The following is a 57,671-nucleotide window of genomic DNA, read 5'->3' as shown; positions in this document are numbered from 1 at the left end:
TCCATTCTGAATTTTTTTTAAAAACTGGTTGCCACAGTTAAAATTCAAACAGACTGTAGTGTGACGAACAGAACATAAGCGCTCTTGAGTGTCGCATCCAGCGCAGACGGTTACCACAGGCTCTGCAGTAGCATAACAAGTACAAAGGCCGCGGTGCCAGCGACGAGTTTTTTCTTGGTTCTTCTTTTTTGACGGCCAAAAAAGAAGAACATCGTTTCACAATAATATCTACTTAACCTTAATTACTCCTGCCTTTGGTTTAATGAACATTAAACTACTTACTTAGTCAACTTTAAGCAGAAATAAGTAGATTTGCCGTCTGTACTAAAAATTGGCAAATTACATCTTATATATTGTTATTGCTGTCGGGCTGTTTGCATTTGCTGCCCTGTTTGCCCTGTTTGCTGTTTACGCCGAACGTAAAGTATCTGCTTTTATCCAAGACCGCATCGGCCCTAATGAAACAGGTAAATACGGCACTTTACAAACCCTTGCAGATATTCTTAAGCTACTTCAGAAAGAAGTGATCAACCCTACCGCTGTCGACCGTTGGTTATACGGCGCTGCGCCGGCAATAATTTTTATTGCAGTTTATATGGGCTATGCTGCCTTGCCCTGGGGGCCAGGCCTGGTACCCTCTAAAATCAATATCGGGTTATACTATATTTTTGCCATCATATCGGTTGAAACACTGGGCATACTAATGGCCGGGTGGGGCTCCAATAATAAGTTTTCGGTGCTTGGCGCTATCCGGTCTGTTGCACAAATTATTTCTTATGAGATCCCTGCGGGTTTTGCACTGATCTCTGCCGTGGTGATTGCCGGTTCATTAGATCTTCAGCAGGTCGCCTTACAGCAAGGCGTGCTATTTCATTCCAGAATGAAATTTTTAGGTTTTTGGGATGTGACGAAGATCGGCGGTTTATTCAGTTGGAATATTTTTCAGGCCCCGCACCTGATGGTGGCTTTTGTGATTTATTTCATTGCCTCGCTGGCAGAAAGTAACCGTGCGCCGTTTGATATTCCGGAAGCAGAGTCTGAGTTAGTAGCGGGCTTCCATACAGAATATACCGGGATGCGCTTCGGACTGGTTTTCCTGGCCGAGTATTCCATGATGTTCCTGGTATCCATGATCGGGGTTATCCTGTTCCTTGGTGCCTGGAACACCCCATTGCCAAACATTGGCGGCTTTGCATTGGCCGACTGGACAACCGGTACTGCCTGGGGCATACTTTGGATAGTTTTAAAAGCGCTGGTCTTAGTAGCGGTACAGATCTGGATCAGGTGGACGCTGCCGCGTTTACGCGTAGATCAGTTGACTGATTTGTGTTGGAAGGTTTTAACACCATTATCGTTTATTTGTATGTTGATATCTGCCGTTTGGCGGGTATGGGTGATGTAACAGGTTATGGGATTAATTAATAGTGCAATAAAAGGTTTACAAACAGCTTGGGTAGGCATGGGCCTTACCCTAAAGCACCTTTTTGCCCTAAAAAAGCGCGACCTGACTCCTATTAAATCAGAAAATTACTTTGATCGGCAAAACAGTACGGCCACTATCGAATACCCGAAAGAGAAACTGCCCATTCCCGAAGTTGGCCGTTACCAGTTGGATGTAGAGATAGATGACTGTATCGTGTGCGACTTATGCGCCAAGATCTGCCCGGTAGATTGTATCGACATTGAGGCCATCAAAGCAACAGAAGCTATCGGCCAAACATCAGATGGCACCACCAAACGTTTATACGCCGCCAAGTTTGATATCGACATGGCGAAGTGTATGTATTGCGGGCTTTGCACCGTAGTATGCCCAACAGAGTGCATCACCATGACGAATCTGTACGACCGTACGGTATTCGATTTAAGTAACCTGACCTACCAGTTTTCGGATATGACACCCGAAGAGGCTGCCGAGAAACGTGCACTGCTTGAAAAACAGCAGGCCGAAAAGCAGGCGGCTAAACTGGCAGCAATGCAAAAGAAGAACGAGCAATGAGCGCAGCACAAATATTATTTGGCCTGATGAGTTTTATTGCACTGGCGTCCGCTGTTTACGTTGCAGCCAGCAATAACCTGGTGCGTTCTGTTTTTATGTTCTTTGTAACGCTGTTTGCCCTTGCCGGGTTATATGTGCTTGCCTTGGCAGATTTTGTAGCCGTTACGCAGATAGTGATCTATGTTGGGGGGATTTTAGTACTGATCCTGTTTGTCTTTATGCTTTCCGGACGGGAAACGCTGGAAGCCATGCAGCATCAACCTAAACGTCTCTGGAAGTTAGCGAATTTACCTGCTTTCCTGATCTGCGCATTATTGCTGATCGTACTGTTCAATCTCTTTATGAATACCAATGCCGATGCTTTGCCATGGATAAAACAGGCGGTTCATAACAACGATGTGATCAAGGCTGAAAACACCATGACGGAAAACATCGGCATTAACCTGATGACCCGTTACCTGCTGCCCTTTGAAGTAATTTCTATTTTACTATTAATGGCCTTGGCTGGGGCGGCTCACCTTTCGAGAAAGGAGGCCGGGGCGTGATCTCGTTAACACATTACCTGTTGGTTGGCGCATGTTTGTTCTGCATTGGGTTGTATGTAGCATTGACTAAACGCAACGCCATCCAGATACTCATCGGCATCGAGCTGATGCTAAATGCCGGGATACTCAATTTAGTGGCTTTCGGCAAGTTCGATAAAGCGGCGAACGGAGGGCAGCTATTTGCCTTGTTTGCCATTGTGCTGGCAGCGGCTACAACCGCGGTGGCCCTGGCCATCATTTTAAATGTGTATCGTCGATATAAAACAATCGACCCTAATAAGGTGGATAAATTGAAAGGTTAAAATTTGGCGCAAACTTTACCATATCAGCAATTAACTACCTGCTACTACGCATTAACTGCTGTGGTACTGCCGGTATTAGCTTTTGCTGTGAACTTTTTTTTGAAGAAAGGTAAAGCCGCAGGCTGGATCAGTACAATCGCTATTGGCGCAACTACCGTTTTTGCTGCTATTGTGTTTAAACAACAATGGAACGCGCCGCTGATTCATGCAACTATCCCCTGGTTTACTATTGGCGGTACCGCGGTTAATGCCGGTATCCTGCTCAATAACCTGTCGGTGCTGTTACTGTTACTGGTGAATGTAATTGCCCTGCCGGTGCATATTTATTCCATGGCTTACATGAGCCACGACGAAGGCTTCAGCCGGTATTTCACTTATCTCAGTTTCTTTTGTTTTAGCATGCTGGCGCTGGTAGTGGTAGATAACCTGGTGCTGTTCTATGCCTTTTGGGAACTGGTAGGTTTTTCATCTTACCTGCTCATTGGTTTCTGGTTCACACGCGATAAAGCCGTTCAAGCCAATAAAAAAGCTTTTATCATGAACCGTATAGGTGATGTCGGCCTGCTCATTGCCATTATGGTTTTGTTCAGCCAGTACCATACTTTCGATCTGAATGCGCTTTTTAGTGCAGACGGCCTGGTGGCAAATTCTACTTTGACTAACGGGCTTTGGATAAACGGTACAAGCACCATTCCTGCGGTTTGGCAGTACTTAGCCTGCGCAGGGTTGTTTCTGGCAGTTGCGGCAAAGTCTGCACAATTTCCTTTGCATACCTGGCTACCGGACGCGATGGAAGGGCCAACCTCAGTTTCAGCTTTGATCCACGCAGCTACGATGGTGGCTGCCGGTATATTTTTATTGGGCCGCGTATATCCGCTGTTTAGCGTACATGAGCTGGATGCGCTGGCGATTATCGGTTGCTTTACGGCATTTATGGCTGCCAGTATTGCCATTACTCAGAACGATTTGAAGCGTATCCTGGCGTTTTCAACCATCTCTCAACTGGGGTTTATGGTAATGGCGATGGGGATAGGCGCGTACGCATCGTCGTTGTTTCATTTGGTTACCCACGCCTTTTTTAAATGCCTGTTGTTTTTGGTTGCCGGTGCAGTGATCCACGAGATGCAGCACATCCGCGATGAAAACAAGCTGGATTTCGATCCGCAGAATATCCTGTACATGGGGGGGCTGCGGAGAAAGATGCCAATAACATTTATCACCGCAGTAATAGCAGGGCTGGCATTAGTGGGGCTACCGTTTACAAGCGGTTATTTATCTAAAGACGGTATCCTGATCCAGGCTTTCGAGTGGAGCGATACCAAAGCGGGAGTGTTCAAAATTATACCAATCCTAACTTTAATTACCAGCTGGCTAACCGCTTTCTATGTGGCAAGGCTTGTGTTTAAAGTTTTCTTTGGTAAGTTCCGTTTATCGGAAGTTAATCCCGGGCTGAAGCTGCATGTACATGATGGCCCCTGGAAATTTAACGTGCCGATGATCTTTTTGGCCATCTGCTGTCTGTTCCCGGTGTTTTCGCTCAATCCGTTTTTGTATGAACATGCCTGGATCTATAAAAGCTTCCTGCCATCTAACTTTTTAGAACGGATGAACCCGTATCATACCATCATCCCTATCGCCCTGAATATTCTGAGTTTACTGGTAATTTACTGGGCTTATGCTGTCTATGTGCTGGATAAGAAGCTGCCACTGAAGCAGAACAACTGGCTGTTTGCTTTCTCATACTATCAATGGTATTTCAATGAGGCTTATCAGAAAGTTTTTGTGCAGCCAGTGCTGGCAATCAGTACCGGGCTTTTTGCCTTTGACAGAAAAGGGATCGACGGGTTGATCCATTTTTTTAACCGTATTATCCTTTGGGTTGCTAAACTATCCGCAGCGATTGACCGCTACGTGGTAGATGGTTTCCTGCACTTTGTGGTGGCATTGGTAAGGCAGATTGGTAATTTTGCCCGCAGCTTCCAAACCGGCCGGGTGCAGTATTATTTGCTAACTACCGTGGTGGCTATTGTTGCCTGGGTTATTTTAAAAATATTGATATGAACCTGCTTACGCTACTGATATTTATACCACTGCTCGCCGGGCTCGTCATTGCTGTGATGCCCTCTTCTCTGCGTGGCAGTTTTAAATATATAACGCTTTTAACGGCTGTTATTCAGTTGGTGTTAAGCGTGCTGATCTACCTTAATTTTAAAACGGGGGCTACACACGCAGGTGTCGTACACGAAGATCAGTTCCAGTTTGTCCAGAAGTTACCCTGGATTAGGCTGAACCTGGGTGGGGTAGGCGACTTGCAGATAGATTATTTCGTAGGGATCGATGGGGTTTCGGTAACACTGCTGGTAATGTCGGCCCTGGTGATGATTGTGGCCGTGATTGCTTCGTGGGAGATCAAAACGAATCTGAAAGGATACTTCATCCTGTTCCTGATATTGGATATGGCGGTGTTTGGCGTATTCTCTGCGCTGGATTTCTTCCTTTTCTACTTGTTCTACGAACTGATGCTCTTGCCGCTTTATTTCCTGATCGGGATGTGGGGTGGTCCGCGGCGTGAATACGCTTCTATCAAGTTCTTTTTGTATACGCTGTTCGGCTCGGTATTTATGCTGCTGGTGATGGTTGGTTTATACCTGTCGGTAAAAGACCCTGTAACCGGTAATCATACGTTTAACATCATCCAGATGATGAACCCGGCTAACTATGACGCCGGTTCGGTATTTTCAGCGCTAAGCCACCAGACTATTTTAGGTATGCCTGCCCGCATGGTAGGTTTTGTAGTGTTGTTCATCGCGTTCGCCATTAAAGTTCCGGTTGTGCCTCTGCATACCTGGTTACCCGATGCCCACGTGGAAGCGCCTACACCGGTTTCTATTTTGCTGGCCGGGGTATTGCTTAAAATAGGCGGATACGGGATCATCCGTATTTGTGCAGGGATATTTCCGGACGCGGCCGTGCAAAGTAGTTATTGGTTAGGGTTATTAGGTGTCATTTCTATTCTTTATGGGGCGCTTAACGCCTTAGCCCAACGCGACCTGAAACGTTTGATTGCTTATTCGTCCGTATCGCACATGGGTTTTGTGTTGTTGGGGATTGCTTCTTTTACCGCAGAAGGTATCAGCGGGGCGATTATGCAAATGGTAAGCCACGGCTTTTTGTCGTCCATGTTGTTCTTCCTGGTAGGGGTGGTTTACACCCGCGTTCACGACCGCGATATCTACAACTTCCGCGGCTTGGCGACATTAATGCCCTCCTACACGCTTTTTGTGGTGATTGCCTTTTTTGCTTCGTTAGGCTTACCTGGTTTTTCGGCTTTTGTTGCCGAGGCTTTTTCATTGGCTGGTGCATTTAAATCGGCCAACACCAACGGCTTATTACCGCAATGGATGGCAGCTTGCGGTGCTTTGGGTATTCTGTTAGGCGCAGGTTATTTTCTCTGGACCTTGCAGCGTATGTTTTTTGGCACCCCATTATTGAAGGGCGGCGAAAGCTGGAAGTTAAGCCTTACTGACATTAACTGGCGGGAACGCTCTGCATTGATCCCGCTGGCCTTTATGGCATTGCTGCTGGGTGTAATGCCTTCACTGGTATTTAATAAAATAAACGACTCTGTTTTGTTGCTGGTTGATTTTACCAGGCAATTCATTAAATAACGATCATGAACGAGTTGCTGCCGCTGATACCCGGACAATTGGAGGATGTGCTGACCAGCCTGCGGTCTTTCGTGCCTGAACTTTGCCTGTCAGGTTTATTCCTGCTGGTATTCCTGACCGATCTTATTGCGGGAAAGCAATCAGCATGGTTATGCCGTTCATTGGTTTCAGCCGGTTTACTGGTGGTACTGTTTACCGATCTGCAGCAGGTGGCCCTGGTTTTACGCGAGGCCAAAGTGCTGTTCGGTAATACCCTGATCTTAACCCGGACGGCAATATCGTTCAAACTGATTATTGATTTCTTTGCGGTGTTCCTGGCGTTGTATGTCGGTTTGGACCGAAAGCTGGAGCAACATCCAAAAGGTTTGGGCGACCTGTATACCATCATCACGGCATCGTTGCTAGGGTTGCATCTGATGACGATGTCCTTCAATCTGCTGATGCTGTTCTTGTCTGTAGAGATGGTTTCGTTAGCGTCTTATCTGCTGGCTGCCTATCGCTCAGAGAGCGGGTTCAGCGCCGAAGCCGGATTGAAATACGTGCTTTTTGGCGCGGTGTCATCGGCAGTGATGCTCTACGGTATATCTTTGATCTACAGTCTTAGCGGCTCACTTAATTACCTTGGAAGTAATATGCTGCCCGGGCTGGCTGCAGCTAATCCGGTATTGGCTGGGTTGGCTGTTGTGTTGACACTTGCCGGATTGGGCTTTAAACTTTCCTTCACCCCGATGCATTTCTGGGCACCGGATGTTTACCAGGGAGCTCCTACACCGGTTACTGCTTATCTGTCTATATTACCAAAAGCATCCGGGTTTGCACTGCTTACCAATTTCCTGATCCCGTTCCTGGTATATGAGAGATGGCACGCTATTGATTTCAGGGTACTGATATCCGTTATCGCTATCGCAAGCATGATCGTCGGGAACTTTGCGGCCATCTGGCAGAAGAATATAAAACGTATGCTGGCCTACTCCAGTATTGGTCATACGGGTTTCCTGCTGATGGCAGTTACCACGTTTACGGCCCAAGGCATCAGATCGCTTACGTTTTACATCGCTGCTTATGCCATTGCTAACCTGGCCGCATTGATGCTCGTCACCTATTTCAGTGACGAAACAAATGCGGAAGACCTGGAGGCCTACCGAGGTCTGGGATTGAAGTACCCTGTAGCGGCAGTTTGTTTTACCATTTCGCTTATTTCACTCACTGGTTTGCCGGCTACCGTTGGTTTTAACGGAAAACTGTTGGTTTTTTCTTCAGTTTATTCCATTTATCAGCAAAATCACTCCATCTGGTTGCTGCTTTTGCTGATTACGGGCGCGTTGACTACAGTAGTTTCTTTATTTTACTACATTAAAGTTCCGCTTTACCTGTTTATCAAAAAAGCAGAGAAGGTAATAGAGGAAACAGAAGAAGGTGCGGCTCCATCTTTATTACCGATAATTATTATTCTTTCTTTTTTAGTGATTTTATTAGGCATCTTCCCTGATTTTTTAAGCTTTTTGCTTTAATCATAATAAATCATGACGTAAATCATATAAATTTTCAGTAAATCCTGCTGAAAATTAAAATTATTTGTATTTTCAGAGCCACTTTAAACCATAGGCTTTGTAGACAAATCATGAAACGTTATCTTCCATTCTTATTACTGGTAGTAGTACTGTTACTTTCCTTTATTCACCCGTCCATCGAACCGGTTACCACGGGCGAAACACCTAAGTTTGATACCGGGGACATAGCCTGGATGCTGGTTTCTACCGCGCTGGTGTTGATCATGACACCGGGGCTTGCCTTCTTTTATGGCGGTATGGTGAATAAAAAGAACGTAATTTCTACGATGCTGCAAAGCCTGATCTGTATGGTGATTGTAACCGTGCTATGGGTAACTTTTGGTTTCAGCCTTGCATTTGGTAATGATATTGGCGGTGTAATTGGTAATCCCGGCACTTACTTTATGATGCAGGGGATGCTGGGTAATGCGGTATGGCCTGGTGCAAAAACTTTCCCTTTGGTACTGTTTGCGATGTACCAGCTAAAATTTGCCATTATTACTCCGGCGTTGATCACCGGTGCATTCGCCGAGCGGATCCGTTTTAACTCGTACCTGGTATTCCTGGTGCTGTTCGCCATCTTTATTTACTCGCCGTTGGCACATTGCACCTGGCACCCGGATGGCTTTTTGGCTAAGTTGGGTGTATTGGATTTTGCAGGCGGTACGGTTGTGCATATGTCGGCCGGATGGGCTGCATTGGCGTCTGCTATATTCCTGAAACGACGTTCGGAAGCAAGCCATTCACCGGCACGTATTACTTATGTAATTATCGGTACTGGGCTATTATGGTTCGGTTGGTTCGGGTTCAATGCAGGTTCTGCCTTGGGCGCTTCTGCCTTAGCGGCAACTGCACTGGCAACTACCACTTCGGCTGCCTCTGCAGCTGGTTTAAGCTGGGTATTCTTTGATATGCTTCGCGGACGTAAACCTTCTGCCATGGGTACCTGTATCGGCGCAGTTGTTGGTCTTGTTGCCATTACGCCTGCTGCCGGTTTTGTTTCTATACCGCATTCACTTGCCATCGGTATTATTTCTGCAGTGGTTAGTAACCTGGTAGTGGAATGGCGTACCCGTACTTCTATTGACGATACTTTGGACGTATTCCCTTGCCACGGTGTGGGCGGTATGGTAGGTATGTTGCTTACAGGTGTGTTCGCACATAAAAATATTAACCCGGTAGTAACAAGTAATGGATTATTTTTTGGCGAAACTCATTTATTTTTAGTACAATTAGGCGCTCTAATTGGTGTATCCATTTTTGCCTTTGCAGGTTCTTTCCTACTGCTTAAAATAACCGACCTTATTTCTCCGTTAAGAGTATCAGTTGATGAAGAAGCTGTAGGGCTTGACATCAGCCAGCACGGAGAGAAATTATAGTGTTGCCCTAATATCTAATAAATATATGTTCCCAAACCCGTCTTTCACTTTTGAAGGCGGGTTTTTTTATGCTATTGTTAACGACGTTTCGGGTAGATAATATTGTGTTAACAATACACTAAGTTTTTATGCTTTAAAATGACAAATCAGAGGGTGTAACTTTATTTTAAAGTCTTAATTTTGCGGTCTCATTTCCAATCATGAGCGATCAGATAAAACACGAGTGTGGCGTTGCCTTCATTCGCTTATTAAAGCCGTTATCCTACTACCAGAAGAAATACGGTACTGCCCTCTACGGCCTCAACAAATTATATTTATTAATGGAAAAACAGCATAACCGCGGCCAGGATGGCGCGGGTGTTGCCACCATTAAGCTGGATGTCGATCCCGGCAAAAGGTACATCAGCCGTCACCGGTCGATGGCCTCCAATGCTGTTGCTGACATTTTCGAATACATCCAGAAAAAATTTGCAGAGGTAGAGCGGGATTTTCCGGAGAAGTTGAAAGACGCCGACTGGCTGAAGGAGAACATGAGCTTTACCGGCGAAGTTCTTTTAGGTCACCTGCGGTACGGCACACATGGTAAGAACAGTATTGAAAGCTGCCACCCGTTCCTGCGTCAGAACAACTGGATGACCCGTAACCTGGTTATTGCAGGTAATTTTAACATGACTAACGTGGACGAGTTACTACAGCAATTATACGAGTTGGGGCAGCATCCGAAAGAAAAAGCAGACACCGTTACGGTGCTTGAAAAGATCGGTCACTTCCTGGATACTGAAGTACAAGGCTTGTTCGACCAGTTTAAGCGCGAAGGCACGGATGACAATATCGCGATCAGTAAAATGATTGCCGATAATATGGATGTGGCTAAAATTTTAAGAAAATCTGCCAATAAGTGGGATGGTGGTTATACCATTGCAGGTATACTCGGTCATGGCGATGCGTTCATCATGCGCGACCCTGCCGGTATCCGCCCCGCTTTCTGCTATTATAATGATGAAATTGTAATTGCAGCTTCTGAGCGGCCTGCTATCCAGACGGCCTTTAATATTCCGTTAGAGGAAATTAAAGAGATTAAACCAGGCCATGCGCTGATCATTAAAAAGAATGGTAAGGTTACAGAAGATCAGTTCAGCGAACCTAAAGAGAAAAAATCATGCTCGTTCGAGCGCATTTATTTCTCCCGCGGAAGTGATGCCTCTATCTATCGCGAACGTAAACAGCTTGGCCGTTTACTAACGCCGATGTTGCTGGAAGAAGTGAACCACGATCTGAAAAACACCGTATGGTCATACATCCCGAATACTGCCGAGATTGCTTTCTATGGTATGGTAGAAGGGGTGAACAAATATGTGAAACAGTATCAGCGCGACCGCCTGCTTAACCGGGACGATAAAATCACCGATGAAGAGTTGCAGGAAGTACTGCAAATGGCGCCTCGGGTAGAAAAGATTGCTATTAAAGACGTAAAGCTGCGTACTTTTATTACCCAGGATGCAGACCGTGGCGAAATGGTAGCGCATGTTTACGATACCACTTACGGCCTGATCAAGAACGATACAGATACGCTGGTTGTTTTGGACGATTCTATTGTGCGTGGTACCACGTTGAAGCAAAGCATCCTGAAAATCCTCGACCGTCTTGGTCCGAAGAAGATCGTGATCGTTTCTTCTGCACCGCAGATCCGTTACCCGGATTGCTATGGTATCGATATGTCGCGCATGGGTGAGTTTGTAGCTTTTGAAGCTGCCATTAGTTTGCTGAAAGAAAGCGACCGCGAAGACCTGATCCTGGAGGTTTATAAGAAATGTAAGGACAGCGTTAACGTACCAAAGGAACAGGTAGAGAACTATGTTAAAGCCATCTATGAGCCTTTTACCGATCAGGAGATATCAGACCGTATTGCTAAGATCATCACGCCAAAAGAAACCAAGGCAGAGGTAAAAGTGATCTATCAAACGTTGGACAACCTGCATAAAGCTTGCCCTGAACACCTGGGCGACTGGTACTTCTCTGGCGATTACCCAACCCCGGGCGGTAATAAGGTGGTTAACCGCGCCTTTGTAAATTGGATGGAAGGTAAGAACCAGCGGGCATACATGTAATTTTTAGCTATAAGGACTAAGGGAGAGGATACGAAGGAAATCCCCGTTCCCTTATTCATTAAATCATACAGGACAAAGAATAGGAATTAACGTTCCCGAATTCTTTGTCCTTTTTTTATTTGCTGAATGCTTGAAGTGAAATCTGCTGATCAGATTAGTTATTACTGGCGACGATAGGCGAGAAGATGATATGGGTTACCAGCTTGTCTGTGATAATCAGTGCGGCGATGATCAGCGCGGCACCTGCCACGTAATTCAACCGGTGGATCAGCCGCTCTGATATTTTATCCCTTAGTTTATTGGCATAAAAGGCCTTGGTAACGTCCATGCCAAACTGTATGATCAGGATGGTAAGGAACATAATGGCAATCTTCAGCTGGCGGTGTGGTACGCCCAGATGATAAATAGTACTGGCAGTGCCAATTACCGTAACCCAATGGAACAGCAGGGTAGGGTTGAATATGCACATCAGGAAACCCTTTAAGAAGTAGCCCGCACGGTTAACGCTTGCCGGTTCATGGGTATCATAATCTATTTCGGGCTTTTTTAAGAGGTAGTATACGCCAATACAGAACAGGATAACTGCCCCGGTAATGCCGAGCCAAATCTTAGCCTGCTGCGAAAGATCGAACATTTGCGATCCGAATAAAATAGCGCCTACAAAAACCACATCGCTGCTGACCACACCCAGCGCCAAAGCGGCACCTGCGTGAAACCCTTTCTCGATACTGGTTTTAATTAAAGCAAAAAAAACAGGGCCGGTAAGAAAGGTTAATACTAACCCGATACCTATTCCCGAGAATACCGCTTCTATCATTAATGCTGTTTAACGTATCCGTTTTTCAACGGTGCAATTTTATACATTTAACAAAGAAACTAAGCACATGGCGTCATTTATTTTTCAAAATCCGTTAAGAATTTAAAAAATTGAACTATGTTAGTGTCCCAAAAACACCAACTAATCATCTAATGGAACAAAACAACGCTAGTAATCGCTCGGCCTTATACTCTCTTATAACCGTGTGGTTCTTCTGGGGCTTTTCCGCCGCTTCAAACGGTGTGTTCATCCCCTTCTGTAAAACTCACTTCAATCTTACCCAATTCGAGTCTCAATTAATCGACTTTACTTTTTACGGTGGTTATTTTATTGGCTCTCTTGTACTTTATTTCGCTTCACAAATTACCCGTGTAGATATTTTAAATAAGCTCGGCTATAAAAATGCCATTGTGTACGGATTATTAATCTCGACTGCAGGCGCACTGTTAATGGTTCCTGCAATAAATGCAGGTGTGTTTGGATTCATCTTAGGCGCTTTCTTCATCATTGCAATAGGCTTCTCGTTACAGCAAACAGCGGTAAACCCATTCATTGTAGCTTTGGGCCCGCCCGAAACCGGTGCAACACGCCTTAACCTTGCAGGTGGGGTAAACAACTTCGGTAGTATTTTAGGCCCGGTAGTGGTAAGCTTCCTGTTATTTGGTTCAGCAGCGGGTTCAGATGCGGGTAAAACCGTGTCTATTTCTTCTGTGAATATGCTTTACTGGATCCTTGCAGGCTTGTTCCTTGCGCTGGCAATTTTCTTCTGGATCACCAAACTGCCTAAAGTAACCAGCGATGAGCAGATTGAGCAAAGCACAAAGGCGAATCTTCCGTTGTTTGTCGTATTCATTGCGTTCTGTCTTATTTTAGGCGCTACGCCGTTGGCTAACGCCACTGGCTTGTCAAACGCTTATTTCGTATATGGCGCTTTATTCATTATTATATTCACGCTCATCTTTGCATCTTCTAAAGCAACTAAGCAAAAAGAAGGTTGGGGTGCTATGCGTTACCCGCAACTGATCTTAGGTATGCTGGCTATCTTTACCTATGTAGGTACAGAGGTAACCATCCAAAGTAATTTCGGGTCATTGTTAAGAACACCCGCCTTCGGTAGCATTCCCGAAGCTGGTCTGGCTCCGTATATCTCTTTATACTGGGGCAGTTTAATGATCGGCCGCTGGACCGGTGCACTGGGCGTTTTCAATATGTCTAAAACAACCCGTACGGTCATGACGGTAATTGTACCTTTTATCGCTTTCGCGGTTGTACTTGGTGCAAACGTGATCAGTAATGCCGATATTTCTAAAATAGCGCCTTACGGTGTTTGTGTGGTATTCCTGATTGTAGGTTTCTTCCTGGGTAAAGAAAAGCCGATCCGCACGCTGCTGATCTTCGGTTTATTGGGTGTAGCCTTCATGCTGATCGGTTTATTTACCAATGGCATTGTTGCAACTTATGCTTTTGTAAGCGGTGGTCTGTGCTGTTCAATTATGTGGCCTTCTATTTTCGCATTAGCGTTAGCAGGCTTAGGTAAATATTCTAGCCAGGGCGCTTCTTTGCTGATCATGATGATCCTGGGTGGTTCTATCATTCCACCGGTGCAGGGTATCTTGGCTGACGGCAGCAACAACATTGTCCCAGGTATGAGCGGTATCCACTTCTCTTACATTGTGCCTGTTTTGGGCTTTGCTTACCTGGCATTCTTTGCCTGGAAAGCGGGTGCAGAACTGCGCAAACAAGGTATCGATATCGACCATATCGAAGCTGGCGCAGGGCACTAAGATTTTGTCATTGGTCAATTGTCATTAGTCATTCGTTAATAGTAAGTATGAAAAAATACCCAATAGTGTCAATGACTAATGACCGATGACCAGCGGCAGCGATAATGACTAATAAAAGATGAAACCAAGTTTCGATCATATTTTTATGAATCTGGCAACCGACCTGGCCCAACGCAGTCACTGCGTTAAGGCGCAGGTCGGTGCCGTTTTAGCGAAGGATACCCGCATTATTTCCATCGGCTATAATGGCCCGCCCGCAGGTACACACAACTGCGACGAGGAGTGGCCCGAAACAGGCTGCCCAAGGGATGCGCGTGGAAGTTGTTCTTTAGCTTTACATGCCGAAGAAAATGCCATTCTTTATGCCGTTAAAAATGGCGCAAAGTTAGAAGGGGCAACCATGTATACCACCTTGTCGCCTTGCCTGCCATGTGCCAGGTTAATATTTTCTGCGGGCATTACCCAGGTGTATTACCGTAAATCTTATGCAGAATACAAAGGCTTACCCAGCGATGAAGGCGTGGATTTTCTGAATCACTTCGGGGTGAAAGCACAAAAGTTTGATGACGCGGATGTACCGCTGAAACTACCCCTTTAAAAAAGGTTCTACCTTATCCAGGGCAAACTGAAGTTGCTGCTCCGGAGTAAGGTTGGTATTATCTAATATAATGGCATCTTCGGCCCGTATAAGCGGACTTTCGGCGCGTGTAGTGTCAAGGTAGTCCCGATGTGCTAAATTCTCGAAAACTTCTTCTAAAGTAATATCCGGATTATTGGGTTGCAGCTCTTTAAAACGGCGTTCTGCGCGAACTTTAGGATCGGCGGTCATAAACAGCTTCACTTGTGCGTTTGGGAATACGGTAGTGCCAATATCGCGGCCATCCATCACAATGTTTTTAGAACGGCCCATGCGTTGCTGCTGCTTCACCATCTCGTGCCGTACACTGCGAATGGCCGCTACCGCACTTACGTTTTCTGATACCGGCATCAGGCGGATTTCGTCTGACACTTCTTCATCATTCAGCAGGATATGGGTTTGGTAGTCGCGGGCATGGAAGTTCAGATGTACCTCTGGTAACACTGCTTCAACAGCGGCCGGATCTTTCAGATCGATATTTTTTCTAAGCAGATAGAGCGTTACTGCCCGGTACATGGCGCCGCTATCGACATAAATAAAGTGAAGTTGTTTGGCTAATGCTTTTGCAAGGGTACTTTTTCCGCAAGAAGAATAGCCATCGATAGCTACCACAATGTTACTGCTCATACATTGCAAATTTAAGTATTTGTGCTTACACTGGTCGATTTTTATAATTACACCAATCCCTTTTTAATGATTGCACCGATTTTTGTTGCTGATTACCTATTTTGCACATCGGTGTAATCTTAAAATAAAACAGTGTAATCTATTATAATGAATTTTAGTAAAGAAGATCTCGCCAGGGAAACAAGCTTTAAGGCTTCGCGCAGCGGGGGTAAAGGCGGGCAAAATGTAAACAAGGTTTCAAGTAGGGTAGAGCTTAATTTTGATATAGAAGCTTCTGCGCTGTTTAACGAAGAGCAGAGACTGCTGTTAAAGCAAAAGCTGGCTTCCAGGCTAAATAAAGATGGCTTGGTACAAGTAGTTTGCGACGAAGAGCGCAGCCAGTTACTGAACCGGCAGATTGCTTTAGAAAAGTTGTACGCGCTTGTTGTTAAAGCCTTTGAGAAGCCTAAAGTACGTAAGCCAACAAAAGTTAGCCGGGCTGCTAAGGCTGCACGATTGGATCAGAAAAAGCAGCACGCTGCAAAAAAAGAATCGCGCCGTAAGGGCTTCGATTATTAATCGAAGTGGTACATCACCGTTACCGATCCCCATTGGTGCGACCGCACCATTTCTTTCACATCTTTGGTATGGAAGATAACGCTGGCATCAACAGTCCATCGGTCGCCGCTATTAAACGCGCCGCCCAGTTGATTGCTGATCATTACTTTATTTAGTTTGCCTGCTACCTGCATACTTTCCGGGTATACTGCGCCTTTGCCCTCTACAGTAATATCTTTTACCTGCAGGTTCACCAATGGTTTATAATAGAAGAAAAACTCCTGGTCATTGGCTTTTACGCCCGGGCGGTCTATCACCGTGCTTTGGGTAATTACAGAATTAAAAAGCTTGTTGAAGCGGCCCAACCGAAGCATGGGGCCTAATCCGCCGCCAATAAAACCGGTACCAAGGTTGGCATAAGAAGTGAAGCTAACGTCTACCCAATTACCACCTCGTGCCAGCATCTTGTTGTATTCGCCGGAAGCATTGATCACCAGCGCATTTTTAATCTGGTATTGCCAGCCATCCGGCGGGTAAAAGCCAAATACCTTATGGATGAGATTTTGTGCCTGGCGGCCATAAGCACGCGGACCAACCACCCCTAATTGAAGACCAACCTTAAAATTACTTTGCTTTTTGTACAACACATTATAGTTGGCACCCAAATACAAATAGCCCGCAAACGGCCTGTCGATATAACCCGGATCAGCAACGCCATTTACGTTGATGGAGCCGGATTGCGGGTTGAACATTTTCTGCCCTGCCTCGAAGCCAAGTACACGGTTAGCAATTTTTCCATCTTCGTCAAAAGGTAAAGCGCGGCGGTAATAAATAAATATCCCGTTGGTGTAATACCGGTCTGATCCCTGCGCCAGGTAAGAATCATTGTCTGTTTGCAGGCCTACTTCCTGATGGCGGTACTGCGCTTTAGCAGCAATAGCAATTAAAAGAACAAATATTAAAAGGGGTAATGTACGTTTCATTCAGGGTTGGAAAAGGATATCATACAACCGCTAAAAATAGAAAAAGCCCCGTTAAAAACGAGGCTTTTAAAGTGTTAAATCTTATGAGTTAATTCATTACCGGTTTAAAGTCTTCCTTTACCGTAAGATCCAGAGGCTCAGTAACCTTTTCCTGAAGCAGGGCCAGGTCTATCACTTCGCGCATCTGCGTTACATAATGGAATTTCATATCCTTAATGTAATCTTCCTTAATATCCAGAATATCCTTTTGGTTGGACTTGCAAAGAATGATCTCTTTGATATCCGCACGTTTAGCTGCCAGGATCTTTTCCTTGATGCCACCTACCGGAAGTACGCGTCCGCGGAGCGTGATCTCGCCTGTCATGGCCAGGTTCGGTTTAACCCTGCGCTGTGTAAATGCCGAAGTAAGGGCGGTAAGCATAGTGATTCCTGCAGAAGGACCGTCTTTTGGCGTAGCACCTGCCGGAACGTGGATGTGTACGTCCCACTGGTCAAACAAGCGCTGATCGATATTAAACATTCCTGCATGGGCGCGTAAATATGCCAATGCAATGGTTGCCGATTCCTTCATCACATCGCCCAGGCTGCCGGTTAAGGTTAAGCGCCCTTTGCCGGGGCTTAAGCTCGCTTCGATAAATAAAATATCTCCGCCTACTTGTGTCCATGCTAAACCTGTTACCACACCGGCAAACTCGTTACCTTCGTAAAGGTCTTTATCGAAAATTGGTGCGCCGAGGATTTTCTCCACTTCCGCCTTGCTTACTGTAGGGCTGTAAGGTTCTTCCATGGCGATGTTTTTAGCCACGCCGCGTACCACCGAACCGATTTTTTTATCCAGGGCACGTACACCGGACTCGCGGGTATACTGTTCTATCACCTTTTCAATAACATCGTTTTTCAGTATTACCTCTTTGGTTTTTACGCCATGCGCTTCGCGCTGTTTAGGTAACAGGTGCTGCCGTGCAATTTCTATCTTTTCTTCAATGGTGTAGCCGTTCACCTCAATGATCTCCATCCTGTCCAGCAGGGCAGGTTGTACCGAGCTAAGCGAATTTGCCGTAGCAATGAACATTACGTTAGAAAGGTCGAAATCCAGTTCAACGTAGTTATCGTAAAACGTAGCGTTCTGTTCCGGGTCTAACACTTCGAGCAGGGCTGAAGAGGGGTCGCCACGGAAATCGTTACCCACTTTATCAATCTCGTCAAGAATAAAAACCGGGTTTGCCGCGCCTGCTTTTTTGATAGATTGGATCACCCGGCCCGGCATTGCACCGATATAGGTTTTACGGTGACCGCGAATTTCCGCTTCGTCACGCAAGCCACCTAAGGCCATACGTACATATTTGCGCCCTAAAGCTTTGGCGATGGATTTTCCAAGTGAAGTTTTACCTACCCCCGGAGGGCCGACCAGGCAAAGGATAGGGGCTTTCATATTATGCTTCAGCTTCAGTACAGCCAGGTATTCTATAATACGCTGCTTTACTTTGTCGAGGCCGAAGTGGTCTTTATCAAGTATCTTTTGTGCCCGTTTCAGGTCGAAATTATCTTTGGTAAATTCGTTCCAAGGCAAATCAAGCAACAACTCCAAATAGTTGATCTGGACTGAATAATCTGCTGCTGCGGGGTTAATGCGGCTTAGCTTATCCAGCTCTTTGTTAAAATGATCTGCAACCTCTTTCGCCCATTTCTTTTTCTTGCCGCGGTTGCGCAGGTTTTCCATTTCCAGGTCTGGCGTGTTGCCGCCCAGCTCTTCCTGTATGGTTTTCAACTGCTGGCTCAGGAAATAATCGCGCTGCTGCTTATCCAGGTCTGTCCGCACTTTGGTTTGGATCTGGTTTTTCAGCTCCAGCATTTGCAACTCGGTCGTGAGATGTTCCAGTACCATTTTAGCGCGTTCGCGCAGGTTGCCGTTCTCCAGCATGCGTTGCTTTACAGACATATCGGCATTCATATTAGACGATATGAAGTTGATCAGGAATGAAGTGCTTTCGATATTTTTAATCGCAATACCCGCCTCGGTCGGGATGTTCGGCGAAAGCTGAACAATGCTCATGGCCATGTCTTTGATAGACGATACCATGGCTTTAAATTCCTGGTCTTCCCGGGGTTTAACCTCCTGGAAAGGCTCGACAACGGCCTTAAGATAAGGCTCGCTTTGTATTTCTTCTTTTAAAGTAAATCTTCTTTTACCTTGCAAAATAACCGTGGTATTACCATCGGGCATTTGCAGCATTTTTACAATGAGTGCGGTAGTACCAACCGTATGTAACTGGTCGAAAGCGGGGTCTTCTATACCCACATCTTGTTGCGCAACCACCCCGATAATTCGCTCACCTTTGTTCGCGTCTCGTATCAGTTTAATTGATTTATCTCTGCCAACGGTAATGGGAATTACAACGCCGGGAAAAAGTACAGTATTACGAAGCGGAAGTATAGCTAAAACCTCGGGTACCTGCTCATTGTTCATTTCCTCTTCATCCTCAGATGACATTAACGGAAAAAACTCAGAATCTTCGTTGATTACCGGTAATGCACTCTTAAAGTCAAACGGATCATAGCTCATTAAGCACCCTTTCTATTTTTAAATAACGTCAAGTTGTCAGTCTTAGTTGCCTAAAACCTTATCAGAACAGTCTTTTGTATAACTAAACTGTTGTAGCTGCAATAAGTTCAAGAGATGTGCCAAGATACGACAAACCAAAACATAACCGTGACCATATAGCGAAAATACTGATACTGTTTAACTTATTCTTTAATTTACTGTTACAAAGAGATGACAGGTTACGTAAGGGTTATGAAAAAACGTCAGCATGCTTATATTTGGTGCGGCAAGGTTTTTGAACAGATTAGGAAAATAATTGTAGTACGTCATAATAAAATATAATGTTAACAGTTATTTGTATGTTACATTGTATTGTTACATATTAGTCCTTCCGATGAGGTTACAGGTTTTATTTCTTGGAATCGCAATAGCTTCTGCTCATGCGTCGTATGCGCAGAACGCCTATGTAAAGCTTGGTCAGCAGGCTTTAATGGAAGGGGACTTTAAAGTTGCCATACAGCGGCTGGAAAAAGCATGCGTTATTGACTCTACCAATGCCGACGCTTTATGGATGCTGGGTTATTCTTATTACCACAGTAACAGCTATAAAAAATCTATCTCTACTTATAATAAGGTAATTGCTGTTAAACCAGCCGATGCTACAGCTTACTACTATCGTGCACGCGCCAAAACTTACCTGGGAAGGGACAACAGCCTTACTTTTCAGGATAAGGAAAAGTATTTGCTCGGCGCTATTGTAGATTTTACCAAAGCCATTGCACTGGAGCCGGCAGATTTTAAATATTACCAAAACAGGGGCATAGCCTACCGCGAATACGCTGTTTTTAAATTAGACCAGTCGACTAAAGCTTTTGACAAGAATAGGGGTATTAACGCCTTGCGTGCATCCATCGGCGACCTGGAAAAAGTGCTGAACGATAATCCTACCCGTGCTGACATTGCTTCACAGCTTTCGCTTTCAAAAGAAAAGCTGGCCACTGTTGAAGGTCATCATTGAATAGCCTCTCCCTAACCTTCTCCAAAATAGGAGAGGGAATCAATACTTTTTAGAATTTTCCGGTGATGATATAGCGGTTTTCGCCAAGGAATAAAACATGCTGCGTTTTATCGATCCGATAGAGCGAATCCGGGTAATAAAACAGTTTTTCTGAAGTTTCGTAAAGCAGGTTTTTAGTGTGGTTGTAGATCTGTAAAGATTTTACATTGTCGCCGCTTTTTTGAATAATGATCTGCCTGGTTTTCAGATTAGAGACCAGGGCAGTGTAAGTAATGGTGTTGCCGTTCTGACTGGCTTTGTAACTTTGCCGCCAGGAGGGTTTGTTGATATCTGAACCTGAAAAGAGGCTGAGTTCCTGCCCCCAATTGGCAATTTTAACCGCTTTAGTTTCTGCTTCACCATTGTGTGATACCGTTTTTGCTACCGTAGGGTTTTGGCTGGCCAACCGAGCAGAATCTGTACGGACGAAACCCTTCAGGTCGAAGAATTTGAAGTCGCCTTTGCGTTCTTTTAGCTCAGGGCGACAGTTGGTGAGTCCAAATAAAATAAGAAGGCAGAGGGCAAAGCCTCTGCCGGTATTTTTATACCAATACATTTCCGGTCATTTCAGGCGGGATAGCCACACCCAGAATATTTAATACTGTCGGTGCAATGTCGCCCAGTTTACCGTCTTTCACCTGGTGTACATCTTTGTCTATAATGATACAAGGCACCAGGTTGGTGGTATGGGCCGTATTTGGCGAGCCATCTTCGTTCACCATATAGTCGGCATTACCGTGGTCTGCAATGATGATGAATGAATAACCATTTTTTAAACCGGTTTCTACAACAGCCTGGGTACATTGGTCTACCGTTTCTGCTGCTTTTATCACCGCTTCAAAAACACCGGTATGGCCAACCATATCTGTATTGGCAAAGTTAAGGCAAATAAAATCAGCCCAGCCTTTTTCCAGTTCAGGGATAATGGCATCGCGGATACCTTCTGCGCTCATTTCTGGCTGCAGATCATAAGTGGCTACTTTTGGCGATGGGATCAGGATACGTTTTTCGTTCTCGAACTCTTTTTCGCGGCCGCCGGAGAAGAAGAAGGTCACGTGCGGATATTTCTCCGTCTCGGCAATCCGGATCTGGTTTTTGCCTGCTTTTTCTAATACTTCGCCGATGGTTTGCGTCAGATCATCTTTGGTGAACACCACCTGCACGCCTTTAAAGGTTTCGTCATAAGTGGTCATGGTGATGTAACGCAGATCCAGCGGGTGCATGTTATACTCAGGGAATGGTTTCTGAGTTAAAGCCAGCGTAATTTCCCGGCCGCGGTCTGTACGGAAGTTGAAACACAATACCACATCGCCTTCTTTAATTACGGCTAATGGCGAACCATTCTCGTCTGTTTTAACAATAGGCTTCACAAACTCGTCTGTCACCCCCTCGGCATAAGATTCCTGAATGGCACTGATGATGCTTGAAGCAGTCTTACCCTCGCCGTTAACCAATAAGTCATAGGCAAGCTTTACGCGCTCCCAGCGGTTATCGCGGTCCATCGCATAATAACGGCCAATGGCTGAAGCTAATTTAACGTTTGTATCAGCGATGTAATCTTCCAGGTCGGTAATATAACCCACGCCGGAATTTGGGTCTGTATCGCGTCCGTCTAAAAAGGCATGGATGTAAACCTGCGGCAAGTGGTACTCGCTGGCAGCATCGCAAAGGCCTTTCAGGTGTTTGATATGTGAATGGACGCCACCGTCTGATACCAGGCCGATGAAGTGAACATCTTTGTTATTTTGTTTGGCGTACTCAAACGCGCTTTTGATCACTGCATTTTCAGGCAATTCGTGGTCATCAACTGCTTTGTGGATACGGCCTAATTCCTGGTAAACCACCCTGCCTGCACCTAAATTCATGTGGCCAACTTCCGAGTTACCCATCTGGCCTTCCGGCAAACCTACGGCCATTCCGGATGCTTCCAGCTTTCCGTTCGGATATGCTGCCAGCAGGCGATCAAAGAAAGGGGTGTTAGCCATGTAAATGGCGTTAGATTTATCGTGACGGCCATAACCCCAGCCATCAAGGATCAGTAAGGCAAGTTTTTTGTTTTCCACGGCGCAAATATAATCTATTGCCGCGGGAATGTTTAATCAGCCTGAAAAATTGGGCCTGCCGAAAGAAATGATTCGCGTTACTAACTTTTCAATTTTATAACTGTATTAATGTAAATAACTATTTTTGGCCTTTAATCTGACCGATAATTGGATAAAGAACTTTTACAACAATTTATAACGGCCGCGCTGGCCGAAGATGTTGGCGATGGTGACCATACCTCGTTATCTACTATTCCTGCCGGGACAACAGGAAAAGCCCGTTTGCTGGTGAAAGATACCGGTATTGTTGCCGGTGTGGAATTAGCCCTGTTGATCTTTGAAGCCGTTGATCCGCAGTTGAAAGTAGACGTGGCAATTCATGATGGGGCTGCTATTAAACCTGGTGATGTGATCCTGAATGTTGAAGGCAGTGTACATAGCATTCTAAAAGCCGAGCGCCTGGTACTTAATTGTATGCAACGGATGAGTGGTGTGGCTACACGTACGCACGAGATCGTTGAACTGCTGAAAGGCACAAATACCAAAGTATTAGATACCCGAAAAACGACGCCTTTAATGCGCTACCTTGAAAAATGGGCAGTGAAAATTGGTGGCGGCGTAAACCATCGCTTTGGTTTGTATGATATGATCCTGATCAAGGACAACCATGTGGATTACTCGGGTGGTATTACCAATGCGATCCGTAATGCTCACCAATACCTGAAAGATTACCAGAAGCAGTTACAGATAGAGATTGAGGTTCGTAACCTGGATGAATTGCGCGAGGTGATAGAAGTAGGCGGGGTAGACCGGATACTGCTCGATAATTTTTCGCCGGAAACATTAAAACAGGCCGTAGAACTTAACGCAGGCCGGTTTGTTACAGAAGCATCAGGCGGTATTCATCTCGGTAACATTGCCGAATATGCAAAGTGTGGCGTTGATTATATATCTGTTGGTGCGTTGACACATTCGGTTAAAAGTTTGGACCTGAGCCTGAAGGCCGTGAAAGAATAAAGGGAGATGGGAGTTGTATTATCTTTTGAGTAATATTGTGGTGAAATGATATCTGTATATTCAATTTCAGCGCTCATTCTTGCTTATTTATTTGGTTCTATCCCTACCGCCGTGTGGATAGGTCAGGCTTTTTACGGCATTGACATCCGCGAGTATGGCAGCGGTAATGCCGGTGCCACCAATACCTTCCGTGTATTAGGGAAAAAGGCGGGTATCCCGGTAATGCTGATCGATATCCTGAAAGGATTTACAGCAACAAACCTGGCTTATTTTATAGGCGTTTCTACAACAGGGAACTATCACTCTATCGCTTTTGTAAACTACGAACTGGCCCTGGGCATTACTGCCGTAATGGGGCACCTGTTCCCAATTTTTGCAGGTTTCAGGGGGGGGAAAGGCATTGCGAGTTTGTTTGGAATGGTTTTGGCTATTCACTTGCAAGCAGCACTACTATGTGTCCTGATATTTATTATCGTGCTATTGATAACCAGATATGTATCGCTTAGCTCAATTGCAGCGGGCTTTATGTATCCTATAGCGGTCACTTTTATTTTTCCTGTCTATATTAAATCGGTTATCATATATGGCATGTGTATATGCGTGCTTATTTTAGTCACACATCAGAAGAACATAGAACGGCTGCTTAAGGGTAAAGAATCGAAAGTAAATTTATTCAAAAAGAAAGCAGTAGTTTAACATGTTAAAGAAATTCAACCTTGGCGTAATTGCAGTAGCAACTGTTTTTACCTGCTCATGCTCAACCGTGCCATTAACAGGCCGCAAACAATTAAATGTAGTAAGCGATGCCGAGATCAACCAGTCGGCGGCCACCAGTTACCGTCAGCTATTAACGGATCCTAAAACCAAAGTAATCGCAAGTACGGCAGATGCGCAGCGCGTGCAGCGCGTAGGCAGCCAATTGGCACGTGCGATACAAAATTATTTACAGCAGAACGGCTATGCCAATCAGTACAACTTTGACTGGCAGTTTAGCCTTATCCAAAGCAATGAAATTAACGCTTGGTGTATGCCAGGTGGTAAAGTAGCCGTATATACCGGCATATTACCATATACTAAAGATGATGCGGGCCTTGCAACCGTATTGGGGCACGAGATTGGCCATGCGATAGCCAAACACTCTGCCGAGCGGATCTCGCAGCAGTATGTAACGCAGGGTGTTGGTGCAGCCATTGGCGTGGCGGCTAATAACTCTTCATCCGCAACGGTGGGAATCATCAATCAGGCTTATGGTATCGGCGGTAGCCTGGCGCTATTGCATTATTCGCGAAGCCAGGAATCTGAAGCAGATCGTTTAGGGTTAACTTTTATGGCGATGGCCGGTTATGATCCGCACCAAGCGGTAGCGTTTTGGCAGCGCATGGCCGCCGCTTCTGAAGGTAAAAGCCAAACGCCGGAAATATTAAGCACGCACCCTTCTGACGCAACCCGTATAGCAGATATCCAAAAATACATTCCGGAAGCGATGAAATATTACCGTAAGTAATCGTGGCAAAGCTTCGTTTCCTGACCGCTGAATGGCGGGACTTGCTGATGCTGAATTACGAAGTAGATCCGGATGTGCTAAAGCCTTATCTTCCTGCCTATACCGTGCTGGACTTGTGGGAAGGTAAGGCGCTGGTAAGTATGGTGGGTTTCATGTTCATGAACACCAAAGTTATGGGCATCAAATGGCCGTGGCATGTCAACTTCGAAGAGGTGAACCTGCGGTTTTATGTGAAGCACTTTGATGGCAAGGAGTGGAAACGAGGGGCTGTTTTTGTAAGTGAGTTAGTGCCTAAGGCAGTTATCCCGCTTGTAGCCAATAACCTTTATAACGAGCATTACAAGGCACTGCCCATGCGCCATAGTGTAACTGCTGTTGATAATGATCATACGCGCTATTTGTACGAGTGGAAGTATAAAGGCAAATGGAACCGCTTAGGCGCTACGGTAAACAATGCTTTTGAACCCATCAGGGCAGGCAGCGCCGAAGAATTCATATTCGAACATTACTGGGGGTACAATCGCATCCATGGTACTAAAACGCTGGAATACCAGGTAGAGCATGAAGCCTGGAAAGTGGCGGCTGTAACTGAACCTGTTTTTGATGCGGACATTGCCGGGTTGTACGGAAAAGACTTTGTCCCCTTCCTCGGCCGCGAGCCGCATTCTGCCTTTTTCGCCAAAGGTTCGGATGTGGCAGTAAGAGTAGCTGGTAAAATCCTGGCTGCACCCTTACTGCCGGCGGATTAAAGTTTGTCCTTTACCAGTACGTAGAAGTAAGCCGGTTTTCTGATGGTAAAGCCCAACCGCTGATAAACATCAATTGCTCTTTGGTTATCATTTCTTACATGTAGAAATGGGGTTTTTCCTACTTGGGTGATCAGCTGGATCTGATGGGTTAGCAGTTGCGTAGCATACCCGTTTCCTAGGTGATCCGGATGGGTGCATACGGCACTGATCTCTGTATAATCAAATGGCTGTAAACGTTGACCGGCCATAGCTGCCAGCGTATCATTCACCAAAACACCGTAGTAATTTCCAAAATTGATAGTTCGCTCGTTAAAAGGCCCTGGATTGGTCAGCTTTGTTAGCTCCAGCATTTGCGGTACGTGCAATTCATTCAGCAAGGTCAGACTGTTAAAGTTTTTCTCCAAATCTGCTGATCCTTCATAAACCATTTGCCAGCCGACAACAAAGCCTTTTGCGCTCCAGAAAGATGGTATTTCGGTTTCTGTTACAGACATAAACAAAAACGGCCCCTCATGGGGTACCGCTTCATATAGCTTACGGAAGTTTTCCTCATTGTTTACCTCCATCCCCACAAACGGCGATACCGCTTTATCAAAGTAACGAATAGCGCCGAAGCCGTCAGCTAATGTGCTGTTCGTTGAAATGAGGGCGTTCCAGGCAGGATTATCTAAAACATGTTCCATGATAACCGCAAATGTTGGGATATTAATTAAGAAAATGACCAGAATCTTTTACTCAGGGATTATAGAGGCATTAAGTACCTGTAGGATAGCTTTTAATTTTAGCAGGCATTCTTCATATTCCAGCCCTGCATCGGCATCAAAAGTGATAGCACTGCCCGCCTGGAAAGACAGATATTTATTTTGAGCGTTGTAGATAATCGAGCGGATCACCACATTAAAATCGAAGTGATCTTTATCGTCGAAGTATCCGATTGCCCCGGAATAAACACCGCGTTTACTGCGTTCGAAGTTCTCCATCAATTGCATTGCGCTTACCTTTGGTGCGCCCGTCATGCTACCCATAGGGAAGGTATTTTTGATGGCTTCAACAGGCGATACTTCTAGATTTAAGATGCAACTGACGGTGGAGATCATCTGATGCACCTGCCGGAAGGTATATAAACCAAACAACTCGTCTACTTTAACGGTTCCGGCTACGGCTGATTTCGTCAGATCATTCCGTACCAGGTCTACAATCATCACATTCTCTTGTTGCTCTTTGATGCTGTCGCGAAGTTGCTGTTTAATCTGGGCATCCTTCTCCTGATCATGTTCCCGGCGCGCCGTACCTTTAATGGGTTGCGAGATCAATTTATCTCCTCGTTTTGCTAAAAAGCGTTCTGGTGAGGCGCAAAGGATGTATTGGTGATGATATTTAAAAAAGCTGGCGAAAGGATTAGGTGAAATTTCATTCAGACGGTTGTAAGTGCCCAAAGCATCTATGCTGACATCCTCGGCGTAAAACTCCTGGCAAAAGTTAGTAACGTAAATATCTCCGCGAGTGATATGTTCTTTGATCCGGTTGACAGATGCGATGTAATCCTGTTTAGAAAATCTTGATTTAATATCGAGTGGCGCCGGAATTGAAGGAGCATGTAGTGTAGACTGTTCTATCGCAGCAAAAATTTGTTCCGCGGCTGGTGATTCAATTGAAACAGTATCACCTTTAATTTTGATCAGGTGCTTGGGTTCAAAAAAATACAGATCTGGAAATTCCAGGTGATCTTCATTATCGGAAGTGAGCGCTTCGGTTTCGTTCTTCAAATCGTAGCCGAAAAAGCCTGTTATCCACCCATTATGTATTTTTCTGAAATCTGCCAGGGCTTCAAAAGCATCACCCGCTTGTGCAACTGCTTCCGCCTTAACCCCTGCTGCTATTAAAAAGTCAAATGCCGAATATTGGTCATTAAAACCGTTCGAGTCCAGGCAACAGCAAACATCAAAAGAAGCGGCCCACTGCAACGCTTTTTGCTTAAATGCTTTAATATCGTCGGGATGAAAAGTCACTGGGTAAAAATAATAAAGGCTCCGAAAAAGGAGCCTGTAATATAATCAAAGCCGTCATTGCGAGGAACGAAGCAATCTCTTTTAGTTGGGATTGCTTCTTCGCTTGCAGCGAATCGCAATGACGGATGGCTAATAAATTATTGAAGTACCAGGGTTTGCTTCCTGTCGGGGCCTACAGATAAATATTTCACCGGTACACCTAATTGTGCTTCCAGGAATTGAATATAAGAGCCAAGTTTTGCCGGGATTTGGTTTACTTCAGTAATACCCGTCAGGTCTTCATTCCAGCCGTCAATTTCTTCCAATATAGGCTCTGGTTTAATGCTGCAGATATCATACGGCATGTAATCAATCACTTCGCCGTTATAGTTGTATTTAGTGCAGGCATAGATTTTCTCAAAGCCACTTAATACGTCAGCCTTGGTCATCACCAATTGGGTAACGCCATTTAGCATAATCGCATATTTCAGAGCGGGTAAATCAATCCAGCCGGTACGGCGCGGGCGACCGGTAGTGGCACCAAATTCATGGCCGATACGACGCAACTCTTCACCGGTTTCATTTTCCAGTTCGGTAGGGAAGGGGCCACCACCAACACGGGTACAGTAGGCTTTGAAAATTCCGATCACCTCACCAATTTGGCGCGGTGCGATACCCAAACCGGTACAAGCACCGGCAGCAGTAGTGTTAGATGAGGTAACAAACGGATAAGAACCGAAATCGATATCCAGCATGGCGCCTTGTGCACCTTCTGCCAATACCTTTTTACCTTGTTGCAGGTAGCTGTTCACCAAATGCTCTGAATCTACCAGCGGGAACTGTTTGATCAGGTCTAAGGCTTCAAAGAAAGCTTGTTCGCGCTCGCTGAAATCGACCACTTCGCCATACAGCGATTGTAACATAGATTTATGCTTTTCTACCAGCTTCTGGTAACGCTCTTTAAAATCGGGCAAGGTAATATCGCCGATGCGCAGGCCATTACGGCCTGTTTTATCCATATAAGTAGGGCCGATACCTTTTAAGGTAGAACCAATTTTACCATCTCCCATTTTCTTTTCATTCGCGGCGTCCAGTAACTGGTGCGTAGGCAAAATCAGGTGAGCTTTCTTGGCAATCTGTAAGTTCTTTTTTGCCAGTAAATCATGGCCGGCATCTTTCAGTTTGTCCAGCTCTTTTTTTAGCGTGATCGGGTCTATCACCACACCATTACCGATCAGGTTAAGGGTGTTATCGAAAAATATACCTGAAGGGATGGTATTCAGTACAAATTTTTTGCCGTCAAATTCAAGGGTGTGGCCGGCGTTCGGGCCGCCCTGAAAGCGGGCGATCAGATCGTATTCTGCGCTTAAAACGTCAACGATCTTTCCTTTACCTTCGTCGCCCCATTGAAGGCCTAATAAAACATCAACTGCCATTTATCTTTTTGTATTAATATATAGATTGACTTCTTTAGTTATCTTTTTCTTTATTGTATCCCAACCGAGTTTTTTAAAGCAGATTGGATCAGGTTGTAAGTCTGCATCAATAAAATAGGTAGCCGACTTTAACACCATCATTGAAGAATTATTGGGGTATTTTTGCTGATAAGAAGAGAGCATCTGGTCAAATGAATAGTGATTTAACAATTCATTCAAATCCCAAAAATCCTTTTTAGCGCCTCTTCCTGCAATTGCGTTCAATTTTAAAGCGATTATATCATCCAAAGCAGCAAACCGAATCCCTTCGGTGATATCATAGTTATTAATAAACTTCTCAAAAGTACACACAAAGTCTACTTTTACGTTATTAATTGTTGTGAAAAATAATCTAGAACTTTTAAATTCCTGAATTGAAAGCGAGGAGAATTTCTCTGCAAGGGCATCAATTATTACTTCCCGGTTAAAAGGCCTATCGGTAAAAAGATCCAAGTCTATAGAAGCGCGATGGCCTAATAACAAAGATAGCGCTGTACCACCAACCAGCCTGAATTGTTCCAGTTCAGGTATTGACATTAAATCTTTCAGTAAACCCAGAGTTGCGGGTTCAACTGTTTCTTTATATAGCATTTAAAGTCAGTAGGTTTAAGATTAAAAATGGCGCAGCAAAAATAAATTTCTTTATCACCAATCCAATTTGCGTTAACAATTTCGTGTTTGATTCTTTCGTTTCCGTAAAACGTCTTTATCGCAATGAAATCTTCAAACGATCCGCGATCAATCACTTTCTCTACCACAAAGCGCGCATGCTTTTCATAGTCGATCTTATCCATATCGACATCCCAAAATGCCTGTTTGCTTAATTGTGGTTTATCCATGCTTACACTTTTCTATCGCAAAAGCCCTCTTTTAATTTAGCACAATTGCCATAAAGATTCAGGGAGTGGTGGCGGATGTCAAACTTCAGGATATCGCCCATCATAGTTTGAATTTGTTGGATGCGCGGGTCGCAGAATTCTACCACCTTTCCGCAATCAATGCAGATGATATGATCGTGTTGTTTGTACCCGTACGATTTCTCGAACTGCGCCATGTTTTTACCAAACTGGTGCTTGGTCACCAGGTCGCACGAAACCAGCAGCTCCAATGTGTTATAAACCGTGGCGCGGCTTACGCGATATTTCTTGTTTTTCATGTGGATATACAGCGACTCCACATCAAAATGATCATTTCTTGAATAAATTTCTTCGAGTATGGCAAAACGCTCAGGAGTTTTCCGGAGATTCTTATTTTCGAGATAGGCCTCGAAAATCTTTTTTACCATGGTAATGGTATCCTGCTGAGGCATAGTTAATTTTTAGCAAAGTCAAAGTTAGGAATAATGATTGAATAAGTTATAAAAGCAAGGTTGTAATGTCTGTGCCTGTACCTTAAATATGACAAAGCACTGTACCGGCTTACCCTTTTGAAAAAATATGGTTAGATTCGGAACCGATAACACATTTAGCTATGAATTTTCTCCATTCGCGTATAAAAGATCTTAAGCAACTGGGTATAGATAAAAGAGAGGAATACCTGAGCGGCGACCCGTTCCCGCATATTGTATTTGATAACTTTTTTGATGAAGAACTGCTTTCAAAAGTTGTTGAGGATTTTCCGGATCTTTCAAAAAAGGATGATGTAAAAGCCTACGATAACGCCAATGAGAAAAAGCTGGAAGCGAAGGGCGAAAAGCATTTTAGCGAAACAACAAAGATCTTCGCACATTTCCTGAACTCGCAGCCTGTTCTTGAATTTCTACAGGAATTAACCGGGATAAAAGAAACACTGATCCCCGACCCTTATTTTGTTGGCGGCGGTTATCACGAAATTAAACCGGGTGGCTTATTGAAAATCCATGCCGACTTTAATAAGCATGAAATGATGTGGCTGGACAGAAGGATAAATCTACTGGTGTACCTGAATAAAGATTGGGATGAAAGCTACGGCGGCCATTTCGAATTGTGGGATAAAGACATGACCAAATCGCACAAGAAAATTCTACCCATTTTTAACCGGGTGGCCATTTTTTCTACTACCGATTTTTCTTACCACGGGCACCCAGATCCGCTTACTTGCCCGCCCGATAGAAGCCGTAAATCATTAGCGTTGTACTACTATTCTAACGGAAGGCCAAAAAGCGAAATCACCAGTAAGCCACATGCAACCTTGTTTAAAGACAGGGCCGGCAAGCAAGAGATTGTGAAAGAACCTGTTACAGCGAAGGAAATTATATCAGATTTGGTACCGCCTATTATCTGGAAAGTTGGCAAGAAGCTGCTGAATAAACGAAACTAATAAGAATAAACAGTAAAAAGGTGGATGTAAGAGCGTCCACCTTTTTGTTTAAATATCAGGATACTTTTTCTGCGGGTGCAGAATCAAAACGCGATACATCTGTAACGCCCTTCACCGTTTTTAACCGTTTGATCAAGTTGTCCAGGTGTTCGCGGTCGTTCACGTAAACCATTATCGAACCTTCGAAAATACCGTTATCACTATCTACGGTGATTGAGCGGATGTTTACTTTAAAGTCTGTCGAGATAACGGTAGTCAGTTTATTTATCAGTCCCACGTCGTCGATTCCAGTAATACGCAGCCCTGTTAAGAAGGCTAATTCGTGCTGGTTGGTCCATCGCGCTTTTACCACCCGGTAGCCGTAGTTTGACATCAGCTTGGTGGCGTTAGGACAATTGGTGCGGTGGATTTTTATACCATCATTAATGGTGATAAATCCAAACACATCATCGCCTGGAATAGGATTACAGCAGTTCGCCAGTTTATAGTCGATCTTCTGCATATCCTCGCCAATCAGCAGGATATCGCTGTCTTTGGTCTTGATGCTCTTGAGCAGGTTCTGGATCTGTTCCTGCTCAATCTTTTCCTGCGGCTTGTTTTCGATCGACTTTTCAGACGCCTGATATTCTTTCAGGTCCTTCATGTCAATCAGTCCTTTCGCCACATTATAGAAAAGGTCTTGCGTTGAAGAGAGCTTAAAGAAATAACTAAGCTTATGGATATTCTCCGAGTTATAAGTGATCTTCAGCGATTTTAGCTTCCGCTCCAGTATTTCCTTGCCATCTTCGGCAATCTTGCGTTTTTCTTCCTTAAGCGCAGACTTGATCTTGGCTTTGGCCTTTGCCGTGATTACAAAATTCAGCCAATCTTCTTTTGGTGTCTGTTTGCTCGAGGTGATGATCTCTACCTGGTCGCCGTTTTGCAGTTTGTAGCTCAATGGCACCAGCTTGTGGTTCACTTTGGCGCCAATACAGGTAGCGCCCACATCGGTGTGGATTTCAAAGGCAAAGTCGAGCGCGGTAGCACCAAGCGGTAGCTGTAGCAATGCACCTTTTGGCGTGAAGATGAAAATCTCGTCAGAGAAGAGGTTCATCTTGAAATCGTCCAGGAAGTCAAGTGCGTTGGAGTCCGGGTTGCGCAGCATATCGCGTACCTTTTGGATCCATTGATCAAGGCCGTTATCAGAGCTGGACTCTTTATATTTCCAGTGCGCCGCAAAACCTTTTTCGGCAATCTCGTTCATGCGTTTGGTACGGATCTGTATTTCTACCCATTGACCGCGCGGGCCCATTACAGTAGTGTGTAAAGATTCATAGCCGTTTACTTTAGGCGATGATATCCAGTCGCGCAACCTGTCGGGGTTGGGGCGGTACAGGTCTGTAACGATAGAATAGGCTTTCCAGCATTCAGATTTCTCGTTCTCGGGCTTGCTGTCAAGGATAATCCGGATGGCAAAAAGGTCATACACTTCTTCAAAGGGGATGCCCTTTTTTTTCATCTTGTTCCAGATGGAGTGTATGGATTTCGGCCGTCCAAATACTTCGGCGTGCAAGCCCTGGCCTTCCAGTATTTTAGTGATCGGGTCAATAAAATCGCGGATGAACTTTTCGCGCTCTGCCTTTTTTTCGTTCAGTTTATTCTTAATGAACTGGTAGGTTTCGCTTTCCATGTATTTCATAGAAAGGTCTTCCAGTTCAGACTTGATAGCGTATAAACCCAGGCGGTGGGCCAGTGGGGCATACAGGTATACCGTTTCCGACGATAGCTTCAGCTGTTTATCCCGCGGCATAAACTCCATGGTGCGCATGTTATGCAAGCGGTCTGCCAGCTTAATCAGGATCACCCTCACGTCATCAGCAAGGGTAAGCAGCATTTTCCGGAAGTTCTCTGCCTGCAGCGAGCTGTTCGTATCAAACACGCCGGATATCTTGGTCAGCCCGTCGATGATCTTGGCTACCTTTTTACCAAACTCGCGTTCAATGTCTTCCAGCGTAACATCGGTATCCTCCACCACATCATGCAGCAATGCGCATACAATAGAAGTGGTTCCCAGTCCTATTTCTTCAGCAGCAATCTGTGCCACGGCAATAGGGTGGTAGATATAAGGCTCGCCAGATTTGCGCCGCATGTTTTTGTGGCTTTCCAACGCAAGGTCAAAGGCCTGGCGGATCAGGCGTTTATCGCCCTTCTGAAGCGTAGGTTTACAGGCACGTAGAAGAGCGCGGTATCTTTTCAGGATTTCATTCTTCTCTGCTTCCAGATCTATCACCAATTCCTTCATATTCGCTTATCTACTTTATTTGGCTATAAAAAAAATTAATTATGAGTTGATTGCAAAAATCAAGGAAAAAATCCGTTAATTTTGTATCTAAGTAAATATATGAAATTTTTTACGTTTTTGCTATTCTTGAGCGGGTTGACACTGGCTGTACAGGCACAGAGCAGCCTTCCGCGGCCTAAGCTGGGCAAAAATGATACCATAAAGACATATCTTACCGAGTACCAGGGCGAGCTGATCCCGTGGATTGTAACCCCCGAAGTTCAGATTGTGGATACGCGCATTTTTAAGAGCGATGCAGACCGTATGGCGTATATGCGTTTGAAATATAACGTAATGAAGGTATTGCCTTATGCCCGCTTTGCAGCCCAGCGGTACCAGCAATTGCAGCGCGACCTGGCACTTACCGGTGATAAGCACAAGCAGAAGGAACTGATCAACGCTTGTGAAACGCAGATCAAAGATCTTTTTAACCGGGAAATTAAAAACCTGACCATCTCCCAGGGCGAGGTGCTGATCAAGCTCATCAGCCGCGAAACCGGTAATACCACCTTCTCTTTAGCTAAAGACCTTAAAGGGGGCTTCCACGCCTTTATGTATCAGTCCGTGGCGCGTATATTCGGGCATAACCTGAAAGAAAATTACGATGCGGCGACAGAACATGATATCGAAGCTATTTTACATCAGGCAGGATATACTGCATCTTTGTATTAATGAATGATGAAGAGAATATCTACCAGTTTAACGTTCCACAGTTAAACGGGGCACAACTAAATCTGGAGCATTACCGCGGTAAAGTATTGCTGATTGTGAACACGGCTTCGCAATGCGGCTTTACGCCACAGATGAATAACCTGGTTGAATTAAAGAAGCAATTTGCCGGCAAGGATTTCGAGATCCTGGCGTTTCCATCCAATGATTTTGGCAACCAGGAACCGCTTGACGGCCACGGCCTGGTAAGTTTTTGTACGCGTTTTGATACCAACTTCCCGGTGTTTGATAAAGTGCGTGTACGCGGCACTTATACACACCCGCTTTACCGCTTCCTGGCCGATAAGAAACGTAATGGGCGCACCAACCAGCCCCCGCGATGGAACTTCCACAAGTATTTGATTGACAAGCAGGGCAGGGTGGTCGACTTTTTTTACCCTTTCACCCGGCCGGATTCGTCCAGGATACGAAAAAAGATAAACCAACTTTTAGAACAGTAAGATATAATAATGGCAAAATTAGATATCCTGGTTATTTCTGTTCACCCTGACGATGCTGAACTGGGTTGTGCAGGAACCATACTGAAACATATCCACCTTGGTTATAAAGTGGGCATTGTGGATCTTACCCGCGGCGAATTGGGTACCCGCGGTTCGGCAGAAATACGCGCGCAGGAAGCGGCTAAATCAGCGGAAATACTGGGTTTAACCGTACGTGAGAACCTCGGCTTCCCGGATGGTTTCTTCGAGAATAATAAAGAGTATCAGCTTAAACTGATCAGGGCGATCAGGAAATACCAGCCGGACATTTTGCTGGTGAATGCTTACCATGACCGCCATCCGGACCATGGCCGTGCAGGTGCGTTGGCAGATGATGCCTCTTTTTTGTCTGGCCTCAGAAAAATTGAAACTTTCTACGATGGACAGCCCCAGCAGGAGTGGCGACCTAAATTGGTATTACATTATATACAGGATACCTATATCCAACCAGACATCCTGGTGGATGTAACCGCCTTTTGGGATAAGAAAATTGAGAGTATTTATGCCTTTGGTTCGCAGTTTCATAACCCTAACTGGGAGAACGAACCGCAGACGTATATTTCCACGCCGGAATTTATTAAGGTTGTAGAAGCCCGCTCGCTGGAATTGGGTAAAAGCATCGGCGTAAAATATGCAGAGGGCTTTACCAGCAGGAAGTTGTTGGGGGTGAATAGCCTGTTCGATCTTAAATAAGAAAAGCCCCAAAAAAATGGGGCTTCTACTTTTTATTGTTGCGGCTTCAGGTACTCGAAGCGGTTATTATCCTGGCTGCGCTGGCGTATTAGTTTGTTCTCATTAGCCAGTTTTAATAAAATGCCCGATAGTTCTGATGTCTTGAAATCTGAATCGAATTGCTCTTTACAATAATCGGCAATGGCAGATATCGTGCGCGGCTCGTTAAAAAAGTCGCTTGCCAATAGTTGATATAAAACTTTAGTGGCACCCTGTTTTTTCTTTGGCGCTACTAAGGTGTCATCTTGTCCCTCAAAACGGGATGCTCTTTTGTTTAAATGTTCAAAAACGTCACCCTCGCTTTTGTCGCCGTCAAGCATTGTATCCAGTAATTTGTCTACAATACGCAATTGTACTGCTTCTGATTGAAATGAATTTACTACCTCTGAAATTTCGAGTAGCTGTTTTTTTAATTTTTCTGTGTGTTTGCTCATTATTAATAGTACCCCTGTAGATAGATAAATAAGTAGATCTAAAGTTTTAACTCACTTTGATATATTTTAGTATTAAATAAGTAATACTTAATTTTTAATACTTTAAGGAAAGGCTGCAAGTATAGTACCTAAGTGGATAAAACCGGAAAAAAATTGGGGCTAATATGACAACGGTAGCAATATTATTACATTGATAATTCTGGTAACACTTGCTCTATCACGTTTATTCCTTCGTCTATATGTGTTTTATCCATAATTAATGCGGGCCTGAAACGAATGCTTTTTTCGCCGCAGCCAAGAAACATCGTATTGCGTTTCATGCCTTCGTTAATGAAGTTGTCACGAATAGCACCATCTGGAAAATCAAATGCGGTCAGTAAGCCCGCTCCTCTAACGTTGGTTATTGCATGAAAATTGTGTGCAAGCTCATTTAATTTTTGTTGCAGGTAGCTACCGGTTTCTGCGGCATTATCGCATAGGCGGTCTTCGGCTATAATTTCGAGTATTTTAGCAGAGCGGACCATATCTGCCAGGTTACCTCCCCAGGTAGAATTGATACGGCTGGGTACGGTAAATACATTTTCGGGGTTTTCTTCAATTCTTTTGCCTGCCAGGATACCGCAAACCTGCATTTTTTTGCCAAAGGCCAGGATGTCCGGCCGCGCATTTTCACCAAAATGTTCGTGGCACCAGAATTTTCCGGTGAGTCCGACGCCGGTTTGTACTTCGTCATAGATCAGCAGGGCTTCATTTTCATCTGCAAGGATGCGCAATTGCTCTGCAAATTCTTTACGGATGTGGTTGTCGCCGCCTTCAGCCTGGATAGGTTCAATAATAATGGCGCAGATATCGTCTTTATTTTCCTGGAAAGCTTTTTTTATCTCGGCAATGCTCTGCGCTTCGCGGCGGTAAAGCTCTTCCGGATCGGTTTTCAACCTGTCAAAGTCGATCCAAGGCGTGCTTACCCGTGGCCAGTCGAACTTGGCAAACCATTTGGTTTTTACCGGTTTGGTATTGGTTAAGCTAAGCGTATACCCGGTGCGGCCATGAAAGGCCTTTTCAAAGTGCAGCACCTTAAAGCCTTTTTCGGAAGTATAGCCGCGGGCAAAGTTTTTCTGCACTTTCCAGTCCATTGCGGTTTTTAGTGCATTTTCTATGGCAAGCCCGCCGCCAGAGATAAAAAAGGCATGGGGCAGATAATCCGGAATACCGACACGGTCAAAAACTTCCAAAAACTGAGCGTATTGTTCAGTATAGATGTCAGAATTAGAAGGGTTGGTCAGGGCGGCCAGTAACAGGTTTTTCTTGAAAGTTTCGTCAGTAACCATACCTGGGTGGTTATACCCCAAAGGAACAGAGGCAAAGCAGGTAAAAAAATCCAGCAGGGTGCGGTTGTGCTTCGAGTCGTAGATGTAAACCCCCTGGCTGCGTTCCATATCAAAGGTAAGATCGAAACCGTCTGTCAGGATGTGTTTACTTAAAATGTCTTGAACATTCTGTGGTGTAATCGGCATGGTAGGTATAATAATTGGTTTACCCAAATTTACTAAAAACGGGCAAAACAAGCCAAAAAGAAGCTTTTTATACTGATTGCCTAAAAAGTATGTTTAAACAATTTAAAGTTACTTTTTGTACCCGAACCCGGTTTGGTTTATCTGATTTACGTATTCCGTTTTTGAATAAAAGCGAAAATTTCGGCTTAAAGGAAGGCCGATTAAGTTTTTGCGGGTGTTTTGGTCAATTTGTTTTTTACCGACTCCGCAATTAATAAAAGCTTTCCGGCAACCAGCATTCCCACATGCAGAAACATGGAGATGAAAATGTAACCTGCAAACTCGGTATCTCTTAACCATTTATTGGCAACCCTTGGGTAGATCTCTAAATGCGAAGCCTTTACCGCTTCCATATCAAGGTGATCAATTTCTGCCTCGCTCATGCTATCGGCCATATAATACAGGTTTTTGCTCCTGCATCCTCTGTGAAAAGCTGCGGTTACGCCGCGCGGATTTAAAATAAAACCTGTGGAAAGCGCGAACAGGTTCATAACGGAAATAATGGGTTTTCTGCAACTGCGCGACCCAAGTTCCCAGGCACTGATTTCGCTTTCGCCGACGCGATCAATACCGTAACCTGCCATGATATGGTGCATGTCGTGGAATTTCAGGTATTTCTTTCTGGCATCGATATTCGGGACAGGGGCTAACAGGCAGCCGATATACACCCGTACACAATGAGATTCAAGGTCGGCCGTCAGATTTAACTGGTTGAATTTATAAAATCCGATTAATGCTTCCTTTACTGTCATTGCAGGATAGGTTTGGTTTAAAGATAATAAACTAACGGAATTTTTCTTTCATCCCCAGCAATCCAAAAATGCCGCCTGTATGAATAGCCAGGATGTTAGTGCCTGCAGCAAAGTAATCTTGACTGGCGAGGTCAAAAATAGCATACAGCATTTTGCCGGTATATACAGGTTCGATCAGGATACCGGTTGCCGTGGTAAATTCTTTTACAAAGCTGATCAGTTCGGGAGTAGTTTTGGCATAACCACCAAAATGATAGTCGGCATGCAGGTTGAAGTTTTGGTTCCCGTTGCTGAATTTTTGGATTTCCTCGCCAATGAATTCGCCATTCTTCAAAACAGGCACGGCATGTAAGCGTGTAGATAGGTGATGTTGCGAAAGCCCGTTCAGTATACCCGCTGCAGTAGTACCTGTACCGCAGGCGCAGAAAAGATGATCGTACACCATTGGTAATTCCTGCACCAATTCGGCACAACCTTGCGCACCCTCTATAGAAGCGCCGCCTTCATTGACGAAAAACGCGTCATTATCATTACCGAAGTGTTGCTCGAACAATAATTCTTTGTGACGGTACTGCTCCCGGTCGGTAAAAATCAAACGCATGCCGTGCAAACGGCAAAGAAACAAGGTATCGTTATCTACCGCTTCCCCGCGAACAAATCCGATTGCTTTAAGCCCGAATTTTGATGCAGCCGCTGCCGTGGCTAAAAGATGGTTAGAATATGCGCCGCCAAAAGTAACCAGATGGTTTTTGCCGAGCGATTGCGCCTTAAGAAGCGTATACTTTAGTTTACGCCACTTGTTGCCCGAAATAAGCGGATGGATCAGATCATCGCGCTTAATAAAAAGTTTCAGCCCCTTTTGTTCAAACAACTCGGGGTTGATCTGTTCAACGGGGCTGAAAATAGGAAAGTCAAATTGCATTAGCTGAATTAAATGCCAAATCCAATACCGCCGTTCACGGTTTTGTACTCTGCAAGTCCGTAAGAAGCAAATATCCTGAAGAAGGCCAGGTTTAACTGAAAACCAATATCTGCACGGACATTGTTTACATTCTTTTTGTTGATCGTTACCGGGTCTTTATAGGTCGTGTAAAACTTCTGGCTAAAGTTACCCACGCTAACGCTGGTGGTAATAGGGTAGTTGCCAATAAGCCCCACATCTGTTTTGGATGAATTGTAGGCTACTGAAACAAATGGTGTAAATACAGCCAGTTGTTTAGACAGGATGGCCCCAGCCATCCAGCTGTTCACATGGCCTCTGATGAACTGGTTGCTGAAATCACTTGACTGCCCCGCACTTGATGGGATGGCACCGCTTTCTGGTCGTACATTTAACGATTTTTCATAGTTAAGGTGGGTATAGCCAAATAATACGGCTAAGTCAAACGGGATAAGCCTTTCTGCACGTTTGCCCACAAAATCGCGCATAATGTTATGTTTAAAACCAAAACCGATCATGGATACAGACCCAACATCTTCGCTCGGTTTAACTTTAGGTATCGCCCTTAAGGTAAGGTCGGTATTTTTGATAATACCTGCCGTTAATTGTAATTGTGGCGTAGGTACAAAGGAGAGCTGGCCGCCGGGCATGGTGTAGCTGCCTACTTTGTTACCATTATCGTCATAAATATTCATTACCGGCCCGTCGTTTTTGCTTCCGGCAAAAGTAGGCGAAATGGTGTTTGACGCACTGGCCGGGCGCAGGTGATTAGACAATCCGATCTTAGTTACGTCGAAGCTTTTATCCTTATCCGGTGCGAAAGCCATACTGGCAGTTATCCGCAGATCAAAACGGGCAAGCCCTTTCGCTTTGGCGGTATTGGTCCAGCCGCTATTGAGGCCGTAACCAATGCCCTTAAATAATGGCTCAGCGTAGGCATCAATCAGTTTGGTCGCGTCAGCAGGGCTTGATTTTATCAGTTGGTCAAAGCCGCTTTGTGCTTTTGCTGTTAACACGGAAAAGCCAAGGGCTGCAAACAAGGCATAGTAAAATTTATTCATAACGGGCAAAATGGGTGCTTTTTTTAACGCACGAGTAATTAAATTTTTTCCTGCTTAAATGTACCAAGTTTTTTACAATTACCAATAAGGTTAAAAAACGGTATTTTTGCGGTAAATGTCAGTAGAAACAGACGCGTACGAACCAGAAGAACAAGATCTTTATGAGCATTTCAGGATTGTGGTAGACAAAGGGCAGTCGTTGCTTCGTGTCGATAAATTCCTGATGAACCGTATTGAGAATGCTACGCGTAACCGTATCCAGAACGCTATTGAACTGGGTAATGTACTGGTTAACCAGAAGGTGATCAAGTCCAGTTACAGGGTAAAGCCCGGTGACGTGATTTCGGTAGTTTTACCGCATCCGCCCCGAGATACCGAGGTTTACCCTGAGAATATCCCTCTGGATATTGTTTATGAAGATGATGATCTGCTGGTGATTAATAAACCGGCAGGACTGGTAGTGCACCCTGGTTATAATAATTATACAGGAACGTTGGTAAACGGGTTAGTGTATCACTTTCAACAACTGCCTACCATGCCGGGGAATGACGGCAGGCCGGGGCTGGTACACCGAATTGATAAGGATACCTCGGGTTTATTATTGATCAGCAAGAACGAGCGGAGTATCACTTACCTGGCGCGGCAGTTCTACGAGCATACCATTACGCGAAAATATCTAGCGTTGGTTTGGGGCGACCTGGAGACCGACGGCACCATTACGGGTTATATCGGGCGAAGCGCAGCTGACCGCAGGGTGATGTCTGTTTATGACGATCCTGAAAAAGGTAAATGGTCAGTCACCCACTATAAAGTGCTGGAGCGTTTTGGCTATGTCACACTGATTGAGTGCCAACTGGAAACCGGCCGTACACACCAGATCCGCGCGCACTTGAAGCACATTGGTCACCCGTTGTTTAGCGATGCAGCTTACGGCGGCGACCGTATTTTAAAAGGTACCGTATTTGGCAAGTACAAGCAGTTTGTAGAGAATTGTTTCGAATTAATGCCGCGGCAAGCGCTGCATGCGCAAACGCTGGGCTTTGTTCACCCTGCAACGAAAAAAAAGCTGCACTTTGAAGCCCCTCTGCCACAAGACTTTGAAGGGGTTTTAAACAAGTGGCGAAAATATATTGCTGCTACGGCAGATCAAAATGCCTCATAGATCGTTTAGCCTTTATCTATGAATCCCCTTTTTATCAATTATAACGGCCAATATCTGCCTGCGGATGCACCGGTGCTGACCACCGGTAACCGTGCTTTTAAATACGGCGATGGCCTTTTTGAAAGTATGCGGCTGGTGAAGGGCCAGTTGAAATTTCCCGACCTTCATGCCGAACGTTTGCAGAACGGAATGAAGGGGCTGAAGATTGAAGGATATTCGCAACTGGACGATTGGTTTTTGAAAGAAAAATCGGCAGACCTCGCTACTCGCAATAAGATTAGGAATGGCCGTATCCGCCTGACGGTCTACCGCGATGCCGAAGGCTTATATGCGCCCACGCAGAATAAGATGGGCTATTGCATGGAAATTCAGCCCACCGAAAACTGGCATTATGAGATGAATAACAAGGGGCTGATCATGGATATTTTTACTGAAGTGCCGAAGCCGCTAAATTATCTTTCAAATTTTAAAACCTGCAATTCGCTCACCTACGTAATGGCGGGGATATATAAGGAACAAAATAAACTGGACGACGCATTTCTGCTGAACCAGAACGGTTTTTTGTGCGAGGCCATTAGTTCGAATATTTTTGTGTGGTATCAAAACCATCTTTATACGCCCGCGTTAAGTGAAGGGTGTGTGGACGGAATTATGCGTAAAGTGGTGATTGATCTGGCACTGAAGCAGGACATACCGGTTACCGAAGCGCAGATAAATCCGCACATTTTGTACGAAGCCGACGAGGTTTTCTTAACCAATGCCGCCAGGGGGATACAGTGGGTAATGGGTTATGGTGTAAAACGGTATTTCAATAACCTCAGTCGTGCGTTGACGGAAGAGCTGAATAAGCTATAGTTCATTTGTTCACTGGTTCACTTGTAAATTAGAATCAATGACTAATGAACGAATGAACAAATAAACGAATCACTGATTATGCTGCCCCCTGACCACGGACTGATCTACACCGAGACTAACCTGGCGCACCTGTTCCCCGAACCCTGGAACATGGTCACTTCTGCTTTATTTCTGATACCGGCACTTTACTGGATTATTAAATTGAAAGGTTTCAGCAGGCAACATCAATTTTTAAGTATAGCCGCATGGCTGCTGCTGGTAGGATGTATCGGTGGCACCATCTATCATGGGCTACGCAGATGGCCGGTTTTTATCATGATGGACTGGCTCCCGATCGCGCTCTTATGCCTGATGGCCAGCGTTTATTTCTGGATGCGGGTATTGGGCAACTGGGCTTATGGTATCGCGGCTCTGATTGTATTTGTGGCTGCGGAAGGCGGGTTGAGAGTACTTTTAGCGAATGCCGATCCGCAGATATTGACCAGTTTAAGTTATGGCGTAATGGTGCTGATGATCTTATTGCCGTTAAGCATGCTGTTGGTAAAGATCCGCGGGCGGAACCTTTCATTAGTCATCTTTGCGTTGCTGGCTTTTATGGTAGCGCTGTTCTTCCGTGTGGCAGACCAATGGGCACCGCTACCGATGGGCACGCACTTTTTGTGGCATACTTTCGGTGTAATTGCTACAGCTGTTATTTTCCTGTTCATCTACCGCTTAAACGAAACTACTACCGTAAGGATGGACACTTATCGCCCAAATATCGCGGCGTGAGATCGGTGGCTGGCAAAAGCCAGTTAGCCAGGTCTGCCGCATTCGCCACCTCAGTCACATTCGCCGCATTCACCACGTCTGCCACGTTCGCCACAGTCGGGGAGATGGGTAACAGTTACCAACACTCTCCGTTATCTGTTTAAGTTTGCTTCGCTTAGCCCAGAAAGATAATGAGGATGTCATGCTGAGGATATCGAAGCAAGAGCGTAGGATGTTCCCAAATAAGGAATTCGTCCTTGCAAGCGAAGCGTGGCAATCTCAATATAGATTTACGAAGGAGATCGCCACTCCGTCAATCGACGGATCGCGATGACAACTCATTATTATTCTCTTCGCAGAAAGCGGCGCAACCTGGCGTTTTTTGAAAAGTCTACAGACCCTTCGACAAGCTCAGGGTGACAGGTGTGATAGATTTCTTCCGCCTTTGTCATGCTTGTCGAAGCATGAGCGCAAGGTGTGCCCAAATAAGGGATTTGTCCTTGCGAGCGAAGCGTGGCAATCTCAATATAGATTTAGGAAGGAGATCGCCACTCCTTCAATCGATGGATCGCGATGACAACCCATTATTATTCTCTTCGCAGAGAGCGGCGCAACCTGGCGTTTTTTGAAAAGCCTACAGACCCTTCGACAAGCTCAGGGTGACAGATGTGATAGATTTATTCCGCCTTTGTCATGCTTGTCGAAGCATGAGCGCAGGGTGTGCCCAAATAAGGGATTTGTCCTTGCGAGCGAAGCGTGGCAATCTCTTCTTATCTAAACCGAGATCGCCACACTCCTTTCGGAGTTCGCGATGACAGAAACGACATAACTTTTTCACTTCTTTCAGAATTAAAAAAGGTCTCGCTTCTTGTCTCTGGTTTCTTGCTTCTGTAATCTACAGCCTTACACCGCGTAAGAACTCTTCGACTCCCATACGTTTTTTACCTTCCAATTGCACGTCTAACAACTTCAGGTAGCCATCGGTACAGGCAACTTTCAAATACGTTTTGCCGTCGCTGGCAAAGCTGCCTGGTGCTTCGGATGGTTGGGCGAGTTCTTTCTCGGCTTTAAAGATCTTTAGCGTTTTGCCATTAAATTCAGTAAAGGCGGTAGGGTAAGGGCTTAAACCGCGCACCAGGTTATGCACTTGCTCAACCGGCTTATTCCAGTCGACACGGCAATCGTCTTTAAATATTTTAGGGGCATGTTTCAGTTGAACACCTTCGGCAACATGCTCCTGCGGTTGTTCGGTGTAGCGGCCACTTTCTACAGCCTTTACTGTTTTTACCAGCAGGCCCGCGCCTTTATTCATCAGCTTGTCGTGGAGAATGCCTGCATCAAAGTCGTCAAACAGGGTGATCTTCTCTGTAAACAGGATGTTACCGGTATCTATCTCGTGTTTTAAAAAGAAGGTAGTGACGCCGGTTTCCTTTTCGCCATTGATAATGGCCCAGTTGATAGGTGCAGCACCCCGGTATTGCGGCAGTAAAGAAGCATGCAGGTTGATGGTTCCGCGCGGCGGCATATTCCAAACTGCTTCGGGCAGCATCCGGAAGGCCACAACCACCTGGAGATCTGCTCTGAGCGCTTTTAGCTCTTCTAAAAATTGCGGGTCTTTCAGTTTTTCGGGCTGAAGTACTTTGAGATGATTGGCTACGGCAAATTTTTTCACGGCCGACTCCGAAAGCTGCTGACCGCGGCCCGCCGGTTTATCCGGCGCGGTTACCACTCCAACAATATCGCAGCCGGCATCCAGCAAGGCCTCCAGTGAAGCAACGGCAAATTCGGGCGTACCCATAAAAACAATTCTCATATTGTAATAAGTAAGATGTTCATGGTTAATCGTTCATGGTTCATAGCAATCAAAATGATTTTCTTAATGCTGTAAGCATTTTTACCAGTTCCTCGTAATCATTATATAATTCCTTAAAATTTCGACTGTCTATAAATCCTCTTTCTCGCGCGATAAACAAGCAGCTTACCACTTCAATAGCTGATCTTAAAGCGTATGACAAGAATACTTTAAATACCTTTTTTGTTTGGCCTGTTGAACCCTCCGCTATATTCAATACAACGGAATCTGTAGCTCGTTTAATTTGTGCTGTTAACACAAATAGCTCATCATTGGGGAAAGTCTTTGTAAGTAGATTAATTCGGCTATCCAACTCCAAGGCCTTTTTCCATACGTGTAAATCCTCAAATCTGAATGCCATTTGTTTAATTGCTATGAACTACCTTCCATGAACTATTAACTATTGATACAAAAGATACTTCTTCCGCATTTCTTTGAAGCGGCTCAGCGCCGGTTCCCAGCTCTGCCTGATCTCGCTCTCGGTTTTCCCGGCTTCAACTTGCTTCCTTAGCTCCTCTGAGCCCCACAGTTTGTTAATATACGCATTAAAGAAATGACTTTTATCCGGGAAAGCTTTGTATAATTCGATCAACCACGCCAAATTTAATTTTTTACTTTCTACTAACTTTTTTGCATCAAAATTTCGCAGGTCTATCCCGTAGCAGGTCTGCCCTTTTAGCGGTGGGTTATCGCTCACGCCCGGAATGCTGATCGGCGTAAACGAGAAAGTGTATTTGCCTTTGAGTGATGGATGTCCCACCACAGTGAACGGGAATTGCGTTCCGCGTCCTAAGCTTAGCGTAGTCCCTTCAAACAAACAGATGCTGGGATACAGCAAGATCGACAGTTGGCTGTTCAGATTTGGTGATGGCCAAACCGGTAGTTGGTAGGCCATGTTATGCTTGTAGTTGGCTAATTTAATCACCTTAAGCTGGCATTTAACCTTGTTCTTCAACCACCCTTCGCCGTTGATCATTTGGGCATATTCACCTATCGTCATGCCATGGGCTGCCGGGATGGGGTGCATCCCTACGAAAGACTTATAAGTAGTATCCGTCATTACCGGGCCATCCACCAGGTAGCCGTTAGGGTTCGGCCGATCAAGGATCATCAACTCTACGTTGTGTTCTGCGCAGGCTTCCATTACATAATGCAGGGTAGAGATGTAGGTGTAAAAGCGGGTGCCTACGTCCTGGATGTCGAAAACAATGATATCTAATCCTTTCAGGTCTTCATCCGTAGGTTTGTAATGCTTGCCATACAGCGAAACTACCGGGACGCCTGTTTTTGCATCAATTTCGTCGGCTACCCTTGCACCATTGGCCGCATTGCCGCGAAACCCATGTTCAGGGCCGAAGATCTTTTTAATCAACACGCCACGCTTCAGTAAACTGTCGGGGCTGGGTGTCAGGCTTTTACCGATTACTGAAGTCTGGTTCACCACCATGCCCACGTTTTTGCCTTTCAGATAATCTATATACAGATCGGTTTGGTCCGCACCTGTGATTATGGGCACAGTAGTTTTTTGACGGATAACTTTTTTTGCTGACGTCGGTTTTTGTTTAAAAACATCACCTTCTGTTGCATAATTGGCTTTTGTAACGCCGAAGGCAAGGCACAGCACGAGTGTGGCGAAGAACGTATTTTTCATAAAGGCGTATCGATAGAAACAATTTTGGCCTGCGCTGTATTTAACAGCAAAACCGCATATTTGCGAAAGTACAAAAAACAACCTTCAATTGAGTTTTTCGTCATTCATAGCAGCCAGAATTACTTTTCAATCCAAGCGGACCTTTTCCAAGCTTATTGTACGGATCGCCATTATCGGTATTATGCTCAGCCTCTGTGTCATGATCCTTTCTGTAGCGATAGTAAAAGGCTTTAAGCAGCAGATCCGCGAGAAGGTAAGGGGCTTTTCCGGCGATGTACAGGTGGTAAAGTTTGATAACAATAACTCGTACGAGAACTCGCCTTTTGCAGATAGCAGCCATTTTGCAGCACGGGCGGCAAAAGAAAAAAATGTAGCCGAGGTAATGCCCTTCGCTACTAAAGCAGGGATTATCCGTGCGAACGATGAAATTGAAGGCGTGGTATTGAAGGGGGTGGACAAAACCTATAACTGGGCGTTCTTTAAATCGGCCCTGGAGCAGGGTAAGGTGATTGATTTTAAGGATTCGGTTACCGCCTCTAAACAGGTGCTGATCTCGCGTTACACGGCCGACAGGCTGAAGCTGAAGGCCGGCGACGACTTCATTATGTATTTTGTGCAGGAACCATTGCGCAAGCGTAAATTTACCATCGCTGGCATATTTAATACCGGGTTAGACGAGGTAGATAAAACCTTTGTAGTGGCCGATCTTTCCGTAATTCGCAGGTTGAACAACTGGAAGCCGGATCAGATCGGTGGGTACGAGATCTGGGTGAAAGATTTTGAAACATTAAGGTTTACTTCGAACAAGCTTAACGACCTGCTGCCGCCATATCTGCGCTCTTACGACATATACGAAACCTACCCAACTATATTTGGCTGGCTCGACTTGTTAGATGTCAATACGCAGGTTTTACTGGTGCTGATGATCGCTGTCGCTTTGATCAACATGATCTCTGCATTGCTCATCATGATCCTGGAACGTACCTCAATGATAGGTATGTTGAAAGCCCTTGGGGCAAAAAGCTGGGCTATCCAAAAAATATTCCTTTATAATGCCGCTTACCTGATTGGCGTTGGCCTGCTGCTTGGTAATTTGTTGGGAGTAGGCATCGGTCTATTTCAGCAGAAAACCCACTTCTTAACGCTGGATGCAGCATCATACTACATGCGCTTTGTACCGGTGCAGTTTACCGTTACGGACGTAGTATTGTTGAACGCGGGTACTTTGTTCATCTGTCTATTGGTGCTGATTATCCCGTCCCTGCTGGTTACACGTATAGCGCCGGTAAAGGCCATCCGTTTTAAATAAAGTGACAAGCCGGTGAAGCCAGGGGCTTTCTAACATTCGCGTAATAGAATTATCTTTGCGGCAATGTTAATCAACCAGTTCTATGATAAGGGTTTGGCACATGCTTCTTACGCAGTGCTCCGCGCAGGTAAAATGATTGTGATCGACCCTGCCCGCGACCCGCAGCCGTATTACGATTTTGCTTCGCTTCACGAAGCGGATATTGTGGGAGTAATTGAAACCCACCCGCATGCAGATTTTGTGAGTTCGCACCTGGAAATTCATGAGCAGACAGGCGCTACCATTTATATCAGCAAACTGGCAGGCGCAGCCTATCCGCATCAGACTTTTGACGAAGGGGATGAAATTAAGTTGAATGACATCAAGCTGATTGCCATTAATACACCTGGCCACTCGCCAGACTCTATCTGTATTTTGGTGGAAGACGAAACAGGTAAACGTACCGCAATATTCACCGGTGATACCTTATTTGCAGGGGATGTCGGTCGCCCGGATCTTCGCGAAAACGTGGGGAATATCACTGCAAAGAAAGAAGAACTGGCGAGGCAGATGTACCATTCTACCAGGGAAAAATTAATGACCTTGCCCGAGGATGTGATCGTTTATCCTGCCCACGGCCCCGGTTCGCTCTGTGGCAAAAGCATGAGCCCGGATTTACAAAGTACTATCGGTAAGGAGTTGCGTGAGAATTACGCCCTGCAACTGATGGACGAGTTGAAGTTTGTACAGATGCTGACCACCGATCAGCCTTTTATGCCCAAATATTTTGGTTACGACGTAGAATTGAACAAACAGGGAGCACCGGGTTTTAAAGAAAGTATAGCGGAAATTCCCCGTTTAAACCTCGATGCTGCGTTAGAAGAAGGCATTATCTTAGTGGATGTACGCCCCGAAGGCGAGTTTAAGAAAGGGCATGTTCCCGGTTCGTTCAATATACAACTGAACGGCAAGATAGAAACCTGGTTAGGCGCGGTTTTGTCGCCCAATGAAACGTTTTATTTAATCGGATCGACCGAACACCAGTTAGAGGAAGCTATTAACAAGGCGGCTAAAATTGGTTACGAAAAGAATATCAAAGGCGCATTGCTAACCCCGGCAACGGCAACAGCTACCTCGGCTGGCTTTAACGAAGAAGATTTTAAGCAACACCAGCAAAATTATACCATTGTTGACGTACGTAACTGGAATGAGATTAACCACGCCAGGATTTTCGATCAGGCCCTAACTATTCCATTACCCGAGCTGAGGGAACGCGTTGGCGAGATACCTACTGATAAACCTATCGTAGTGCATTGCGCAGCAGGTTATCGTTCCGCAGCGGCCAGCAGTATCATTGCCGCCGAAATTACCGCAGTGCCCGTTTACGACCTCAGTGATGCAATCGTAAACTACGCTGCAAAAGGTTAAAAAGAAATGGAAGTGCAGCAGCCCGAATTGACTATCGTTACCACGGCAGATGGTTCTAAAACCATCTTTAACCCGCAGGTTGGGGAGCACTATCATTCCAAGCATGGCGCATTGCAGGAAAGTAAACACGTTTTTCTGGATGCCGGGTTGAAATATTTTTTGCAGGACAAGACAGTACCGGAAGTAAGTATACTGGAGGTTGGCTTTGGTACGGGGCTAAATTTTCTGCTCACTGCGGATTATTGTACTGCCAATAACCTTCAATTGAATTATACGGGTATAGAAGCCTACCCGCTATTAGCTGAAATGATTGCAGGAACGGGTTATGATGCGTATGTTTCCGCAGAGACGTGGCAAGCCTTTAACCAGTCCTATCGACAGGCTTTGCAGGGAACTACGCAGTTATATCCAAACGTGGAGCTGAACATCGATACCCGGCTACTGACTGATTTTGAAACTTCACGAAAGTTCGACGTGGTATATTTTGATGCGTTCGCAGCTATTCACCAGCCAGAGATGTGGAACGAAGAGGCTATTAGTCATACTGTTAAGTTTATGAAACCGGGCGGTGTATTTGTAACCTATGCCATTACCGGCAACCTGAAACGTACGCTTAAAGCGCTGGATTTCAAGGTGGAAAAGGTGCCGGGAGCGCCGGGTAAGCGCGAAATGCTGCGCGCAATTAAGCGCTGATACAATTTTTGCCATAGGTTTTCGTATTAATAGGAGGCTGCACCAGCAATGGGATAATAAATCCTATTTTTGCAGTAAATTTTTACCTATGGCTTTAACACCTCCGGTTACATCGCACACCCCAGCAGGCGCTTTTGAACGGCTGCTGACCATCATGAATGATCTTCGCGCTAATTGTCCGTGGGATAAAAAGCAGACGATGGAAAGCCTGCGTCACCTCACCATCGAAGAAACCTATGAACTTTCTGACGCCATTTTGAGTGGCGATATGGATGAGATCCGCAAGGAACTTGGCGATATTATGCTGCACCTGGTTTTTTATGCCAAAATCGGCTCGGAAACTAACGAGTTTAATATTACAAGCGTGCTAAACGGCATTTGTGATAAGCTGATCAACCGGCACCCGCATATTTATAGCGATACGGAGGTGAATGATGAGCAAGATGTGAAACGTAACTGGGAGCAGATCAAGCTGAAAGAAGGTAACCGCTCTGTATTGGGTGGCGTACCTGCTTCATTGCCTGCTTTGGTGAAAGCTTCCCGTATCCAGGAGAAGGCCCGCGGGGTAGGTTTCGACTGGGAAAACAAAGAGCAGGTTTGGGAAAAGGTAGAAGAAGAGATCAAAGAATTCCGCGATGAGTTTAATGTTGCCGATGGCGAATCGATAGACCAGGAGAAAGCAGAAAGTGAATTCGGCGACCTGCTGTTTTCGCTGATCAATTATGCCAGGTTTATTAACATCAATCCGGAAGATGCGCTGGAGAAAACCAATCGCAAGTTTATTAAACGCTTCACTTATCTGGAAGATAAGGCGCGCGAAAATGATCGCCAGTTGCATGATATGACACTATCAGAAATGGATGTGTATTGGAACGAGGCGAAGAAATTATAGAATTTTTTAAGTCAGTTGTAGCGTAACGCAAACTTACCGCGTAACGTAGATAAATTAGATAACGAAGAATAGTGTATGCGTAAATTAATCTACTTATTACCTTTTGCTATTATGGCTTTAGGCAGCTGTATGAAAAGCAGTTCAGATTCTACCCCGGTACCGGTACCCACCGGAACTTTTGCCGGCAAGTTTAAAGTGTTAAAAAGAAACGTCACCTCAGGCGCTTATGATACTACAAAAAAAATCAATATAACCATTGATATGAGCACTGCCACGGGCTATAAAGTGACAGGCGATACCACTACCCTGCATGCAGGAAGCTATGGCGATTTTGCCCTTAACGGTACGTATATTTTATTCAGCGATGCTACCGTGCCTAAAACAGGCGTTGCGCCGGGCAGCAAGATCCATTTAAATGGTTACTATCCGTATGCGTATAACGGTACCCAGCTACAGTTCTACACTACATTTGCCGATACCATGGCTTATGTTTACGAGCTGAAAAAGAATTAATTAAAGTTACTCGCAACCAAATTCGCCTGTGCATTTGATGTACAGGCTTTTTGGCTTAATTGTATATTTAGAAAAAAATAACCTGTCACTGTAGCGTTCCCCGGCGCTTTATCGTAATGGCTTTTATTAGGAGCTAAACATCAGCCGGAGCCAACAATCTGATTAATGCAAAATAACCGTGGCATGGCTGAGGAAGTACTGATCAGTCAATGTAAAAAAGGTAGCCTGAAGCATCAGGAATTGCTTTATAAGCAGTTCTATGGCTACGCCATGGGTATCAGTTTGCGGTATAGCTTTAACAGGGACGATGCTTTGGAAGCGGTTAATGATGCTTTTATAAAAGTGTTTAATGCCATAAATACCTACGACACCGGTAAGGTATTTAAGGCTTGGTTAAGAACAATTGTAGTGAATACAGCCATTGACAGGCGGCGCAAGGATATGAAACACCAGTTGAACCTGGAGTTAGACCACACCATGCACTTACCGGGAAGCAATCAGCCCCTGGGGCGATTGAATGTGAATGATATTCTGAAGATGATGGAGCTGCTGCCTGCCATTCAACGGACGATTTTTAACCTGTATGAGATAGATGGTTACAGCCATGATGAGATAGCCGAAATGCTGGATATCCCGGCAAGTTCGTCGCGGGTGTATTTGAGCCGGGCAAAAGAAAAATTAAGGAATTTGATCAATACAGAAGCAAAAGAATATGGAGGATAACCTGGATAACGAACTCAGGGACCGGATCCGCGAAGTATTCGATAATTACGAGGATGCTTCTGCTGATGCCGGGTGGGAACTGTTGCGGCAGCGTTTTCCCGAAGAAAAGAAGCGTCGGATCATCCCGCTGTGGTGGTATGGCGTGGCCGCGCTTTTCCTGGTGGCAATCGGTTTGTGGTTTTTATACCCGCAGCAGGAAGTGCAAAATGTAGTTCAGCATAAAAGTAAACCCGCAATTACACCGCAGCCGGATAGTGAGGTTAACCTGGCGGACAACGGGAAGAAAAACTCTGCTTCGGCTGAGGATAGTACGGCAGATCAAGAGAAATCAAAAATCACCAATACGGGAAAAACTTATCCTTCGCAGGCAGGTTCAAATTACATGGATGGGAAATATGCTACAGTATCAAAATCGGGAAGCAATGTATTGTTTGCTGAGGGCCCTAATAAGCAGCAGTCATCAATACAAGCCTATGCCCCTGATGAAAAGTTCGCTGGAAGTAAGGTTGATGTAGTTACAGAGGGGCAAAAAATTGTTGGGCTTGCACCTCAATCCACTGCAAATAGTGCTGGCGTGTTGAAGACTGTTGTTGCTGCTGGCGAAAAGTCTGTGGCAGATTCAGGGCAAACGGCTTTTGCAGGTGACAACAATATTGTGAAAACAAGTGTTGCCGCCAGCGCTCAACCGGCTGGTAATACAGCCGCGGCCATGTTGAAAATGATAGCTGATGATAAGGCACGTGAGGATGCGGCCAGGGCGCGCAAACAAACAGAAGATCATCCTGCAAAAAAGAAAATATCTATTGCTGTTTATGCAGCTACTTACTTTAACTATGCAAAAGGCAGCAGCAGTAACGATGTTAACCTGGGTGGTGGATTAACTTCCGATTTCAGCATTACCAATAACCTGAAACTGTCTACCGGCCTGGCTATCGCACAGAACAGTTTACGGTTTGATAACGCGGCTAGTGTTCCTAATGCGGTGAATCAGAAAGCCGCGGCGGCGGCAGTCAGCGCAAGTTATGCTGCCAGCCCGGCAAGTTTCCTGGCAGCGCCTGCAGTTTCGCCATCGGTGAAAAATGCGAGTGCTGTTTTAGTTGGCCTGGATATTCCTATCAACTTTAAATACCAGTTTAACCCTCAAAAGTCAGATACCTACGTTATGGCGGGTATTAGTTCCGGAACGTACATCAATGAGACCTACCGGTCTACGCTTGATTACCCGAATAGCTACGCCAGCTTTGTTACTGTTGGAAGCGGTTTCAATAGTTTGAGCACTACGCAGCAGGAGAGCACTACGAAACAACATTTTAACACCTTTGACTTTGCCCGGACACTGAACCTATCTTTTGGCGTGGGCTATCCGCTTGGTAAATATAACCGGCTCATCGTCGAACCGTTTTTGAAATATCCCCTTGGTGGATTAGGATCGCAGGACATCCGGTTCGGTGCAGGCGGAATAAATCTAAAACTTAACTTTAAATCTGCTTCTAAATAGTATTTTTGCTACCAGTAATATAATGAAACCTATACCATCTATCTTGTTCCGCATTGCCTGTGCTTTTTCTCTTTGTTTTCTGTTTAATACTTTTGCTTATGCCCAGTTTTCTGTCGGCGTTTCCGGTGTGTTGTTCAATCATTTGGGCTCCGCTGCAGCAAACAGTACCGTGCGCACTGTAAAATCCGGGGATCAAGCCTATTTTGTAGCAAACCCCTTTAGTGTCAAAACAACTGCCAGCTACGGGTTCTTTATGCAGTTGCAGGGACATAACAGTGCAGATGTAGTAACCGGCTTAAAAATAGGTTACGATAAAATCAAGAGCGAGAATACGAATGTAATCATACCTGACCCTGTTTCTCCTTCGCGCGGCAGTGATTATTTTAACAATGATTACTTTAACCTAAACCCATACCTGGGCAGGCATTTTGAATTTAACCAATTAGCCGTTGAACTTACTGTTGGCGCCGAGGCTGCTTTTGCAGTGCAAAGTACAGAAACGTTTAAAGCGGGTACAACGGGTGCGCCCATAAACCAAACAGCCAGCAGGGGGCGTTTCACAGATTGGCGTGTAAAGCCCGCACTGGCCCTCACCTACAAGCGGGTGGGGCTGGATTTTAGCTATGCACGCGGCTTAACAAATTTGAACAAGAGTAGTGTAACTTCAATAGAGGGTGGAGCATACAGTCAACTTTTTAGATTGGGGTTAAGCTATGCACTTAATTAAGGCTTTCCATAAATTGATAGGCTGACTAAAAAGGAGCGATTGTCGATTTGTAAATGCTACCTCTGGCGTTACTTGTGTATTATCTTGTCAAAAGTGGGTGTTTTAACGGGGTAGCCAACAGATTACTTGCTGTATGTTTACCATATGAAAACGTCTCTGAAATTATTCTTATGGTTTGGGGCCTTCGTTACTGTGTCCCTGTTGTTTGCCATACTGGCTTTGAGCGTAGTTACGCTTGCCAAGTAGCTTTCTAACGCTTGGGCCGTCCGGTTTAAACAACAAAGCCCCCGAACTTTGTCGGAGGCTTCTGGGATTTAAAAATTAAGACCCGGTATTTTTTACCAAACCTTAATACGGTCTTCAGGCTTCTTGTACATTTTATCGCCTGGTTTAACGTCAAATGCCTGGTACCATGCATCAATATTAGTTAAAGGTGCGTTGGTACGATATTGTTCCGGAGAGTGCGGATCTGTTAAGATACGTGAAGCAGCCGATTCCGGACGCTGTAAACTTCTCCAAACCTGAGCCCAAGATAAGAAGAATCGTTGATCTGGCGTAAATCCATCGATTTTTGCACCAGATTGTCCTTCTTTTGTTTTCTTGAAGGCTTCGTAAGCGATATTCAGACCGCCAAGGTCGGCCAGGTTTTCGCCCAAAGTTAAACGGCCGTTTACGTGCATGGTGTCCAGGACGGTGTAATGATTGTACTGATCTACTACCGCATCCGCACGGGTTTTAAACTTGTCGGCATCTTCTTTCTTCCACCAGTCGCGCAGGCTGCCGTCGGCATCAAACTGACGGCCCTGATCGTCAAAACCATGGGTCATTTCGTGGCCGATTACCGCACCGATACCACCGTAATTGATCGCATCATCAGCATTAAAGTCAAAGAAAGGGAATTGAAGGATACCGGCAGGGAACACAATCTCGTTATTAACAGGGCTGTAGTAAGCGTTAACGGTCGGCGGTGTCATACCCCAGCGGGTTTTATCTACCGGTTTGCCCAGGTGGCTCACCATTTCATTATAACCCCAGATAGAAATACGCTCCAGGTTGCCATAATAATCATTACGGGCAATGGTAACGCCGTTATAAGCTTCCCATTTGTCAGGGTAGCCTATTTTAACGGTAAAAGCGTTCAGCTTTTTAAGCGCACGCGCCTTGGTCTCTGGTGTCATCCAGTCTAAACGCTGGATGCGGCCGCCTAACACGCCTTTCAGGTTGTTCACCAGGTTAACCATATATTGCTTTGCAGCAGGGGTAAAGTATTTCTCTACATAAAGCTGGCCCAGCAGTTCACCTAAAGAACCATTTACCATCTGTGCCATACGCTCTTCGCGCGGGGCCTGAACTTTCTGTCCACTCAATACACTGCTGAAGTTAAATGCAGCTTTGCTGAACGGCGAGCTTAGTTCTGTAGCGGAACCGCGCAGCACATAGCCTTTCAGGTAAACTTTCCAGTCTTCAACCGGAACGCTTGCCAGCATGGCATCAGCACTCTTCATAAAATCTGGCTGTGCCACCAGGATGCTGTCCTGGCCTTTGATCTTTAATTCAGGCAACAAGGTTACCCAGTTCAGGTGCGGGGTAGTTTTGCTGAAGTCTGCAACAGAGAACTTGTTATAAGTTTTATTAGGGTCGCGCATGGCTACGCGGCTCATTTGCAGTTTAGCCAATTCGGTTTCGATGCGGATAATTGTAGCTGCATTTTTTTCTGCAGTAGCCTGGTCTGTACCGGTTAAAGAGAAAAGGGTAGTCAGGTAAGTTTTATAAGCATCTAATACCTTTTTGTTACGGGCATTATCTACCAGGTAATAATCACGGTCTGGAAGGCTGGTGCCACCCTGGCCCATGCTGGTGATATATTTATCAGGATGTTTGGAATCTTGTCCGACACCAAAACGGAACAGCGGGCTGCCCACACCATTTACGCGCTGATAAACCAGTTCATTAACAACGCCGTTCAGATCCTTAATTTTATCTACACGTGCTAAATCACCCTTAATAGGCTCATAACCTCTTTTTTCAATGGTTACGGTGTCCATGCCGCTGGCATACAAGTCTGCTACGCGCTGCTTTACGCTGCCTTTAGGAAGGCCTTTCTGCGCGCTAACTTCTTTCAGAATAGTTCTTAGCTTTTTGTTGTTTTCCTCTGCCAGGATGCTGAAGCTGCCCCAGCGGGTTTCTTTGGCGGGGATAGTATTGTTTTTTAACCAGCCGCCGTTAGCGTATTCAAAAAAGTCGTCGCCCGGTTTTACAGATGGATCCATGTTGGCCGGATCAATAAATTTCTGTGGCGGATTTGGTTTCGGGTTTGTCCCATCGCCCGATGCGAATGCGTTTGCAGACATGCAAAATGCGCCTGCAAGCATCAAGTAAGTTAATTTCGATTTCATGAATTATTTAAAGAAAATTTGAAGTTAATAAAATATTAAGGTGCTGTGCAAGAGAAAAGTCTGTGGCGAGGGACGCGAATTGTAGCAAGGCCCGAAAAATATTTCGTTAAGGCTTCTAAACGCATTTTTAAATATTAAAAGAGGAATAAAACAAGTGTAAAAATTTTGTGGGACTTGGGATTGGCTAATAGACCATAGTCCATCGTTTGTTATACATAATCTATAGTAGATAGGTTGTAGTCGATGATCTATTGTCCATCGTCTATGGTCCATAGTCGTCTTTAGTCTTTTATCCATCGTCCACGGTCTATCATCTATGGACTCTCGGTACAAAACCTTATTTTTGCAGCTTATGAGTATTTCAAAAACATATCAACCCAAAGAAGCAGAAGACAAGTGGTATAGTTACTGGTTAACGCATAAATTTTTCCGTTCTGTACCGGACGAACGCGAGCCTTACACCATCGTCATCCCGCCGCCAAACGTCACCGGGGTGCTGCACATGGGACATATGTTAAATAATACCATACAGGATGTACTGATCCGCCGTGCCCGTATGCAGGGGAAAAATGCGTGCTGGGTACCAGGTACAGACCATGCCAGTATCGCGACCGAAGCTAAAGTAGTGGCGATGCTGA

Annotated in this window: 55 protein-coding genes (1 of these 55 running past the window's edge); 33 read left to right on the top strand and 22 right to left on the bottom strand. The window is 45.1% G+C overall.

What is annotated here, in order from left to right:
• Window positions 1-331: 331 nt before the first annotated feature.
• The 9 genes from MUY27_RS10520 to MUY27_RS10480 all read left to right on the top strand — a co-directional run bounded on the left by MUY27_RS10520 (window position 332) and on the right by MUY27_RS10480 (window position 11,548).
• Window positions 332-1,402, top strand: coding sequence for a complex I subunit 1/NuoH family protein (locus MUY27_RS10520; protein ID WP_245129980.1), 1,071 nt, complete (start codon window positions 332-334; stop codon window positions 1,400-1,402).
• Between the two features lie 6 nt (window positions 1,403-1,408).
• Complete coding sequence (locus MUY27_RS10515; RefSeq protein WP_245129979.1) at window positions 1,409-1,996, top strand: NuoI/complex I 23 kDa subunit family protein; 588 nt, start codon at window positions 1,409-1,411, stop codon at window positions 1,994-1,996.
• On the top strand, window positions 1,993-2,541 hold the full coding sequence (locus tag MUY27_RS10510; RefSeq protein ID WP_245129978.1) for an NADH-quinone oxidoreductase subunit J family protein: 549 nt from the start codon (window positions 1,993-1,995) through the stop codon (window positions 2,539-2,541). The genes MUY27_RS10515 and MUY27_RS10510 overlap by 4 nt, the downstream gene beginning before the upstream one ends.
• Window positions 2,538-2,843 (top strand): NADH-quinone oxidoreductase subunit NuoK, encoded by a 306-nt coding sequence (gene nuoK, locus MUY27_RS10505; protein ID WP_338042663.1) that lies wholly within the window; start codon window positions 2,538-2,540, stop codon window positions 2,841-2,843. Before MUY27_RS10510 ends, nuoK begins: the two co-directional genes overlap by 4 nt.
• Before the next feature lie 3 nt (window positions 2,844-2,846).
• A complete protein-coding gene (locus MUY27_RS10500) occupies window positions 2,847-4,904 on the top strand; it encodes an NADH-quinone oxidoreductase subunit 5 family protein (protein ID WP_245129977.1) in 2,058 nt (685 codons plus the stop codon).
• The gene (locus MUY27_RS10495; protein WP_245129976.1) at window positions 4,901-6,511 is read left to right on the top strand and encodes a complex I subunit 4 family protein; all 1,611 of its coding nucleotides are present in this window, start codon (window positions 4,901-4,903) and stop codon (window positions 6,509-6,511) included. Before MUY27_RS10500 ends, MUY27_RS10495 begins: the two co-directional genes overlap by 4 nt.
• A 5-nt stretch (window positions 6,512-6,516) precedes the next feature.
• Window positions 6,517-8,022, top strand: a complete 1,506-nt coding sequence (locus tag MUY27_RS10490; RefSeq protein ID WP_245129975.1) for an NADH-quinone oxidoreductase subunit N — start codon at window positions 6,517-6,519, stop codon at window positions 8,020-8,022.
• A 110-nt stretch (window positions 8,023-8,132) separates the two neighbouring features.
• Window positions 8,133-9,440, top strand: a complete 1,308-nt coding sequence (locus tag MUY27_RS10485; RefSeq protein ID WP_245129974.1) for an ammonium transporter — start codon at window positions 8,133-8,135, stop codon at window positions 9,438-9,440.
• 200 nt (window positions 9,441-9,640) lie between these two features.
• Window positions 9,641-11,548, top strand: a complete 1,908-nt coding sequence (locus MUY27_RS10480) for an amidophosphoribosyltransferase (RefSeq protein WP_245129973.1) — start codon at window positions 9,641-9,643, stop codon at window positions 11,546-11,548.
• 154 nt (window positions 11,549-11,702) lie between these two features.
• Here the strand turns inward: MUY27_RS10480 and MUY27_RS10475 are convergent, their stop codons facing one another.
• Window positions 11,703-12,365: a LysE family translocator gene (locus MUY27_RS10475; protein WP_245129972.1), complete on the bottom strand. Its 663-nt coding sequence runs from the start codon at window positions 12,363-12,365 to the stop codon at window positions 11,703-11,705.
• Between the two features lie 152 nt (window positions 12,366-12,517).
• Between MUY27_RS10475 and MUY27_RS10470 the strand changes: the two genes are divergently transcribed.
• Together MUY27_RS10470 and MUY27_RS10465 are read left to right on the top strand one after the other, a co-directional pair.
• Entirely contained in the window at window positions 12,518-14,149 is a 1,632-nt protein-coding gene (locus MUY27_RS10470) for an MFS transporter (RefSeq protein WP_245129971.1), read from the top strand.
• A gap of 118 nt (window positions 14,150-14,267) precedes the next feature.
• The gene (locus MUY27_RS10465) at window positions 14,268-14,747 is read left to right on the top strand and encodes a deoxycytidylate deaminase (RefSeq protein ID WP_338042662.1); all 480 of its coding nucleotides are present in this window, start codon (window positions 14,268-14,270) and stop codon (window positions 14,745-14,747) included.
• On the opposite strand, the gene cmk is transcribed toward MUY27_RS10465, so the two are convergent.
• Window positions 14,736-15,413: a (d)CMP kinase gene (gene cmk / locus MUY27_RS10460; protein WP_245129969.1), complete on the bottom strand. Its 678-nt coding sequence runs from the start codon at window positions 15,411-15,413 to the stop codon at window positions 14,736-14,738. The two genes, MUY27_RS10465 and cmk, sit on opposite strands and share 12 nt — an antisense overlap.
• Window positions 15,414-15,560: 147 nt before the next feature.
• On the opposite strand from cmk, the gene arfB reads away from it, so the two are divergent.
• Window positions 15,561-15,971 carry an alternative ribosome rescue aminoacyl-tRNA hydrolase ArfB gene (arfB, locus tag MUY27_RS10455; RefSeq protein ID WP_245129968.1) on the top strand — a complete coding sequence of 137 codons (411 nt, stop codon included), beginning with the start codon at window positions 15,561-15,563 and terminating at the stop codon, window positions 15,969-15,971.
• Here the strand turns inward: arfB and MUY27_RS10450 are convergent.
• Both MUY27_RS10450 and lon read right to left on the bottom strand, forming a co-directional pair.
• A complete protein-coding gene (locus MUY27_RS10450; protein ID WP_245129967.1) occupies window positions 15,968-16,933 on the bottom strand; it encodes a lipid A deacylase LpxR family protein in 966 nt (321 codons plus the stop codon). The genes arfB and MUY27_RS10450 overlap by 4 nt on opposite strands.
• 88 nt (window positions 16,934-17,021) lie before the next feature.
• Window positions 17,022-19,496: an endopeptidase La gene (lon, locus tag MUY27_RS10445; protein ID WP_245129966.1), complete on the bottom strand. Its 2,475-nt coding sequence runs from the start codon at window positions 19,494-19,496 to the stop codon at window positions 17,022-17,024.
• A 373-nt stretch (window positions 19,497-19,869) separates the two neighbouring features.
• Between lon and MUY27_RS10440 the strand changes: the two genes are divergently transcribed.
• The gene (locus MUY27_RS10440) at window positions 19,870-20,493 is read left to right on the top strand and encodes a tetratricopeptide repeat protein (RefSeq protein WP_245129965.1); all 624 of its coding nucleotides are present in this window, start codon (window positions 19,870-19,872) and stop codon (window positions 20,491-20,493) included.
• A gap of 49 nt (window positions 20,494-20,542) precedes the next feature.
• On the opposite strand, the gene MUY27_RS10435 is transcribed toward MUY27_RS10440, so the two are convergent.
• Window positions 20,543-21,088: a hypothetical protein gene (locus MUY27_RS10435; protein WP_245129964.1), complete on the bottom strand. Its 546-nt coding sequence runs from the start codon at window positions 21,086-21,088 to the stop codon at window positions 20,543-20,545.
• Entirely contained in the window at window positions 21,075-22,595 is a 1,521-nt protein-coding gene (gpmI, locus tag MUY27_RS10430) for a 2,3-bisphosphoglycerate-independent phosphoglycerate mutase (protein WP_245129963.1), read from the bottom strand. The genes MUY27_RS10435 and gpmI overlap by 14 nt, the downstream gene beginning before the upstream one ends.
• Before the next feature lie 147 nt (window positions 22,596-22,742).
• On the opposite strand from gpmI, the gene nadC reads away from it, so the two are divergent.
• The 4 genes from nadC to MUY27_RS10410 are packed head-to-tail and all read left to right on the top strand — an operon-like array spanning window position 22,743 to window position 25,844.
• Window positions 22,743-23,591, top strand: a complete 849-nt coding sequence (nadC, locus tag MUY27_RS10425) for a carboxylating nicotinate-nucleotide diphosphorylase (RefSeq protein WP_245129962.1) — start codon at window positions 22,743-22,745, stop codon at window positions 23,589-23,591.
• A gap of 45 nt (window positions 23,592-23,636) precedes the next feature.
• Complete coding sequence (plsY, locus tag MUY27_RS10420) at window positions 23,637-24,287, top strand: glycerol-3-phosphate 1-O-acyltransferase PlsY (RefSeq protein ID WP_245129961.1); 651 nt, start codon at window positions 23,637-23,639, stop codon at window positions 24,285-24,287.
• Window position 24,288: 1 nt separating this feature from the next.
• On the top strand, window positions 24,289-25,095 hold the full coding sequence (locus MUY27_RS10415) for a M48 family metallopeptidase (protein WP_245129960.1): 807 nt from the start codon (window positions 24,289-24,291) through the stop codon (window positions 25,093-25,095).
• Window positions 25,096-25,097: 2 nt separating this feature from the next.
• The gene (locus tag MUY27_RS10410; protein ID WP_245129959.1) at window positions 25,098-25,844 is read left to right on the top strand and encodes a YqjF family protein; all 747 of its coding nucleotides are present in this window, start codon (window positions 25,098-25,100) and stop codon (window positions 25,842-25,844) included.
• Here the strand turns inward: MUY27_RS10410 and MUY27_RS10405 are convergent.
• The 6 genes from MUY27_RS10405 to MUY27_RS10380 all read right to left on the bottom strand — a co-directional run bounded on the left by MUY27_RS10405 (window position 25,841) and on the right by MUY27_RS10380 (window position 30,616).
• Complete coding sequence (locus MUY27_RS10405; protein ID WP_245129958.1) at window positions 25,841-26,527, bottom strand: GNAT family N-acetyltransferase; 687 nt, start codon at window positions 26,525-26,527, stop codon at window positions 25,841-25,843. The two genes, MUY27_RS10410 and MUY27_RS10405, sit on opposite strands and share 4 nt — an antisense overlap.
• A 48-nt stretch (window positions 26,528-26,575) precedes the next feature.
• Window positions 26,576-27,853: an anthranilate synthase component I family protein gene (locus MUY27_RS10400; protein WP_245129957.1), complete on the bottom strand. Its 1,278-nt coding sequence runs from the start codon at window positions 27,851-27,853 to the stop codon at window positions 26,576-26,578.
• Window positions 27,854-27,990: 137 nt separating this feature from the next.
• Window positions 27,991-29,268, bottom strand: coding sequence for an adenylosuccinate synthase (locus tag MUY27_RS10395; protein ID WP_245129956.1), 1,278 nt, complete (start codon window positions 29,266-29,268; stop codon window positions 27,991-27,993).
• Entirely contained in the window at window positions 29,269-29,898 is a 630-nt protein-coding gene (locus MUY27_RS10390; protein WP_245129955.1) for a nucleotidyl transferase AbiEii/AbiGii toxin family protein, read from the bottom strand.
• Complete coding sequence (locus MUY27_RS10385) at window positions 29,853-30,146, bottom strand: DUF6922 domain-containing protein (protein WP_245129954.1); 294 nt, start codon at window positions 30,144-30,146, stop codon at window positions 29,853-29,855. The genes MUY27_RS10390 and MUY27_RS10385 overlap by 46 nt, the downstream gene beginning before the upstream one ends.
• Window positions 30,147-30,148: 2 nt before the next feature.
• Window positions 30,149-30,616 (bottom strand): Fur family transcriptional regulator, encoded by a 468-nt coding sequence (locus tag MUY27_RS10380; protein WP_245129953.1) that lies wholly within the window; start codon window positions 30,614-30,616, stop codon window positions 30,149-30,151.
• A 161-nt stretch (window positions 30,617-30,777) separates the two neighbouring features.
• Here MUY27_RS10380 and MUY27_RS10375 point away from each other — a divergent pair, with 161 nt between their 5' ends.
• The gene (locus MUY27_RS10375; RefSeq protein ID WP_245129952.1) at window positions 30,778-31,605 is read left to right on the top strand and encodes a 2OG-Fe(II) oxygenase; all 828 of its coding nucleotides are present in this window, start codon (window positions 30,778-30,780) and stop codon (window positions 31,603-31,605) included.
• A gap of 55 nt (window positions 31,606-31,660) precedes the next feature.
• Here MUY27_RS10375 and MUY27_RS10370 read toward each other — a convergent pair whose 3' ends face one another.
• A complete protein-coding gene (locus MUY27_RS10370; RefSeq protein WP_245129951.1) occupies window positions 31,661-33,886 on the bottom strand; it encodes a RelA/SpoT family protein in 2,226 nt (741 codons plus the stop codon).
• Between the two features lie 99 nt (window positions 33,887-33,985).
• Between MUY27_RS10370 and MUY27_RS10365 the strand changes: the two genes are divergently transcribed.
• The 3 genes from MUY27_RS10365 to bshB1 are packed head-to-tail and all read left to right on the top strand — an operon-like array spanning window position 33,986 to window position 35,826.
• Window positions 33,986-34,597: a DUF4294 domain-containing protein gene (locus MUY27_RS10365; RefSeq protein WP_245129950.1), complete on the top strand. Its 612-nt coding sequence runs from the start codon at window positions 33,986-33,988 to the stop codon at window positions 34,595-34,597.
• Window positions 34,597-35,094: a glutathione peroxidase gene (locus MUY27_RS10360; protein WP_245129949.1), complete on the top strand. Its 498-nt coding sequence runs from the start codon at window positions 34,597-34,599 to the stop codon at window positions 35,092-35,094. The genes MUY27_RS10365 and MUY27_RS10360 overlap by 1 nt, the downstream gene beginning before the upstream one ends.
• Window positions 35,095-35,103: 9 nt before the next feature.
• Window positions 35,104-35,826 (top strand): bacillithiol biosynthesis deacetylase BshB1, encoded by a 723-nt coding sequence (bshB1, locus tag MUY27_RS10355; protein WP_245129948.1) that lies wholly within the window; start codon window positions 35,104-35,106, stop codon window positions 35,824-35,826.
• 32 nt (window positions 35,827-35,858) lie between these two features.
• On the opposite strand, the gene MUY27_RS10350 is transcribed toward bshB1, so the two are convergent.
• The 5 genes from MUY27_RS10350 to MUY27_RS10330 all read right to left on the bottom strand — a co-directional run bounded on the left by MUY27_RS10350 (window position 35,859) and on the right by MUY27_RS10330 (window position 40,605).
• The gene (locus MUY27_RS10350; RefSeq protein WP_245129947.1) at window positions 35,859-36,299 is read right to left on the bottom strand and encodes a hypothetical protein; all 441 of its coding nucleotides are present in this window, start codon (window positions 36,297-36,299) and stop codon (window positions 35,859-35,861) included.
• A gap of 185 nt (window positions 36,300-36,484) precedes the next feature.
• Window positions 36,485-37,813 carry an L-lysine 6-transaminase gene (gene lat, locus MUY27_RS10345; RefSeq protein WP_245129946.1) on the bottom strand — a complete coding sequence of 443 codons (1,329 nt, stop codon included), beginning with the start codon at window positions 37,811-37,813 and terminating at the stop codon, window positions 36,485-36,487.
• A gap of 200 nt (window positions 37,814-38,013) precedes the next feature.
• Entirely contained in the window at window positions 38,014-38,604 is a 591-nt protein-coding gene (locus MUY27_RS10340) for a hypothetical protein (protein ID WP_245129945.1), read from the bottom strand.
• A 31-nt stretch (window positions 38,605-38,635) separates the two neighbouring features.
• Window positions 38,636-39,526, bottom strand: a complete 891-nt coding sequence (locus MUY27_RS10335; RefSeq protein ID WP_245129944.1) for a 1-aminocyclopropane-1-carboxylate deaminase/D-cysteine desulfhydrase — start codon at window positions 39,524-39,526, stop codon at window positions 38,636-38,638.
• 8 nt (window positions 39,527-39,534) lie between these two features.
• On the bottom strand, window positions 39,535-40,605 hold the full coding sequence (locus MUY27_RS10330; RefSeq protein WP_245129943.1) for a DUF6588 family protein: 1,071 nt from the start codon (window positions 40,603-40,605) through the stop codon (window positions 39,535-39,537).
• Between the two features lie 115 nt (window positions 40,606-40,720).
• Between MUY27_RS10330 and MUY27_RS10325 the strand changes: the two genes are divergently transcribed.
• The 3 genes from MUY27_RS10325 to MUY27_RS10315 all read left to right on the top strand — a co-directional run bounded on the left by MUY27_RS10325 (window position 40,721) and on the right by MUY27_RS10315 (window position 43,393).
• A complete protein-coding gene (locus tag MUY27_RS10325) occupies window positions 40,721-41,767 on the top strand; it encodes an RluA family pseudouridine synthase (protein WP_245129942.1) in 1,047 nt (348 codons plus the stop codon).
• An 18-nt stretch (window positions 41,768-41,785) separates the two neighbouring features.
• Entirely contained in the window at window positions 41,786-42,622 is an 837-nt protein-coding gene (locus MUY27_RS10320; RefSeq protein ID WP_245129941.1) for an aminotransferase class IV, read from the top strand.
• 78 nt (window positions 42,623-42,700) lie between these two features.
• Window positions 42,701-43,393 (top strand): hypothetical protein, encoded by a 693-nt coding sequence (locus tag MUY27_RS10315; protein WP_245129940.1) that lies wholly within the window; start codon window positions 42,701-42,703, stop codon window positions 43,391-43,393.
• A gap of 874 nt (window positions 43,394-44,267) precedes the next feature.
• Here the strand turns inward: MUY27_RS10315 and fmt are convergent.
• The 3 genes from fmt to MUY27_RS10300 are packed head-to-tail and all read right to left on the bottom strand — an operon-like array spanning window position 44,268 to window position 46,875.
• Complete coding sequence (gene fmt / locus MUY27_RS10310) at window positions 44,268-45,185, bottom strand: methionyl-tRNA formyltransferase (RefSeq protein WP_245129939.1); 918 nt, start codon at window positions 45,183-45,185, stop codon at window positions 44,268-44,270.
• Window positions 45,186-45,234: 49 nt separating this feature from the next.
• Window positions 45,235-45,585, bottom strand: a complete 351-nt coding sequence (locus tag MUY27_RS10305; RefSeq protein WP_245129938.1) for a four helix bundle protein — start codon at window positions 45,583-45,585, stop codon at window positions 45,235-45,237.
• A 39-nt stretch (window positions 45,586-45,624) separates the two neighbouring features.
• On the bottom strand, window positions 45,625-46,875 hold the full coding sequence (locus tag MUY27_RS10300) for an exo-beta-N-acetylmuramidase NamZ family protein (protein ID WP_245129937.1): 1,251 nt from the start codon (window positions 46,873-46,875) through the stop codon (window positions 45,625-45,627).
• Between the two features lie 88 nt (window positions 46,876-46,963).
• Here MUY27_RS10300 and MUY27_RS10295 point away from each other — a divergent pair, with 88 nt between their 5' ends.
• The 8 genes from MUY27_RS10295 to MUY27_RS10260 all read left to right on the top strand — a co-directional run bounded on the left by MUY27_RS10295 (window position 46,964) and on the right by MUY27_RS10260 (window position 54,637).
• The gene (locus MUY27_RS10295; protein ID WP_245129936.1) at window positions 46,964-48,184 is read left to right on the top strand and encodes an ABC transporter permease; all 1,221 of its coding nucleotides are present in this window, start codon (window positions 46,964-46,966) and stop codon (window positions 48,182-48,184) included.
• A 63-nt stretch (window positions 48,185-48,247) separates the two neighbouring features.
• Window positions 48,248-49,591, top strand: coding sequence for an MBL fold metallo-hydrolase (locus tag MUY27_RS10290; protein WP_245129935.1), 1,344 nt, complete (start codon window positions 48,248-48,250; stop codon window positions 49,589-49,591).
• A 6-nt stretch (window positions 49,592-49,597) separates the two neighbouring features.
• Entirely contained in the window at window positions 49,598-50,284 is a 687-nt protein-coding gene (gene mnmC2 / locus MUY27_RS10285; RefSeq protein WP_245129934.1) for a tRNA (5-methylaminomethyl-2-thiouridine)(34)-methyltransferase MnmC2, read from the top strand.
• 88 nt (window positions 50,285-50,372) lie between these two features.
• Complete coding sequence (gene mazG / locus MUY27_RS10280) at window positions 50,373-51,176, top strand: nucleoside triphosphate pyrophosphohydrolase (RefSeq protein ID WP_245129933.1); 804 nt, start codon at window positions 50,373-50,375, stop codon at window positions 51,174-51,176.
• A 75-nt stretch (window positions 51,177-51,251) separates the two neighbouring features.
• A complete protein-coding gene (locus MUY27_RS10275; protein ID WP_245129932.1) occupies window positions 51,252-51,689 on the top strand; it encodes a hypothetical protein in 438 nt (145 codons plus the stop codon).
• Window positions 51,690-51,854: 165 nt separating this feature from the next.
• Entirely contained in the window at window positions 51,855-52,412 is a 558-nt protein-coding gene (locus MUY27_RS10270) for an RNA polymerase sigma factor (protein ID WP_245129931.1), read from the top strand.
• Window positions 52,402-53,910: an outer membrane beta-barrel protein gene (locus MUY27_RS10265; RefSeq protein ID WP_245129930.1), complete on the top strand. Its 1,509-nt coding sequence runs from the start codon at window positions 52,402-52,404 to the stop codon at window positions 53,908-53,910. Before MUY27_RS10270 ends, MUY27_RS10265 begins: the two co-directional genes overlap by 11 nt.
• 22 nt (window positions 53,911-53,932) lie before the next feature.
• Entirely contained in the window at window positions 53,933-54,637 is a 705-nt protein-coding gene (locus MUY27_RS10260; protein ID WP_245129929.1) for a hypothetical protein, read from the top strand.
• Window positions 54,638-54,975: 338 nt separating this feature from the next.
• Here MUY27_RS10260 and MUY27_RS10255 read toward each other — a convergent pair whose 3' ends face one another.
• A complete protein-coding gene (locus tag MUY27_RS10255) occupies window positions 54,976-57,033 on the bottom strand; it encodes a M13 family metallopeptidase (protein WP_245129928.1) in 2,058 nt (685 codons plus the stop codon).
• Between the two features lie 352 nt (window positions 57,034-57,385).
• Here MUY27_RS10255 and MUY27_RS10250 point away from each other — a divergent pair, with 352 nt between their 5' ends.
• Window positions 57,386-57,671: the 5' end (the start) of a valine--tRNA ligase gene (locus MUY27_RS10250; RefSeq protein ID WP_245129927.1), read on the top strand. It continues 2,384 nt past the right edge of the window; only the first 286 of its 2,670 coding nucleotides appear in the window; the start codon lies at window positions 57,386-57,388; its stop codon lies off the right edge, out of view.

It is taken from the genome of Mucilaginibacter straminoryzae, from assembly GCF_022953055.1.
In the GTDB taxonomy this organism is placed as follows: Bacteria; Bacteroidota; Bacteroidia; order Sphingobacteriales; family Sphingobacteriaceae; genus Mucilaginibacter; species Mucilaginibacter straminoryzae.
The sequence above is the reverse complement of the archived record's forward strand: the minus strand, read 5'-3'. Positions and strand labels throughout refer to the sequence as shown.

Coding starts and splice junctions, on each gene's coding strand:
- MUY27_RS10515 (WP_245129979.1), top strand. CDS start 1,409: ATGGGATTAATTAATAGTGCAATAAAAGGTTTACAAACAGCTTGGGTA.
- MUY27_RS10510 (WP_245129978.1), top strand. CDS start 1,993: ATGAGCGCAGCACAAATATTATTTGGCCTGATGAGTTTTATTGCACTG.
- MUY27_RS10495 (WP_245129976.1), top strand. CDS start 4,901: ATGAACCTGCTTACGCTACTGATATTTATACCACTGCTCGCCGGGCTC.
- MUY27_RS10490 (WP_245129975.1), top strand. CDS start 6,517: ATGAACGAGTTGCTGCCGCTGATACCCGGACAATTGGAGGATGTGCTG.
- MUY27_RS10485 (WP_245129974.1), top strand. CDS start 8,133: ATGAAACGTTATCTTCCATTCTTATTACTGGTAGTAGTACTGTTACTT.
- MUY27_RS10480 (WP_245129973.1), top strand. CDS start 9,641: ATGAGCGATCAGATAAAACACGAGTGTGGCGTTGCCTTCATTCGCTTA.
- MUY27_RS10475 (WP_245129972.1), bottom strand. CDS start 12,365: ATGATAGAAGCGGTATTCTCGGGAATAGGTATCGGGTTAGTATTAACC.
- MUY27_RS10470 (WP_245129971.1), top strand. CDS start 12,518: ATGGAACAAAACAACGCTAGTAATCGCTCGGCCTTATACTCTCTTATA.
- MUY27_RS10465 (WP_338042662.1), top strand. CDS start 14,268: ATGAAACCAAGTTTCGATCATATTTTTATGAATCTGGCAACCGACCTG.
- cmk (WP_245129969.1), bottom strand. CDS start 15,413: ATGAGCAGTAACATTGTGGTAGCTATCGATGGCTATTCTTCTTGCGGA.
- arfB (WP_245129968.1), top strand. CDS start 15,561: ATGAATTTTAGTAAAGAAGATCTCGCCAGGGAAACAAGCTTTAAGGCT.
- MUY27_RS10450 (WP_245129967.1), bottom strand. CDS start 16,933: ATGAAACGTACATTACCCCTTTTAATATTTGTTCTTTTAATTGCTATT.
- lon (WP_245129966.1), bottom strand. CDS start 19,496: ATGAGCTATGATCCGTTTGACTTTAAGAGTGCATTACCGGTAATCAAC.
- MUY27_RS10440 (WP_245129965.1), top strand. CDS start 19,870: ATGAGGTTACAGGTTTTATTTCTTGGAATCGCAATAGCTTCTGCTCAT.
- MUY27_RS10435 (WP_245129964.1), bottom strand. CDS start 21,088: ATGTATTGGTATAAAAATACCGGCAGAGGCTTTGCCCTCTGCCTTCTT.
- plsY (WP_245129961.1), top strand. CDS start 23,637: ATGATATCTGTATATTCAATTTCAGCGCTCATTCTTGCTTATTTATTT.
- MUY27_RS10415 (WP_245129960.1), top strand. CDS start 24,289: ATGTTAAAGAAATTCAACCTTGGCGTAATTGCAGTAGCAACTGTTTTT.
- MUY27_RS10405 (WP_245129958.1), bottom strand. CDS start 26,527: ATGGAACATGTTTTAGATAATCCTGCCTGGAACGCCCTCATTTCAACG.
- MUY27_RS10395 (WP_245129956.1), bottom strand. CDS start 29,268: ATGGCAGTTGATGTTTTATTAGGCCTTCAATGGGGCGACGAAGGTAAA.
- MUY27_RS10390 (WP_245129955.1), bottom strand. CDS start 29,898: ATGCTATATAAAGAAACAGTTGAACCCGCAACTCTGGGTTTACTGAAA.
- MUY27_RS10385 (WP_245129954.1), bottom strand. CDS start 30,146: ATGGATAAACCACAATTAAGCAAACAGGCATTTTGGGATGTCGATATG.
- MUY27_RS10380 (WP_245129953.1), bottom strand. CDS start 30,616: ATGCCTCAGCAGGATACCATTACCATGGTAAAAAAGATTTTCGAGGCC.
- MUY27_RS10375 (WP_245129952.1), top strand. CDS start 30,778: ATGAATTTTCTCCATTCGCGTATAAAAGATCTTAAGCAACTGGGTATA.
- MUY27_RS10370 (WP_245129951.1), bottom strand. CDS start 33,886: ATGAAGGAATTGGTGATAGATCTGGAAGCAGAGAAGAATGAAATCCTG.
- MUY27_RS10365 (WP_245129950.1), top strand. CDS start 33,986: ATGAAATTTTTTACGTTTTTGCTATTCTTGAGCGGGTTGACACTGGCT.
- MUY27_RS10360 (WP_245129949.1), top strand. CDS start 34,597: ATGAATGATGAAGAGAATATCTACCAGTTTAACGTTCCACAGTTAAAC.
- bshB1 (WP_245129948.1), top strand. CDS start 35,104: ATGGCAAAATTAGATATCCTGGTTATTTCTGTTCACCCTGACGATGCT.
- MUY27_RS10350 (WP_245129947.1), bottom strand. CDS start 36,299: ATGAGCAAACACACAGAAAAATTAAAAAAACAGCTACTCGAAATTTCA.
- lat (WP_245129946.1), bottom strand. CDS start 37,813: ATGCCGATTACACCACAGAATGTTCAAGACATTTTAAGTAAACACATC.
- MUY27_RS10340 (WP_245129945.1), bottom strand. CDS start 38,604: ATGACAGTAAAGGAAGCATTAATCGGATTTTATAAATTCAACCAGTTA.
- MUY27_RS10335 (WP_245129944.1), bottom strand. CDS start 39,526: ATGCAATTTGACTTTCCTATTTTCAGCCCCGTTGAACAGATCAACCCC.
- MUY27_RS10330 (WP_245129943.1), bottom strand. CDS start 40,605: ATGAATAAATTTTACTATGCCTTGTTTGCAGCCCTTGGCTTTTCCGTG.
- MUY27_RS10325 (WP_245129942.1), top strand. CDS start 40,721: ATGTCAGTAGAAACAGACGCGTACGAACCAGAAGAACAAGATCTTTAT.
- MUY27_RS10320 (WP_245129941.1), top strand. CDS start 41,786: ATGAATCCCCTTTTTATCAATTATAACGGCCAATATCTGCCTGCGGAT.
- MUY27_RS10315 (WP_245129940.1), top strand. CDS start 42,701: ATGCTGCCCCCTGACCACGGACTGATCTACACCGAGACTAACCTGGCG.
- fmt (WP_245129939.1), bottom strand. CDS start 45,185: ATGAGAATTGTTTTTATGGGTACGCCCGAATTTGCCGTTGCTTCACTG.
- MUY27_RS10305 (WP_245129938.1), bottom strand. CDS start 45,585: ATGGCATTCAGATTTGAGGATTTACACGTATGGAAAAAGGCCTTGGAG.
- MUY27_RS10300 (WP_245129937.1), bottom strand. CDS start 46,875: ATGAAAAATACGTTCTTCGCCACACTCGTGCTGTGCCTTGCCTTCGGC.
- MUY27_RS10290 (WP_245129935.1), top strand. CDS start 48,248: ATGTTAATCAACCAGTTCTATGATAAGGGTTTGGCACATGCTTCTTAC.
- mnmC2 (WP_245129934.1), top strand. CDS start 49,598: ATGGAAGTGCAGCAGCCCGAATTGACTATCGTTACCACGGCAGATGGT.
- mazG (WP_245129933.1), top strand. CDS start 50,373: ATGGCTTTAACACCTCCGGTTACATCGCACACCCCAGCAGGCGCTTTT.
- MUY27_RS10275 (WP_245129932.1), top strand. CDS start 51,252: ATGCGTAAATTAATCTACTTATTACCTTTTGCTATTATGGCTTTAGGC.
- MUY27_RS10270 (WP_245129931.1), top strand. CDS start 51,855: ATGCAAAATAACCGTGGCATGGCTGAGGAAGTACTGATCAGTCAATGT.
- MUY27_RS10265 (WP_245129930.1), top strand. CDS start 52,402: ATGGAGGATAACCTGGATAACGAACTCAGGGACCGGATCCGCGAAGTA.
- MUY27_RS10260 (WP_245129929.1), top strand. CDS start 53,933: ATGAAACCTATACCATCTATCTTGTTCCGCATTGCCTGTGCTTTTTCT.
- MUY27_RS10255 (WP_245129928.1), bottom strand. CDS start 57,033: ATGAAATCGAAATTAACTTACTTGATGCTTGCAGGCGCATTTTGCATG.